Origin of the sequence: Enterobacteriaceae endosymbiont of Donacia proxima (assembly GCF_012569285.1) — a bacterium.
In the GTDB taxonomy this organism is placed as follows: domain Bacteria; phylum Pseudomonadota; class Gammaproteobacteria; order Enterobacterales; family Enterobacteriaceae.
Genome location: NZ_CP046198.1, coordinates 175,327 through 232,997, shown reverse-complemented (window position 1 = coordinate 232,997; position 57,671 = coordinate 175,327). Strand labels below are relative to the sequence as shown.

General features: G+C 20.5%; 44 protein-coding genes and 3 tRNA genes (2 of these 47 only partly in view). 25 read left to right on the top strand and 22 right to left on the bottom strand.

Translation table 11 applies throughout. From position 1 onward, the window contains the following. A protein-coding gene (tilS, locus tag GJT97_RS01075; protein WP_169767657.1) for a tRNA lysidine(34) synthetase TilS crosses the window boundary here: on the top strand, window positions 1-162 show its 3' end. Its footprint begins 1,167 nt before the window's first position; only the last 162 of its 1,329 coding nucleotides appear in the window; its start codon lies beyond the left edge, outside the window; the stop codon is at window positions 160-162. Here tilS and GJT97_RS01070 read toward each other — a convergent pair. From GJT97_RS01070 to GJT97_RS01060, 3 genes are all read right to left on the bottom strand, one after another. Continuing rightward, on the bottom strand, window positions 137-1,888 hold the full coding sequence (locus GJT97_RS01070; protein ID WP_169767656.1) for a proline--tRNA ligase: 1,752 nt from the start codon (window positions 1,886-1,888) through the stop codon (window positions 137-139). The two genes, tilS and GJT97_RS01070, sit on opposite strands and share 26 nt — an antisense overlap. A gap of 25 nt (window positions 1,889-1,913) precedes the next feature. After that, complete coding sequence (locus GJT97_RS01065; RefSeq protein ID WP_169767655.1) at window positions 1,914-2,831, bottom strand: homoserine O-succinyltransferase; 918 nt, start codon at window positions 2,829-2,831, stop codon at window positions 1,914-1,916. Window positions 2,832-2,934: 103 nt separating this feature from the next. Continuing rightward, entirely contained in the window at window positions 2,935-3,507 is a 573-nt protein-coding gene (locus GJT97_RS01060) for a NifU family protein (protein ID WP_169767654.1), read from the bottom strand. Window positions 3,508-3,689: 182 nt separating this feature from the next. Here GJT97_RS01060 and GJT97_RS01055 point away from each other — a divergent pair, with 182 nt between their 5' ends. The 6 genes from GJT97_RS01055 (at window position 3,690) to dapE (ending at window position 10,445) form a co-directional block, all read left to right on the top strand. After that, window positions 3,690-4,463: an inositol monophosphatase family protein gene (locus GJT97_RS01055; protein WP_169767653.1), complete on the top strand. Its 774-nt coding sequence runs from the start codon at window positions 3,690-3,692 to the stop codon at window positions 4,461-4,463. A 106-nt stretch (window positions 4,464-4,569) separates the two neighbouring features. Further along, a complete protein-coding gene (locus GJT97_RS01050; RefSeq protein ID WP_169767652.1) occupies window positions 4,570-4,842 on the top strand; it encodes a BolA/IbaG family iron-sulfur metabolism protein in 273 nt (90 codons plus the stop codon). 24 nt (window positions 4,843-4,866) lie between these two features. Beyond that, a complete protein-coding gene (clpP, locus tag GJT97_RS01045) occupies window positions 4,867-5,490 on the top strand; it encodes an ATP-dependent Clp endopeptidase proteolytic subunit ClpP (RefSeq protein WP_169767651.1) in 624 nt (207 codons plus the stop codon). Between the two features lie 88 nt (window positions 5,491-5,578). Beyond that, a complete protein-coding gene (gene clpX, locus GJT97_RS01040; RefSeq protein ID WP_169767650.1) occupies window positions 5,579-6,838 on the top strand; it encodes an ATP-dependent Clp protease ATP-binding subunit ClpX in 1,260 nt (419 codons plus the stop codon). Window positions 6,839-6,916: 78 nt separating this feature from the next. Next, complete coding sequence (gene lon / locus GJT97_RS01035) at window positions 6,917-9,250, top strand: endopeptidase La (RefSeq protein WP_169767649.1); 2,334 nt, start codon at window positions 6,917-6,919, stop codon at window positions 9,248-9,250. 37 nt (window positions 9,251-9,287) lie between these two features. Then, on the top strand, window positions 9,288-10,445 hold the full coding sequence (gene dapE / locus GJT97_RS01030; protein ID WP_169767648.1) for a succinyl-diaminopimelate desuccinylase: 1,158 nt from the start codon (window positions 9,288-9,290) through the stop codon (window positions 10,443-10,445). A gap of 17 nt (window positions 10,446-10,462) precedes the next feature. Here dapE and GJT97_RS01025 read toward each other — a convergent pair whose 3' ends face one another. The 14 genes from GJT97_RS01025 to rpiA all read right to left on the bottom strand — a co-directional run bounded on the left by GJT97_RS01025 (window position 10,463) and on the right by rpiA (window position 32,277). Further along, window positions 10,463-11,749, bottom strand: a complete 1,287-nt coding sequence (locus GJT97_RS01025; protein ID WP_169767647.1) for a glycoside hydrolase family 28 protein — start codon at window positions 11,747-11,749, stop codon at window positions 10,463-10,465. A 118-nt stretch (window positions 11,750-11,867) separates the two neighbouring features. Then, the gene (gene lpdA / locus GJT97_RS01020; RefSeq protein WP_169767646.1) at window positions 11,868-13,292 is read right to left on the bottom strand and encodes a dihydrolipoyl dehydrogenase; all 1,425 of its coding nucleotides are present in this window, start codon (window positions 13,290-13,292) and stop codon (window positions 11,868-11,870) included. Between the two features lie 51 nt (window positions 13,293-13,343). Further along, window positions 13,344-14,816: a 2-oxo acid dehydrogenase subunit E2 gene (locus GJT97_RS01015; RefSeq protein ID WP_169767645.1), complete on the bottom strand. Its 1,473-nt coding sequence runs from the start codon at window positions 14,814-14,816 to the stop codon at window positions 13,344-13,346. A 9-nt stretch (window positions 14,817-14,825) separates the two neighbouring features. Next, window positions 14,826-17,495, bottom strand: coding sequence for a pyruvate dehydrogenase (acetyl-transferring), homodimeric type (gene aceE, locus GJT97_RS01010; RefSeq protein ID WP_169767644.1), 2,670 nt, complete (start codon window positions 17,493-17,495; stop codon window positions 14,826-14,828). 169 nt (window positions 17,496-17,664) lie between these two features. After that, window positions 17,665-19,584 carry a DNA topoisomerase IV subunit B gene (parE, locus tag GJT97_RS01005; RefSeq protein WP_169767643.1) on the bottom strand — a complete coding sequence of 640 codons (1,920 nt, stop codon included), beginning with the start codon at window positions 19,582-19,584 and terminating at the stop codon, window positions 17,665-17,667. Window positions 19,585-19,707: 123 nt separating this feature from the next. Continuing rightward, window positions 19,708-19,797 carry a cytochrome bd oxidase small subunit, CydX/CbdX family gene (locus GJT97_RS02230; protein ID WP_169767642.1) on the bottom strand — a complete coding sequence of 30 codons (90 nt, stop codon included), beginning with the start codon at window positions 19,795-19,797 and terminating at the stop codon, window positions 19,708-19,710. A gap of 17 nt (window positions 19,798-19,814) precedes the next feature. Beyond that, window positions 19,815-20,963, bottom strand: coding sequence for a cytochrome d ubiquinol oxidase subunit II (cydB, locus tag GJT97_RS00995; RefSeq protein WP_169767641.1), 1,149 nt, complete (start codon window positions 20,961-20,963; stop codon window positions 19,815-19,817). Between the two features lie 9 nt (window positions 20,964-20,972). Continuing rightward, window positions 20,973-22,553, bottom strand: coding sequence for a cytochrome ubiquinol oxidase subunit I (locus GJT97_RS00990; RefSeq protein ID WP_169767640.1), 1,581 nt, complete (start codon window positions 22,551-22,553; stop codon window positions 20,973-20,975). Window positions 22,554-22,648: 95 nt separating this feature from the next. Next, window positions 22,649-23,830: a dihydrolipoyllysine-residue succinyltransferase gene (gene sucB, locus GJT97_RS00985; protein WP_169767639.1), complete on the bottom strand. Its 1,182-nt coding sequence runs from the start codon at window positions 23,828-23,830 to the stop codon at window positions 22,649-22,651. Window positions 23,831-23,859: 29 nt separating this feature from the next. Continuing rightward, the gene (locus GJT97_RS00980; RefSeq protein WP_169767638.1) at window positions 23,860-26,526 is read right to left on the bottom strand and encodes a 2-oxoglutarate dehydrogenase E1 component; all 2,667 of its coding nucleotides are present in this window, start codon (window positions 26,524-26,526) and stop codon (window positions 23,860-23,862) included. A gap of 921 nt (window positions 26,527-27,447) precedes the next feature. After that, window positions 27,448-28,401, bottom strand: a complete 954-nt coding sequence (corA, locus tag GJT97_RS00975) for a magnesium/cobalt transporter CorA (protein WP_169767637.1) — start codon at window positions 28,399-28,401, stop codon at window positions 27,448-27,450. 79 nt (window positions 28,402-28,480) lie between these two features. Next, window positions 28,481-30,673: a UvrD-helicase domain-containing protein gene (locus GJT97_RS00970; protein ID WP_169767636.1), complete on the bottom strand. Its 2,193-nt coding sequence runs from the start codon at window positions 30,671-30,673 to the stop codon at window positions 28,481-28,483. Between the two features lie 44 nt (window positions 30,674-30,717). Beyond that, the gene (dapF, locus tag GJT97_RS00965; RefSeq protein ID WP_211080611.1) at window positions 30,718-31,542 is read right to left on the bottom strand and encodes a diaminopimelate epimerase; all 825 of its coding nucleotides are present in this window, start codon (window positions 31,540-31,542) and stop codon (window positions 30,718-30,720) included. A gap of 60 nt (window positions 31,543-31,602) precedes the next feature. Then, window positions 31,603-32,277, bottom strand: a complete 675-nt coding sequence (gene rpiA, locus GJT97_RS00960) for a ribose-5-phosphate isomerase RpiA (RefSeq protein WP_169767634.1) — start codon at window positions 32,275-32,277, stop codon at window positions 31,603-31,605. A gap of 249 nt (window positions 32,278-32,526) precedes the next feature. Between rpiA and GJT97_RS00955 the strand changes: the two genes are divergently transcribed. The 4 genes from GJT97_RS00955 (at window position 32,527) to lysS (ending at window position 36,872) form a co-directional block, all read left to right on the top strand. Continuing rightward, on the top strand, window positions 32,527-33,975 hold the full coding sequence (locus tag GJT97_RS00955) for a Do family serine endopeptidase (protein ID WP_169767633.1): 1,449 nt from the start codon (window positions 32,527-32,529) through the stop codon (window positions 33,973-33,975). 52 nt (window positions 33,976-34,027) lie between these two features. Then, a tRNA-Ile gene (locus GJT97_RS00950) sits at window positions 34,028-34,100 on the top strand. A 136-nt stretch (window positions 34,101-34,236) separates the two neighbouring features. Further along, window positions 34,237-35,335 (top strand): peptide chain release factor 2 gene (gene prfB, locus GJT97_RS00945; protein ID WP_169767632.1). Its coding sequence is split into 2 segments (ribosomal slippage): window positions 34,237-34,311 and window positions 34,313-35,335, totalling 1,098 coding nucleotides; the frame shifts between segments, so codons are not numbered across the junction. A gap of 19 nt (window positions 35,336-35,354) precedes the next feature. Next, entirely contained in the window at window positions 35,355-36,872 is a 1,518-nt protein-coding gene (lysS, locus tag GJT97_RS00940) for a lysine--tRNA ligase (protein ID WP_169767631.1), read from the top strand. On the opposite strand, the gene tpiA is transcribed toward lysS, so the two are convergent. Continuing rightward, window positions 36,858-37,637: a triose-phosphate isomerase gene (tpiA, locus tag GJT97_RS00935; RefSeq protein ID WP_169767630.1), complete on the bottom strand. Its 780-nt coding sequence runs from the start codon at window positions 37,635-37,637 to the stop codon at window positions 36,858-36,860. The two genes, lysS and tpiA, sit on opposite strands and share 15 nt — an antisense overlap. Window positions 37,638-37,671: 34 nt before the next feature. Continuing rightward, on the bottom strand, window positions 37,672-38,424 hold the full coding sequence (locus GJT97_RS00930; protein WP_169767629.1) for an FAD-binding oxidoreductase: 753 nt from the start codon (window positions 38,422-38,424) through the stop codon (window positions 37,672-37,674). 246 nt (window positions 38,425-38,670) lie between these two features. On the opposite strand from GJT97_RS00930, the gene GJT97_RS00925 reads away from it, so the two are divergent. The 10 genes from GJT97_RS00925 (at window position 38,671) to GJT97_RS00880 (ending at window position 52,287) form a co-directional block, all read left to right on the top strand. Then, window positions 38,671-38,743: transfer RNA gene (locus GJT97_RS00925), tRNA-Trp, on the top strand. Window positions 38,744-38,990: 247 nt separating this feature from the next. Continuing rightward, window positions 38,991-40,655 carry an acetolactate synthase 2 catalytic subunit gene (gene ilvG, locus GJT97_RS00920; RefSeq protein WP_169767628.1) on the top strand — a complete coding sequence of 555 codons (1,665 nt, stop codon included), beginning with the start codon at window positions 38,991-38,993 and terminating at the stop codon, window positions 40,653-40,655. Beyond that, the gene (ilvM, locus tag GJT97_RS00915) at window positions 40,656-40,889 is read left to right on the top strand and encodes an acetolactate synthase 2 small subunit (protein ID WP_169767627.1); all 234 of its coding nucleotides are present in this window, start codon (window positions 40,656-40,658) and stop codon (window positions 40,887-40,889) included. A 42-nt stretch (window positions 40,890-40,931) separates the two neighbouring features. Beyond that, a complete protein-coding gene (locus tag GJT97_RS00910; protein ID WP_169767626.1) occupies window positions 40,932-41,861 on the top strand; it encodes a branched-chain amino acid transaminase in 930 nt (309 codons plus the stop codon). A gap of 32 nt (window positions 41,862-41,893) precedes the next feature. Next, window positions 41,894-43,753: a dihydroxy-acid dehydratase gene (gene ilvD, locus GJT97_RS00905; protein ID WP_169767625.1), complete on the top strand. Its 1,860-nt coding sequence runs from the start codon at window positions 41,894-41,896 to the stop codon at window positions 43,751-43,753. A 105-nt stretch (window positions 43,754-43,858) separates the two neighbouring features. Further along, complete coding sequence (gene ilvC / locus GJT97_RS00900; RefSeq protein WP_169767624.1) at window positions 43,859-45,343, top strand: ketol-acid reductoisomerase; 1,485 nt, start codon at window positions 43,859-43,861, stop codon at window positions 45,341-45,343. A 187-nt stretch (window positions 45,344-45,530) separates the two neighbouring features. Beyond that, on the top strand, window positions 45,531-46,688 hold the full coding sequence (gene carA, locus GJT97_RS00895) for a glutamine-hydrolyzing carbamoyl-phosphate synthase small subunit (protein WP_169767623.1): 1,158 nt from the start codon (window positions 45,531-45,533) through the stop codon (window positions 46,686-46,688). Window position 46,689: 1 nt separating this feature from the next. Further along, window positions 46,690-49,914, top strand: coding sequence for a carbamoyl-phosphate synthase large subunit (gene carB / locus GJT97_RS00890; RefSeq protein WP_169767622.1), 3,225 nt, complete (start codon window positions 46,690-46,692; stop codon window positions 49,912-49,914). A 24-nt stretch (window positions 49,915-49,938) separates the two neighbouring features. Beyond that, window positions 49,939-50,913 carry a CAF17-like 4Fe-4S cluster assembly/insertion protein YgfZ gene (gene ygfZ, locus GJT97_RS00885; protein ID WP_169767621.1) on the top strand — a complete coding sequence of 325 codons (975 nt, stop codon included), beginning with the start codon at window positions 49,939-49,941 and terminating at the stop codon, window positions 50,911-50,913. A 147-nt stretch (window positions 50,914-51,060) separates the two neighbouring features. Then, window positions 51,061-52,287, top strand: a complete 1,227-nt coding sequence (locus tag GJT97_RS00880; protein WP_169767620.1) for an outer membrane beta-barrel protein — start codon at window positions 51,061-51,063, stop codon at window positions 52,285-52,287. Between the two features lie 121 nt (window positions 52,288-52,408). Here the strand turns inward: GJT97_RS00880 and GJT97_RS00875 are convergent. Next, a tRNA-Phe gene (locus GJT97_RS00875) sits at window positions 52,409-52,481 on the bottom strand. Window positions 52,482-52,708: 227 nt separating this feature from the next. On the opposite strand from GJT97_RS00875, the gene GJT97_RS00870 reads away from it, so the two are divergent. Both GJT97_RS00870 and groL read left to right on the top strand, forming a co-directional pair. After that, a complete protein-coding gene (locus GJT97_RS00870; protein ID WP_169767619.1) occupies window positions 52,709-52,999 on the top strand; it encodes a co-chaperone GroES in 291 nt (96 codons plus the stop codon). A 72-nt stretch (window positions 53,000-53,071) separates the two neighbouring features. Beyond that, window positions 53,072-54,721, top strand: coding sequence for a chaperonin GroEL (gene groL, locus GJT97_RS00865; protein WP_169767618.1), 1,650 nt, complete (start codon window positions 53,072-53,074; stop codon window positions 54,719-54,721). A 103-nt stretch (window positions 54,722-54,824) separates the two neighbouring features. Here groL and GJT97_RS00860 read toward each other — a convergent pair whose 3' ends face one another. Beyond that, on the bottom strand, window positions 54,825-55,802 hold the full coding sequence (locus GJT97_RS00860) for a KamA family radical SAM protein (protein WP_169767617.1): 978 nt from the start codon (window positions 55,800-55,802) through the stop codon (window positions 54,825-54,827). Between the two features lie 66 nt (window positions 55,803-55,868). Between GJT97_RS00860 and efp the strand changes: the two genes are divergently transcribed. Together efp and epmA are read left to right on the top strand one after the other, a co-directional pair. Then, window positions 55,869-56,438, top strand: a complete 570-nt coding sequence (gene efp, locus GJT97_RS00855) for an elongation factor P (RefSeq protein WP_169767616.1) — start codon at window positions 55,869-55,871, stop codon at window positions 56,436-56,438. Between the two features lie 17 nt (window positions 56,439-56,455). Beyond that, complete coding sequence (gene epmA / locus GJT97_RS00850) at window positions 56,456-57,433, top strand: elongation factor P--(R)-beta-lysine ligase (RefSeq protein WP_169767615.1); 978 nt, start codon at window positions 56,456-56,458, stop codon at window positions 57,431-57,433. 20 nt (window positions 57,434-57,453) lie between these two features. Here the strand turns inward: epmA and asd are convergent, their stop codons facing one another. Next, window positions 57,454-57,671 carry the 3' portion of an archaetidylserine decarboxylase gene (asd, locus tag GJT97_RS00845; RefSeq protein ID WP_169767614.1) on the bottom strand. The gene runs 652 nt beyond the window's last position, so 218 of the gene's 870 nt are visible here — the last part of the coding sequence; its start codon lies beyond the right edge, outside the window; it ends in the stop codon at window positions 57,454-57,456.

The following is a 57,671-nucleotide window of genomic DNA, read 5'->3' as shown; positions in this document are numbered from 1 at the left end:
AAAAACTTAAATATTCCTGAGTGGGAAAAAGAACAGATTCCATTATTATTTTATAATGAAAAACTAATTGTTGATTTAGAAAATAAATTAATTACACAGTATGGACAAATTGATGTTCTAGAAAAAAATAATTTTTTTATTTATTTCCAAAAAAAACATTAAAACATTTATTTATTTTTATTTTTTTAAAAATAAAATCTATAATTAAATCAATAGATAAAATCTTTGTAAATCCTGTTTTTCTACATTTATATTCAATATTATTATTTAATATATTGAAATTATTAATTATAATAATATGAGGGATCCCGATAAGATCCATATCAGTAAACATTATTCCTGGATTTTCTTTTCTATCATCTATTATAACTTCTATACCTAATAATTTAAATTTATTATAAAGTAAAAAAGCATTTTTTTTTACTATAGTAAATTTATACATATTAATTGGTATAATAGCTACTAGAAAAGGTGCTAAAAACTCATTTGGCCAAAAAATTCCTTGAGAATCATGATGTTCTTCTATAATAGCAGCAATTAATCGTGATATACCAATACCATAACAACCCATATATATCAATTTTTTTAGTTTTTTTTTGTCATATATATAATTATTCATTAATCGAGAATATTTTGTACCAATTTGAAAAATATGTGCTATTTCTATACTACGTCTAATTTTTGTTAGATTTGTACAACTAAATATTGTATTATTATTTATATAACGAATATCTTGAATATTATTTGGTAAAGTTAAATTAATATCCCAATTTGTATTTATAGAATATTGATCTTTAATATTAGTTTTTATAACAAAATTATACATATTTATTATAGAGTGATCTCCAATAATAGGTATTTTAAGAAAAAATGGATCTATAAAATTTATATTAATTTTAAAAATTTTTTCCACTTCTTTATCAGATAAAATTTTAATAATATTAATATTTATTTTTTTGATTTTATTAATACTTATTTTATAATCTGCTCTTATTATTAAAGCAATAAAAGGATTATGTTTATCTAATATTTTAATAATAATTGTTTTAATAATATTTTTTATCAATACATTAATTTTTTTAGCTAATTTTTCATAAGTTAAACAGTTTTTTACAATTAATAATTTTCTTTTTAAAATTTTTTTTTTATTTATATTAAATTTTTTAGAAAATAAAAAATTTTCTGATTTTTTATTAATAATAAATTTTTTATCTTTAGATAAAGCGAGTAAATTTTCTCCATTTTTAGATAAAATATGAAATTCATGAGAAATATCACCTCCAATAACATTATTATCTGCTTTAACTATTACATAATTAATATTTAAAAAATCAAATATTTTTTTATAAGTTTTTAATACAACATTATATGTTTCTTTTAAAGAATCTTCATTGATATGGAATGAATAACTATCTTTCATTAAAAATTCTTTTGCACGTATAACTCCTAAACGAGATCTAATCTCATCCCTAAATTTAGTTTGAATTTGATAAAAATGAACTGGTAAAGATTTATATGAAGTAATTTCATTACTTATTAAATAAGTAATAACTTCTTCATGTGTTGGACCTAAAACAAAATTATGTTTTTTACGATTTACGATTTTTAATAGTTCTTTACCATAATCATTTATACGGCCACTTTGATCCCATAAATTAATAGGATGTAATATCGGTAATATTAATTCAATAGCGTTTATATTATTCATAAAATAACGTATAATTTTTTTTAAATTATTAATAATTCTTAATCCAGTTGGTAACCAAATATATATTCCAGAAGATAATTTTCTAATAATTCCTGATTTAATCATTAAAGTAAAACTATTTAAATTATTATTATCTATTTTATTTTTAGATGTAAAAAATACATATTTTGTTGTTAACATTACTACCTCTTTAATATTTTATATTTTAAAATTTATTTATATAAATATTTTTTTTTTGATAAAATAAATAATTTAACCAATTTAAAAATAATAAATTACCATGACTTCTCCAATTAATTTTTGGTTTTAATTTTGGATTATTTAAAGGATAATAATTATAAGGTAGATTAGTAAATCTAAGTTTATTTTTTAAATCATTTAAATATTCTTCATTAATTGTTAAAGCATCATATTCTGGATGACCAGTAATAAATATATATTTATTTTTTTGACTAGTAAAAAGATATACGCCTGCTTTTTTAGAAAAAGATATTATGTTCAAATCAGTATAATTTTCAATAAGATCTAATGAAAAATCAGAATATCTAGAATGAGGAACAAAAAAATAATCATCAAATCCTTGAATTAAATAACTATTTTTTAACAAAATTTTATGCTTAAATATGCCTAATAATTTTGATTCATTGATTTTTTTAGGAATTTTATATAATATATTTAATATTGCTTGTACAGACCAACATATAGATAAAATAGAATTTACATGTTCATGAGCCCAATGTATAATTTTTACAAATTCTTTCCAATATCTAATATCAGTAAAATTAATTAATCCTAAAGGTGCACCTGTAATAATTAACCCATCATAATATTTGTTATTAATTTGCTCTAAATGAGAATAATATTTATTAATATGATGAATAGATAAATAATTTAATGATTTATCATCACTTACTGCTAATAATGATAAATCTATAAATAATGAAGAATTAGATAATAATCTAATTATTTGATTTTCTGTATTAATTTTTTTAAACATTAAATTTAAAAAAAGAATTTTAAGTTGACTAGAATACTTTTTTTTTTCTGATTTAGTTAATAGAAATATATTTTCTTGTTTTAAAACATTAATTGCTGGTAATTTTTTATGTACTATAACTGGCATATAATTTTATTCCTTATTTAAATATAAAAGTAATTTTTTAAAAAAATAAATATACACTACTAAAAATTAGTAAAATATTTAAATAAAATAACTATATATTTAGTTAGTAGTAAGAAAATTTATTTTTTTTATGTAAAGTTACATCATGAACACCTTTTATATCAGGAAAATTATTTAATAATTCTTTTTCGATCCAATTTTTTAAAGTTTTTTTACTCATTATACATCCTTGGCAACCGCCATGAAATTCTAATAATACAATATAATTTATTGTAATATTTTTTAATGTTATTGAACCTCCATGATTTAATAATTTAGGATTAATTGTTTCTTTTAAAAAAATATTAACTTTATTTTTTAAATAATTTATATTATTAATATTTTGTGTATTTTTATTTAAAATAATAAAATTTATTTTTTTAGATAAATTATGTTTAATAATATCTATTTTAATATCTTCTAAAAACTTAAAACTATTTTTTTCTATAAATACCTTTAATTTATGAAAATTTAATTTAATATCATTTTCTTTTATTGTTTTAATATTACAAAAAGTTACTTTACCTTTAAATATATTTTTTTTAAAAAAAACTGAAATTTTGATGAATGTATTATTATTTTTTTTAGATAATAATTCTAAAAAATATTCTTGAGCTAATTTTGTAATTTGTAACATAATAAAGTTAATATTTTAAAAATATTTATTTTAAATAATAAACATTTTTTTTTAAAAAACAATATTTTTTATATAAAATATTTTTTATAAAAAAAATATTTTAAATATTAGTTTTTTATTATAAAATAAACAAAAATCTATTATTTAATTATTTAATTCATAATATATATGAGAAATAATACATGCAACCAATGCTTAATATTGCTATACGTATAATTCGTAATATTGGTAATATAATTATTAAAAATTATGAAACTCATAATATCAATATACATCATAATAATTATGATGCTAATATTTTTATAAAAAAAATTTATAAAAATTTAAATAATATGATTACTAAAATATTTTATAGTATATATACACAAAATATTATTATTATATGTAAAGAAAATTTTTTAATTTTTAATTGTAAAAAAACTGTATGGATTATAAATCCTTTAGATGGAATTATGAACTTTTTGAAAAAAATACCTCATTTTTCAATATCTATTGCTATTTGTATAAAAGATAAAACAATAATTTCTTTAATATATGATCCATTAAGAAATGATCTATTTACTGCTATAAGAGGTCGAAATGCTCAATTAAATGGATATAAATTACGTTGTAATAATTATATAAAACAAAAAAATTTATTATTTGCTTTAAATAATAGTTATTTTTTTTCTAATAAAACAAATATTAATTTAATATATTTATTTAAAAAAAATTTAATTTCATTAAGAATTAGTGGATGTATATCTTTAGATTTAGCATATTTAGCAGCAAATAGAATTGATTGTTATATAAATAATAATGTAAAAAATTTTTATTATTTACTTGCTGGAGAATTAGTAGTTAAAGAAGCGGGAGGATTAATAACTGATTTTATCAATAATTATAATTACAGAAATTCTTCTAATATATTAGTTACTAATTCTAGTATCAGAAAATTAGTGATATCTAAGTGTTAGAATCTATTTTATAAAATAGAATTAATTTTATTAAAATAAAAATATTTTATCATTAATAAAAAATATATTTTAAATTATAAAAATTATAAATTTTGGATATATGATAATGATCATAAAAAATATAAAAAATGAAATAATATTTCGATTACAACCTGTATATTTCAAAATTAATGATAATAATCAATCTAAAAAAGAAAAGATGATAAATCATTTAGAAATTATTATTGTAAGTAATAATTTTATAAAACAATCATTAATTACTCGTCATAAATTAATATATCATATTATAGGAAACAAAATAAATAATATTCATTCACTTTCATTATATACTTATACATTAAGTGAATGGGAAAAAATTAAAAAAAATAAAATTTTGTAAAATTATTTTTTATAAAGGATAATAATGTTATATAAAAAAAATAATCAAATTATTAAAAATAATTGTTTTAATACAATACCGATCGTAATTGAAAATACTTCTCAAGGAGAAAGATCATATGATATTTTTTCTAGACTTTTAAAAGAACGTATTATTTTTCTTACAGGTCCTATTGAAGATAGGATGGCTAATTTAATAGTTGCTCAAATCTTATTTTTAGATTCAGAGAATTCTAATAAAGATATTTTTATCTATATAAATAGTCCTGGAGGAATTATTACATCAGGAATGTCTATTTACGATACTATGCAATTTGTAAAATCAGATATTAGTACTTTGTGTATAGGTCAAGCATGTTCTATGGCTGCTTTTTTATTATCTTCCGGTAAAAAAAATAAAAGATTTTGTTTGCCTAATGCCAGAATGATGATACATCAACCTATGGGAAATTATCAAGGACAAGTAACAGATATTGAAATTCAAACTAAAGAAATTTTAAGAATTAAAAATTATATAAATAAACTTATGTCATTACATACAGGAAAATCTATTGAAACTATTGAAAAAGATACAAATAGAGACAAATTTTTATCAGCTCATGAAGCAATAGAATATGGTTTAGTAGATAATATTATTTGTAATAAATAATAATATTTATTTTAACTTATAAGTTATATTTAGATTTAAAATTATAAGATTTATTATTTTATTTATCATAAATAAGATGAGGTTTATAATGACAAATAATAAGGAGAACTCTAATATAATTTTACGTTGTTCCTTCTGTAAAAAATATCAAAATGAAGTTGATAAACTTATATCGGGAAATAATGCTATATTTATTTGTGATAAATGTATTATATTATGTTTTAATATTTTACAAAAAAAAAATAAATACACATTTAAAAATTTTTTTAATAATTCTAAAATAAATACATTAACACCATACAAAATTTTTAATTATTTAAATGATTATATTATTAGTCAAACTAAAGCTAAAAAAATACTTGCAGTATCAGTATATAATCATTACAAAAAATTAAATTTTTATATAAAAAATAATTCTATATTAGAAAAAAGTAATATTCTTTTATTAGGTCCTTCTGGAAGTGGTAAAACATTATTAGCTGAAACATTAGCACATTTACTTAATGTACCTTTTGTTATTACAGATGCTACTACTTTAACAGAAGCAGGTTATGTAGGTGAAGATGTCGAAAATATTATTCAAAAATTATTACAAAATGCTAATTATAATATAGAAAAAACACAACATGGAATAATATATATTGATGAAATTGATAAAATTGCACGTAAAACAGAAAATATATCTATAACTAGAGATGTTTCTGGAGAAGGTGTCCAACAAGCTTTGTTAAAATTAATTGAAGGCACAATAGCATCTATTCCCCCACAAGGAGGACGTAAACATCCTCAACAAGAGTTTATTCAAATAAATACTAAAAATATTTTATTTATTTGTGCAGGATCTTTTTATGGTTTAGAAAATATAGTTTTAAACAGACTTAATTATTCTAGTGGAATAGGATTTCATACAAAAGTAAATAATAATAAAAATAAATTTTTACATAAAAATAATATTTTAGAAAAAGTATTACCTAAAGATTTAATAAAATTTGGATTAATACCTGAATTTATAGGACGTTTACCAATTATAGCATCATTAAAAGAATTAAATAAAAAACAACTAATAAAAATTTTATTAAAACCTAAAAATTCCCTTATTAAACAATATCAAACTTTATTTAAATATGAAAATATTAAATTAGAATTTAATAAAAATGCTATAGAAGCAATAGCAAAAAAAGCAATAGCATTAAATATCGGAGCTAGAGGATTAAGATCTATTTTAGAAAAATCATTATTAAATATAATGTATAATATACCTTCAATGAAAAACATTTACAAAATAAAAATTGATAAAAAAGTTATTAATGATTTATCTGATCCTATTTTTGAATATAAAAAAAATTAATTATTATAAAATAATAATTAATTTTTTACATATAAATCATATATTTTAAATATTTTATGATATTAAAGAGAGAAATTTATGAATTCTAAGAATTCAGAACATATTATGATTTCAGTCTTGCCATTACGTGATGTAGTTGTATATCCTCATATGGTAATTCCTTTATTTATTGGAAGAGAAAAATCTATTCGTTGTTTAGAAGCTGCTATGAATAACGATAAAAAAATTATGTTAGTAGCACAAAAAGAAGCTTTTAATGATGATCCTAATATTAATGATTTATTTAATGTAGGCACAATTACATCCATTTTACAGATGTTAAAATTACCAGATGGTACTATAAAAATTTTAGTAGAAGGTTTAAATAGGGCTAAAATAATAACATTATCAGATAATGAAAATTATTTTACAGCACAAATAAAATATTTAACTTCTCCAATTATAGAAGTTAAAGAACAAAAAGTATTAGTAAAAATAGCAATTAATCAATTTGAAAATTATATTAAATTAAATAAAAAAATTCCTCCAGAAGTTTTAAATTCTTTAAATAATATAAAAGATGCTGCTAAATTAGCTGATACTATTGCGGCTCATATGCCTTTAAAATTATCTAATAAACAATTAATATTAGAAATGTCTGATGTTAATAAAAGATTAGAATATTTAATGACTATAATGGAATCTGAAATTGACTTACTACAAGTAGAAAAAAAAATTCGTGATAGAATTAAAAAACAAATGGAAAAAAGTCAAAAAGAGTATTATTTAAATGAACAAATGAAAGCTATCCAAAAAGAATTAGGAGAAATAGATGATTATCTTGATGAAAATGAAGTATTAAAAAAAAAAATAGAATTAGCAAGAATTCCAAAGGAAGTAAAAGAAAAAATATTTTCTGAATTAAAAAAATTAAAAATGATGTCTCCTATATCAGCAGAAGCAACTGTTGTAAGAGGATATATAGATTGGATCATACAAATTCCATGGAATCTAAAAAGTAGATTAAAAAAAAATTTATTTAAAGCAAAAAAAACATTAGATCAAGATCATTATGGATTAGAATCTGTTAAAGAACATATTTTAGAATATTTAGCAGTTCAAAATAGATCTAATAAAATTAGAGGTCCTATCTTATGTTTAGTTGGACCCCCAGGAGTAGGGAAAACTTCATTAGGAAAATCTATAGCTAGAGCTACAGGACGAAAATTTATTAAAATAGCATTAGGAGGGATTAGAGATGAAGGTGAAATAAGAGGGCATCGTCGAACATATATCGGTTCTATGCCAGGTAAAATTATACAAAAAATAGTTAAAACAGGTGTAAAAAATCCTTTATTATTATTAGATGAAATAGATAAAATATCATATGATATGAGAGGGGATCCAGCATCAGCCTTATTAGAAGTATTAGATCCAGAACAAAATATTGCATTTAATGATCACTATCTTGAAATAGATTATGATTTATCATCTGTTATGTTTGTAGCAACTTCAAATTCTTCTGTACATATACCTCTTCCTTTATTAGATAGGATGGAAGTTATTAAAATTTCTGGTTATACAGAAGATGAAAAATTAAATATAGCAAAAAAATATTTATTACCGAAACAAATTAATCGTAATGCTTTAAAAGAAAAAGAATTAATTATTAATGATGAAATAATTATTGACATAATTAGATATTATACTAGAGAATCAGGTGTTAGAGGTTTAGAAAGAGAATTATCTACATTATGTAGAAAAACAGTAAAAACTATTTTAATAGAAGAAAATGTTAAATTTATTAAAATAAATAATAAAAATTTAAAAAATTATTTAGGTGTCCAAAAATTTGATTATGGCAAAGCAGAAAGTGAAAATTTAATCGGGCAAGTTACTGGATTAGCATGGACAGAAGTAGGAGGAGAGTTATTAACTATCGAAACTGTATGTATACCTGGCAAAGGAAAGTTAATATATACAGGATCTTTAGGAGAAGTGATGCAAGAATCTATACAAACAGCTTTAACTGTAGTAAAAGCAAGAACAAAAAAATTAAATATTAATACTGAATTTTATAAAAATATAGATATTCATGTCCATGCATTAGAAGGTGCAACTCCAAAAGATGGACCTAGTGCAGGAATATCTATATGTACTGCTTTAGTTTCTAGTTTAACTAATAATCCTGTAAAAGCTAATGTTGCTATGACTGGAGAAATTACTTTAAGAGGACAAATATTAGCTATTGGAGGATTAAAAGAAAAATTATTAGCAGCTCATAGAGGAGGGATTAATATTGTTCTTATTCCAGAACAAAATAAAAGAAATTTAGAAGATATACCAAAAAATATTATTACAGATTTAAAAATTTTAACAGTAAAAAATATTGAAGAAGTATTATTATTAACTTTACAAAATAAACCATTTTAATAAAAAAAATTATTTTATTTAATAAAAGTATAATTTTATGTTACAAAAAATAATTAATTTGACTAAAAAACTTGTTAAATGTCCTTCTATTAGTCCTTTTGATGCTGGATGTCAAAATATTTTGATTAAAATACTTAAAAAATTACAATTTAATATTAATTTAATTAATATTAATGATACAAATAATTTTTGGGCTATCCATAATCTTAAATATAAAAGTATATATAATACTTTAGTTTTTGCAGGTCATACAGATGTTGTACCACCTGGAAATATAATAAAATGGAAATCTGATCCTTTCCAACCTATTATACATAATAATATTTTATATGGTAGAGGAGTTTGTGATATGAAAGGTGCTTTAGCTGCAATGATCTTTGCGGCTAAAAAATTTATTTTAAGTTATCCTCATTATCATGGTTGTTTAGCTTTTATTATTACTTCAGATGAAGAAAGTAATGCGAAAGATGGAACTATAAGAATTATTCAAAAATTATTAGAAAATAAAGAAAAAATAGATTTTTGTGTTATAGGTGAACCTACAAGTAATAAGATTATTGGAGATAATATTAAAAATGGAAGAAGAGGTTCTTTAAATATCCAATTAGAAATTATAGGTATACAAGGACATGTAGCATATCATAATTTAGCTAAAAATCCTATTCACATGGTAATACCATTACTGAATGAATTGATTTTAAAAAAATGGGGTAAAAATAATAGTTTTTTACCTGAAACTAACATGCAAATTACAAAAATTCATTCTAATATACAAAATCATAATATAATTCCAGGAAATATTATAATTTATATAAATTTCCGTTTTAATAATGAAATAGATCATAAAAATATATTAAAAAAATTAAATTTTATGCTTAAAAAATATATTTTAAAATTTAAAATAAAATGGGAATTATCTGGAAAACCTTTCTTAAGTAATTATAAAAATGAAAAAAAAAATTTAATAAATATAGTTAAAAAAAGTATTTATTCTATTAATAATTTTAATCCGACATTAATTAATAATGGAGGTACTTCTGATGGGCGTTTCATTATAAAAACAGGAGCACAAATTATTGAATTAGGTTTAAATAACTCAACTATTCATAAAATTAATGAACATGTACATATTAATGATTTATATATTTTATATAAAATATATTATCAAATCATAAAAAATATTTTTTTAAATTAAAAAATTATTAATTTTATTTAAGAAATAAATTTTGTATTAATAATATTAATATTATATTTATTATAAATTAATATTTTTTCTGGTTTTTTTAATCCTTTAAAAATACAATTTTTTAAAAAAATATTATCCACAATAGATTTTTTAAATGTATTAATATTAAATATTTGTAAACAATGTTCTACATTTATATCAGAAATAAAAATATTTTTTACAATAGGTATAAAATTACCTTTATCTTTTTCATCATATAAATAATTTATATTTAAAAAATAATTCTGAATAAATTTACTATTTATATTTTTAATATAGATATTGTTTATAACACCTCCTCGTTCTGCATTATTTTTAATTTTAAAAAAAGATTCAATTGTATTATTAATACTACAATTTTCTATAAAAATATTTTTTATTTTACCTGAACATTCACTGCCTAATGTAATAGCACCATGTCCATTATACATTTGGCATTTTTTTATTATAATGTTTTGAGAAGGAATATTTATTTTTCTTCCGTCATTATTTGTTCCTGATTTTATTGCTATACAATCATCTCCTGTATAAAAAATATTATTTTTAATCAAAACATTATTACAAGATTCAGGATCACATCCATCATTATTAGGTCCTAAACTATTAATTTTAATATTTTGAATAATAATATTTTGACTTAATACTGGATGTATTTCCCACATAGGAGAATTTATAATATGAATATCTGAAATAAGAATATTTTTACATAAATATAATTGAATAAAATTTGGTCTAAGAAAATGATTAATACCGAAAATCCTATTCTTAATAGGAATATTATTTTTATTCATATTTTTCAACATTTTAACATCATTGTTTTGTAAGTGATTACCGTTTACATCATTTTTCCAAGACCACCAATTATAAAAATTTGCTTGTCCATCTAATATACCATTACCTGTTATTGCAATATTTTTTTGATTATAAGCATAAATTAATGAAATATAATTAATACATTCTGTTCCTTCCCATCTAGTAAATACATTATAATATTTGTTAGGGTCAGTATAAAATTTTAATATAGTATCATTTTGTAAATGTAAATTTACATTACTTTTCAAAATTATTGGACCTGTATAAAATTCTCCATTTGGGATAATAACAATCCCTCCCCCATTACCATTACAATCATTAATAGCGTTATTTATAGCATATGAAATATCATCTTTTTTATTAAAAGATTTTATATATTCTATAACAAAATATTTTTTTTTATTAAAAAATGGAACTTTTATTTGATTTAAAATATAATTTTGTTTTTTAGAATTATACATATAATATTTATATTTAATTAATATAATTAATTATATTATAATTATAAATAAAATAATAATATTTGATATTAATCATTTTTTACTAAAAAAATTTATATTAATTTTAAATTAAATTTTTTTATTTATTAAAATTTTTTATGTTTATAACATCTGTTGCCGTTTCTGTATATACTTCTGCTGCTATACCAATAGATTCATAAAAGGTAGGATGTGCATGTATAGTTAATGAAATGTCTTCTATATCGCATCCCATTTCAATTGCTAAACTTATTTCTCCTAATAATTCTCCTGCATTATGTCCAACAATACTCCCTCCTATAATCCTATTAGAATCTTTTTCTATAATTAATTTTGTTAAACCATTTTCTGCATTAGAAGATACTGCTCTACCTAATGCTTTCCAAGAAAAAATAGAACTTTTATAATTTAAATTATTTTTTATTGCATTTTTTTCTGTTATTCCTGTCCAAGCTATTTCTGGATGAGTATAAGCAATAAATGGGATTACCTTAGGAACAAAATAATGTTTTTTCCCTGAAATTACTTCTGCAGCTAAATGTCCTTCATGTATTCCTTTATGAGCTAACATAGGATATCCAACAACATCTCCTACTGCATATATATTAGAAATATTAGTTCTCATCTGATTATCTACATTAATAAATCCAGAATCATTAATAAAAATCTTATTAAATTTTTTATTTATAAAATCAGAATTTGGTTTTCTACCAATTGAAACAAGAATTATATCATATTGTTTTGAATAAATAGATTTATGATTATCACTAGTCATTTGTACTTGTAATAAATCTTGATTAGTATCTACTGATATTATTTCAGTTCCTAATATAAAATTAAATTTATTTTTTATATCTTTTTTATAAATATCAATAATATCATTATCTAATTCTGGTAAAAAAGTATTTGAAATATCTATTATATCTATTTCAGAACCAAAAGATTGGTAAATTGTTGCCATTTCTAAACCAATAATTCCACTTCCTATAATCATCATTTTTTTAGGAATTTTTTTTAAATTTAATGCATCTGTAGAATCCCAAATTCTTTCATCCTTATAAGGAAGATGTGGTAAAACTATTGGTTGAGATCCAGTTGCTATTATTGCATTTTTAAATAAAATTTGTAAATTATTATTATTAATAACATTTAAACAATTTTCTGTTTCTAAAAAACCCATACCATTAATAATATTAATATTACGTTTTTTTGCTAAAAAATCTAATCCATTATTTAATTTATTAATTACATCTTGTTTCCAATTTATAATATTATTTAAATTTATTTTAATATTATTATTAAATATACCTTTTTGAAAAAAAAATTTATGTTCTTTTATAATTTTAGCTATGTTTAATAATGTTTTAGATGGAATACAACCTACATTTAAACAAACTCCACCTAATTGTTTATAATTTTCTACTATTATAGTTTTTAATCCTAGATCACTACAACGAAAAGCGGCAGCATATCCTGCAGGACCTCCACCAATTACAACTACTTCAGTTTTTATTTTATTATTCATATTAATCTCTATTATTAATAATTTTTATTATACATAATATTTTTTTAGAAATTACATTAATATATTTCTAATATCAGATATTAAATAACAAATATAATTTAAAAAATTAATACCTTCTACTCCATTAATTACACGATGATCATATGATAAAGATAATGGTAACATAAGTTTCGGTAAAAATTTATTTTCTTTCCATATTGGTTTTATACTAGCTTGTGAAATTCCTAAAATTGCTACTTCTGGAGAATTAATTATAGGTGTAAAAAAATTTCCTTTAGATTGGCCAAGATTAGATATTGTAAAACATCCTCCTTTCATATCATTTGGATGAAGTTGATTATTTTTTGCTTTATAAGAAAGATTAATTATTATTTGAGATAAATCGTGAATATTTTTATTTAAAACATCAAAAATTACTGGAACTAACAAACCTTGTTTTGTATTAATTGCTATGCCAATATTAAAATATTTTTTTATTATTAAAGTATCATTATTTTGTGATAAAGAAGAATTAAAATTAGGATATTTTTTTAATGCACATGCACAAATTTTAATTATAAAACTTAATAAAGTTAATTTAACATTTTTTTGTTTTTGATTAAATTCTTTATTTTTTTTGATTCTAAATTTTTCTAAATTAGTAATATCAGTTTCTATATGTTGTGTAACATGAGGAATATTTTTCCAATAATTAGATAAATTTTTACTAGAAATCTTTTGTATATTATTTAAATTAATTTTTTCACATTCACCAAATTTTTCATAAATAGAAAGAGGATTTTGAATATCATGATTTTTTATTATATTTTGATTTTTAATATATTTTAAAATATCTTCTTTAAGAATTCTATTTTTTAATCCACTTGGTTTAATTTTTTTTAAATCAATATTAAATTTTCTTATCATTTTTCTTATAATAGGAGAAGTATGTATATATGTTTGTATAATATTTTTAAAAAATTTCTTTTTAATAAATGTTTTTATTATATTTTGTTTTTCTTCTTTTAAAGAAGGATTAATATACATAAATATATCGTTTTTATATATATAGTCATTAATTTTAACATTAATTTTATTAATAACTCCTGAACATGTAGAAGCTATTTCAAACTTATTTATATCATTTTTAATGATAATTAAAGTCTGATTTTTTTTAAAAAAACTATTTTTTTTTACTAAAATAGCAAAAATTTTCATTTTTTTTGTACCAATATCAGGAATAATTAATTTTGTTAATTTTATTTTTTTTTGATCTAATATTTCTTTATTATTTTTAATAATATTAGGAATTTGATTATTTGATAATTCTAAAATAATATCTCCTTTATAAATTATATCACCTATAGAAATTAAAATTTTTTTAATTATACCTTCATAATTAGAAGGTATTTCTATAGAAGTTTTATCACTTTCTACTGTAATAATTGATTGTTCTTTTTTAATAGAATCTCCTTCTTTAACTAAAATATCAGTTACTTTCATTTTCTCAATTCCTGTATCAGGAAGTATTATTTTTGTATACATATTCACCTTTTAGGAATTTCTTGGATTATGTTTATTTATATTAATGTTATTTTTTTTAATAAAATGTAAAATTAATTTTAAACTAATAAATTTTAAATCAAATAATATATTTAATATAGCTAACACTATATATATTTCATTAATTTCAAAAAAATCACGTAAATTTTTTCTACTATCGGAACGACCAAACCCATCTGTACCTAATACTAGGTAATGATTTGTTGGTATATATTTACGAATTTGTTCCGCAAAATTTTTTATGTAATCTGTAGCAGCTACTGTAGGATAATTTTTCATTATACTTGTAATATATGGAATACGATTTTTTTCAGAAGGATGTAATAAATTCCAATGATCACAGTCTTGTCCTTCTCTCGCAACTTCAGTAAAAGAAGTAACACTAAAAATATCTGAATTAATATTATATTCTTGAAATAATATATTTGCTGCTTTAAGCATATTACGTAATATTGCTCCTGAACCTAATAATTGAACAGTAATTTTATTTTTACTACTATTTATAGTAGTAAGTTTATATATACCCTTGCAAATACCATATTCATTTAATGGATTCATAGATGGCATATCATAAGTTTCGTTCATAGTAGTAATATAATAATAAATATTTTCTTGTTGTTTTCCATACATTCTTTGTATACCATTATTAATAATAACAGCTAATTCATAAGCATATGTAGGATCATATGATATACAATTAGGAATTGTTAAAGAATAAATATGACTATGTCCGTCTTCGTGTTGCAATCCTTCACCATTTAAAGTAGTACGTCCAGAAGTTGCTCCGATTAAAAAACCTCTTGCTTGTTGATCTCCAGCTGCCCAACAAAAATCTCCAATTCTTTGAAAACCGAAAATAGAATAATAAATATAAAATGGTATCATAGGAAAATTATTAGTTGAATAAGATGTAGCAGCAGCTAACCATGATGCAAAAGCACCAGATTCATTTATCCCTTCTTGTATTATTTGTCCTTTTATATCTTCTTTATAATATGTAAATAATGATTTATCTTGTGGAGTATATTGTAATCCATTTGAATTATATATTCCTATTTGTCTAAATAATCCTTCTAGACCAAATGTACGTGCTTCATCAGCTACAATAGGAACTATTCTATTACTAATATTTTTTTTTCTTAATAAGATATTTAATATACGTAAAAATACAATTGTTGTAGATATTTTAATTTGTTCTTTTAATAAAATTTTAAAATCATTTAAATTAGGTAATATTAATTTTTCTGTAAAATTAATTCTTCTATATGGTATATATCCACCTAATTTTTTACGTTGATCATGTAAATAATTATATTCTAGTGAATTTTTACTAAAAGTAATATAAGGTAATTTATATAAATCTTTATCACTTATAGGAATATTTAAATTATCACGTATATATTTTATTTCGTTAACATTAATATTTTTGATTTGATGAGCAATATTTTTGCTTTCAGCTATTTCTCCTAAACCAAATCCTTTAATTGTATGAAATAATATAACTATTGGTTTATCATAAATAAGATATGCTTTTTTAAAAGCTGTATAGATTTTTTTTGGATCATGACCACCATATTTTAACTTTTCTATATCTTTATCAGTAAGATTTTTAACTAAATCTAATGTTTCTGGAAATTTTCCAAAAAAATTTTTTCGGATATAAGATCCATTTTTAGAATTAAAATTTTGGAAATCTCCATCTGGAGTATTATTAATTAATTCAATTAATTTACCAGTATTATCTTTAATTAATAAATTTTCCCAACTATTACCCCATATAACTTTTATAACTTTCCATCCAGCTCCTTTAAAAATATTTTCTAATTCATTAATAATTTTACCATTACCATATACAGGACCATCTAATCTTTGTAAATTACAATTTATAATAAAAATTAAATTATTTAATTTTTCTCTTGAAGCTATATTTAATACTCCTTTTGATTCTGGTTCATCCATTTCACCATCTCCTAAAAATGCAAAAATTTTTCTATTTTTAGTTTTATATAATTCTCTATTTTCTAAATATTTAAGAAATTTAGCTTGATAAATTGCAGCTATTGGTCCAAGTCCCATAGATACAGTAGGAAATTGCCAAAAATTAGGCATAAGTTTAGGATGTGGATAAGAGGACAATCCTTTACCAGATATTTCTTGACGAAAATTATCTAAATGATAAACATTTATTCTTCCTTCTAAAAAAGATCTGGCATAAATTCCTGGAGAAATATGTCCTTGAAAATAAATAATGTCTCCATGATCATTATCATTAGATGCTTTAAAAATATGATTAAAACAAACTTCATAAATATATGAAGAAGATTGATAAGATGCAATATGGCCACCTAAATCTAATTTTTTTTTAGAAGCCCGTAAAACAATCATTATTGCATTCCATCTAATAAAAGATCTAATCTTTTTTTCTAATATTAAATTTCCAGGATACATTAATTCTTCTTCTTTTGAAAAAGAATTAATATAATCTTGATTATTATTATCTAATATAATGTTCTTTTTATTAAGATGTGTTATTATTGTTTTTATTAAAAATTTAGCTCTTTCAATTCCTTCTTCTTTTATAACAGAATCTATTGATTGTATCCAATCATTTGTTTCAATTGGATCCACGTCATTATAATATAACAAGTACTTATCTGACATGGTTATTATTCCTTATTGTAAATTAAAAATTATAAAATATTATATAAATTATAATTAATAATGAATAATTATATTTATTAAAATTTAAATATATATAACTATTATTATTTTATAAATTTTTAATAATTTTTATTATGAAAATTGATAAAATAAATTTTTAAAAAAAATTTTAAAAATCTATCATTGTTGATATATCACCTTTTTTTTGTAACCATTTACGACGATCTTCTGCTCTTTTTTTAGCTAATAACATATCCATTATTGCAAATGTTTTATTAATTTCTTTTTTATCATTATTAATAACCAATTGTATTAATCTACGACTATTAGGATTAAAAGTTGTTTCTCTTAATTGGGTTGGATTCATTTCACCTAAACCTTTAAATCTTTGTATATTTATTTTTTGTTTATTATTTTTATAATTATATTGTTCTAATATTTTTTTTTTTTCATTTTCATTTAAAGCATAAAAAATTTGTTTATCTAGATCTATACGATATAAAGGAGGCATTGCTACATAAATATGTCCATTTTTTACTAACGGTAAAAAATGTTTTATAAATAAAGCACATAATAAAGTAGCGATATGTAATCCGTCTGAATCTGCATCAGATAAAATACAAATTTTATTATATCTTAATTTTTTTAAATCTTCATTATTAGGATAAATACCTATAGCTAAAGAAATATCATATATTTCTTGTGAAGATAAAATTTCTTCAGAATTTATTTCCCAAGTATTTAAAATTTTTCCTTTTAATGGCATAACAGCTTGAAAGTTTTTATTTCTTGCTTGTTTTGCTGATCCTCCAGCTGAATCTCCTTCTACTAAAAAAAGTTCAGTTTTTTTTGTATTATGAAAAATACAATCTGATAATTTACCTGGTAATATTGAATTTGTATTATAATTTTTTTTTTTAATAAATTTTTTAGACGCTCTAATACGTTTTTGTGCATTTACTATAAAAATATTAATTAAAAGAGTTCCTATTTTAAAATTTTGATTTAACCAGATAATAAAAGAATCTCTTATTATATTTGCTACAAAAACAGTACATTGTCTAGAAGCTAGACGTTCTTTTGTTTGTCCTGTAAATTGAGGATCTTGAATTTTTACAGATAAAACATATGAACATTTATCCCAAACATCTTCCCCTAATAATTTTATATTTCTAGGTAACATATTATGAAAATTACAAAAATAACGTATTGCATCTAATAAACCTAAACGTAATCCATTAACATGTGTACCACCAGAAGTAGTAGGAATTAAATTAACATAACTTTCTGTAATAAAATTATGATTATTTTCTGATATCCAAAATAATGCCCAGTTTAATTGTTTAATATCATTAACATGTGATCCTACAAAAGGAGTACTAGGAATAGTAGTAATATTTTTTACTGAACTAGTTAAATATTCTAATAAACCATTTTTATAATTCCAACAATAATTATCTTTAGTATTTTTATTTTTAAAATATACAGTTAAACCTGAACATAAAACTGCTTTAGCTTTTAATAAATTTATTAAATGAGTAACTAAAAATGTATGATGTTCAAAAAAACATTGATTCGGCCAAAACCTAATTTTTGTTCCTGTTTTTTGTTGATTTAAATTTTTATAAAATTTAAGATTTTGAATTTTATATCCATTTTCAAAAATAATTGTATAAATTTTTTTTTGTCGAAAAATATTTACTTCCATTCTTTTTGATAATGCGTTTACAACAGAAATACCAACACCATGTAAACCACCAGAAAAATTATAATTTTTATTAGAAAATTTTCCTCCGGCATGTAAACGACATAAAATAAGTTCAATAGCAGGAATACCTTCTTGAGAATGTATTTCAATAGGCATACCTCTACCGTCATCAATAACTTCTAATGATTGATCTTGGTATAAAGTTACAAAAATATTATTTGCATATCCAGCTAAGGCCTCATCTACACTATTATCTATTACTTCTTGTGCTAAATGATTAGGTCTAGTAAGATCTGTATACATACCTGGACGACGTCTTACAGGATCTAAACCTTCTAAAACTTCTATAGAATCTGCATTATATTGATTTAAATGGTTCATTTTTTATTAATTATATAATAATTTTATATTTTAAATATAAAAAAAATCCATTTTTAGTCAATTACTTTTAATAATTTTTTATTATTATCTGACATTCTTTTATTCAGAAAATCAGATAATTTTTTATATGTTTTTATTTTCTTTATTTAAAGTTATAAAAATAGTTAAAATACATGAAAATAATACTCCTATTAACCATATTAAATACCACATATTATATCCATTATTTATTAATAATAAAAATTAGATTTTTTTTTAATTTCTTTTCTATCAATTTTAAAAAACATTTTTTGATAACACCAAATAGTATACATTAAAATAATAGGCATAAATATAATAACTATATATAACATTATTGTTAATGTTAATGTACTTGACGTAGAATTCCAAATAGTTAAGCTTTGCATATATTTTATACTTGAAGGAATAATAAAAGGAAACATTATAATTCCTACAGTTATAACTGTACTAATAATATTTAGTATTGAAAAAATAAAAGTAAATATTAATTTTTTAAATATAGATGATAACATCATTAATAAAGAAAAAATTATACTTAATAAAGGTATTATATATAAGTATGTATTTTTTTTAAAATTATTAATCCATGCATACTTTTCATAAGTAATATTATTACTACTTATAAAAAATTTATTTACAATATTATTATATAATATTGAATTAATTTTATATCCTTTTGTATAAATTGTAATACTCATAAATGATAATATAAAAAAAATTATTAATAATATAGAAAATAATTTTAGAATTATATTTAATCGATAATTTATAATATCTTCTTTAATTCTTATTTGTAAAAAAGATGCAGCATGATTAATCATAATTATGATTATAGTCAAACTAATCAATATACTTGATAAATCAAATAAATTTAAAAAATTTCCTTTAGAAAAAATATGATAATATTTATCCATATAAAATGGGACACCTTTAAATATATTACCTAATGCTATACCGATAATAAAAGGAGGTATGATACTTCCTATTGATATAAATATATCACATATTTTTTGCCATATTTTATTTTTAATCTTAGAACGATATTCAAAACCTATCGGACGTAAAAATAAAGATATTAATAATAATATTATTGGAATATAAAAACAAGAAAATATAGTTGCATAAACAATAGGCCATGCTGCAAATAGAGCAGCCCCAGTTGTAATTAACCAGACTTGATTTCCATCCCAATGAGGAGCAATAGTATTTATCATAATTCTACGTTCAATATTATTTTTTCCAACAATAAATAATAATATACCTACTCCCATGTCTATTCCATTAGTAATTATAGAACCTGTCATTAATACACTAATTATTAATGACCAAATTATACACAAAATTTTATGATTTAACATTTAAATAACCTAATTTACATTTTTATGTAAAATATTTTTTTGTATTTTTTTTTCAAAAAAATAATTACCGGTACCTAAAATACTAGGTCCTATACTAGATATTCTATATATTAGAAATAATTCTATCATTAATAAAATAGTATAAAAAATAAAAATTATAATTATTGAAAATAATACTTCTATTAATTGTAGCGAAGATCCCGCCATATATGTTGGTAATATTTCTTGAATAGCCCATGGTTGCCTACCATATTCAGCAACAAACCATCCAGATTCAGATGCAATCCATGGTAATGGAATTGAATATAAACATATTTTTAATAAATATTTTTTTTTTTCAATATTATTTTTTATAATACTAAATATAAAAACTAGTGTTAATATACTAAATAATAATACACTAGATAATACCATAATCCTAAAAGAAAAAAATAAAGGACTTACTAATGGTATAGATTTTTTAGCTACTTTTTTAATTTGGATATAATTTACATTATTAATATTTTTATAATATTGTTTAATTAAAAATCCATATCCTAAAAATTTTTTATTTTTATTAAAAATTTTTATATTATCTGATTGTAAATTTCCATTTTTAATTTTTTCAAGAGCAATTAAAGCTTTTAAACCATTTTTAATTTTTAATTCATTTTCTTTAATTAAGTCTTTTATACCTAAAACAGGTAAATAAGAAGATCTTGTAGCTATTATACCTAATAAATAAGGAATTTTTATAGAATATTTGTTTAATTGTTTTTTTTGGCTAGGAAAACCTATTAAATTAAACGATGCTGGAGGTTTATGTGTATCCCATTCAGCTTCAATAGCCGCTAATTTAATTTTTTGGTTATTACCCAATTGATATCCTGATTCATCTCCTAAAATTATTACGGATAAAATAGAAATTAGACCGAAACAAGAAGCGATAATAATAGATTTTTTTGCAAATTTAATATCTCTTTTTTTTAAAAGATAATAAGAACTAATTCCAATAATAAACATGGATCCTGTTGTATATCCCGCTGTTATAGTATGTACAAATTTAACTTGTGATATAGGATTAAGAATTAATCTCCAAAAATCATTCATTTCCATACGCATATTATGATAATTAAAAAAAGATGCAATTGGATTTTGCATCCATCCGTTAGCGATTAAAATCCAAAGAGCAGAAAGATTAGAACCTATTGCAACACACCATGTTACAAATAAATGCTGTAGTTTATTTAAACGATCCCATCCTAAAAAAAATAAACCAACAAATGTAGATTCTAAAAAAAATGCTACTAAACCTTCAATAGCTAATGGTGCACCAAAAACATCACCTACATAATGTGAATAATATGCCCAATTTGTTCCAAACTGAAATTCCATTGTTAAACCTGTTACTATTCCTAATGCAAAATTAATACCAAATAATTTACCCCAAAATTTAGTCATATCTCTATATATTTTTTTTTTAGATAAAATATATATTGTTTCCATAATAGCTATTAAAAAAGATAATCCTAATGTTAAGGGTACAAATAAAAAATGATACATTGCTGTTAATGCAAATTGTAATCTTGATAAGTCAATAATATTTAACATTATTAATCCTTATTTAATTTTAATATTATTAGTTATTGATTTTTATTATTTTATTTAAAAATTTATTTACATAAATTTTTTTAAAAAAAACAAATTTATAAAAATAAACACATAGGATTCTCTAAAAATGTTTTTACTAACATTAAAAAACCTATAGCATCCTTACCATCTATTAAACAATGATCATATGATAATGCTAAATACATCATAGGCATAATACATATTTTATGATTTATAACGACAGGTCTTTCTTTAATAGAATGCATTCCTAAAATAGCACTTTGTGGTGGATTTATAATCGGAGTTGACATTAAAGATCCAAATATACCTCCATTTGTAATGGTAAAAGTTCCATTTTTTAAATCTTCTATGGATAATTGATTATGATCAATTTTTTTAACTAATTCTTTTATTTTTTTTTCAATATTTAATAATGATAATTGATCAGTATCATATATAATAGGAGTTACTAAGCCTCTTTTTGTTGCAATTGCAATATTAATATTATATTTATTATTATAAATAATATCTTCTCCTTTAATAAAAGCATTTATTATTTTAAATGATTTTAATGCTTTAGTAACAGCTTTAATATGAAAAGAAGTAAATCCTAATTTTAAATTATAATTCTTTAATATAAAATTTTTATAATTATTTTTTATATCAATAATTTTTTTCATATTAACTTCATTAAAAGTTGTTAATATAACAGTATTTTTTTTAGAGTTCATTAATTTATCAGAAATATATTTTCTAATTGGACTCATTTTTTTTATTTTAAAATTATTTTTTTCATAAATTTTTTCTTTATTTTTTTTAATTTTATTAAAATTTTTTAAATTTACATTTTTTAATTCTTTATTTAAAAAATCAAAATTTTTTATTTTAAAATTATTTTTTTTTATTTTTCTTCTTATAGACGGACTATAACTATGTAATTTATTAAAAGAAATTGTTTCATTATTTTCAATATCATTAAAATTATTTTTATTTTTAATAATATCTTTATTATTTTCTGTTTTTTTTTTAAAATTTTTATTTATTTTTAATATACCAATAACTTGCCGTGATTGTACTTTTTCTCCTTTTTTAACTAAAATTTTTTCTAAAATACCATTGGTTGTTGATGGTATTTCTAATACGATTTTATCTGTTTCTAATTCTAGAATAATATCATCAACATTTACTATTTCACCTTGTTTTTTATACCATTGAATAATAATTGCATTATTTATTGATTCAGGTAAATCAGGAACAATAATATTAATTTTATCCATTTTTTATCCTTATAAATTTATTTTCTATGTTAAATGTTAAAAACAGAAAAGATTATTTTTTGTTGTTGTTTTTTATGAATATTAAAATTACCTGTAGAAGGACATGAAGAGGATTTTCTACCTATATAATTAATATTTAAATATAATTTATTTTTAAAATAATTTTGGATATACATCCATGCTCCTTGATTTTTTGGTTCTTCCTGACACCAAAAAAAATTATTTATTTTTAAATATTTTTTAATTACTTTTTTAATATTATAGAATGGAAATGGATATAGTTGTTCTATTCTAATGAAAATTATGTTTTTTTCTTTTATAGAATTTCTATATTCTAATAAATCATAATATATTTTTCCAGAACAAAAAATAACACGTTTGATATTTTCTATATCAATTTTATTATCTAATTCATCTATAATTAATTTGAAATCATTTTCAAAATATTTTAATGATGAACACGCTGAAGTATGTCTTAAAAGAGATTTAGGCATAAATATAATAAGTGGTTTTTTTATATAATTAAATGCTTGTTCACATAATAAATGATATATTTGAGATGCATTAGAAGGTATACAAATTTTCATATTATTTTCAGAGCTTAATTGTAAAAATCTTTCTATTCGTGCTGAAGAATGTTCTGGTCCTTGTCCTTCATAACCATGTGGAAGCATAATTATCAATTTACTTTGATATTGCCATTTTTTTTCACCAGAACTAATAAATTGATCTATAATAATTTGAGCTCCATTAACAAAATCTCCAAATTGTGCTTCCCATATTGTTAATATATTTTGATTATTTAAAGAATATCCATATTCAAATCCTAAAACTGCTTCTTCAGAAAGTATAGAATTATAAATATGAAATTTTCCTTGTTTTAAACTAAGATTTTTTAAAGGTATATATGAAATTTCATTATTTTGATCATAAATAACAGCATGTCTATGAGAAAAAGTACCTCTTTTAATATCTTCTCCAGATAAACGACATGATATTCCTTGAGTTAAAATATTTGCATATGCTAAATTTTCAGCAGTCCCCCAATCTATTTTTTTTTCCCCCTTACTCATACTTAATCTATCTAAATAAATTTTTTTAACTCTAGAATGAATGTTGAAATTTTTAGGAAAATCACTAATTTTAAAAATTAATTTTTTTAATTCATTTATTGTTAATTTTTTAAATATTATTTTTGAAATATTTTCTTTAGAAGGAATATATGTTTTAATAAAACAATCATCTTTATCAAATAAAGTTTGATATTTTTGATATATATTTTTTTTTTCTTGGATATTTAAAATATTTTGAGTAAATAATGTTTTAAAATATAAATTTTGTACTGTTTCATGATTCTTAATATAATGATACATTAATGGTTGAGTTATATATGGATCATCTATTTCATTATGGCCATGTCTTCTATATGAAACTAAATCTATAAAAACATCTTTTTTAAATAAATTTCTGTATTTAATTGCTAATCTTATAATTAAGATAGCATTTTCTATATTATCTGCATTTATATGAAAAATAGGACATTGAATCATTTTAGCTATATCAGTACAATAATAACTTGATCTCATATCAGAAATTTTAGAAGTAGTAAATCCAATTTGATTATTAACTACTATATGTATAGTTCCATTAATTCCATAACCTCTTGTTTGAGATAAATTTAAAGTTTCTTGTACTATTCCCTGTCCACTAAAAGATGCATCTCCATGTATATTAATAGGAAGTATATTATTATTTTTAGATGAATCAATATAAGATTTTATTATCCCCATAGAAATACAATTAATAATTTCTAAATGAGAAGGATTAAATGTTAATTGTAATTTTATTTTTTTATTATTATATCTAATTATAGAAGAATAACCTAAATGATATTTAACATCATCTATATTATTTTTTTTTAGAAAAATATTTTTAAATTCATTTTTTATTTCTTTAATATTTTTACCCATTACATTAGTTAAAACATTTAATCTACCTCTATGAGCCATACTTAAAATTATTTTTGTAATTTTATTTTTTGATTTACTTGAATAACGTATAATTTCTTTAATTATGGGAATTAGTATATCACAACCTTCCAAAGAAAATCTTTTAATACCTGGAAAATTTTTTGCTATATTAGTTTCAAAAATTTCTGCTGCGATTAATTCTTCAAAAAAAATTTTTTTTTCTTTATTTTGTAAAGTATTCTCCATTGATTCTATATTTGTTTGTATCCAATATTTTTCAGTATTTAATAAATGAAAATATTCTATACCTGTATAATTACAATATTTTTTTTTAAAAAAATTATATATATTAATTATTTTTTTATTTTTAAATAAAGAATTTAATGTGATTTTTTTTTGTAAATTTTTTATATTAATATTATAATTTTTTAGTTGTAAAATATTACTCAATTGTTTTTTTTTAGAAATTAAAGGATTTATATTCGCATCATAATGTCCGAATATTCTAAAATTATTTATTAATTGATTTATTTTTTCTATTAATAATTTTTTTTTATAAAAATTATTATTTTTTAATTGGTTATTTTGAAACGAAATATAATTTTTTTTTTCAAAATTTATAAAAAAATATTTCCAAGTTTTTTCTATAGAATTAGGATCAACTAAAAATCTTTGATATAATTTTTCAATATAATAAAAATTTTCATTAAAGTTATAATTATTCATTATTATCTCTTATTTTAAGATAAATAATATTAATTTTATTTTAGAAAAATAAAATTAATGTATATAATTTATAATTATATTTTTAAATTAAATAATTTTCTATTAATTTTAATATTTTAATATAAATAAAACTTAAATTATATTAATATATTTTTAGTTAGAATATAAATAAATTTATTTAAATTAAAATAACAATAAATAAAAATAATTATTTAAGAAATAATAATAAATATTAAATTTTTTTTACTATCTAATAATAAATTACAAATTATTTTTTATCATATTAATTAAAATTTGTTTATTATATAAATTTTTTTATTTTTTATAAAAAAATATTAGGTGAACTCATTTTATATAAATATTTTTAATAAAATTATTATTTTATATTTTAAATAATTTTAAAAAATTAAAAATAAAATATTTTTTAGTTAGATATATTATAATTAATTATATTAATAATTATTTTATTTATTATAAAATATATATAAAAATATCAAAATTTTTTATCTTTAAATATTTTTTTGAAATTTATTTTAATTTATTAAATTAAGTTATAAAATATAATAAATAAAAACTTAATGTCTTATTATAAAATTTTAATACATTATTTACATTATAGTTAATTTTAATATTTCGTTTATTATATAAATATTTATATTTAGTTATTTAAATTAAGTAGAAGATAACTAATAATTTATTATAATAAATATTAATTTTTATTTAAAATAATTAAAAAAAGTTAAAAATAAAAAAAATATATAGGTAAATTATTATTATTTACCTATATTAAACATAATTAAATTAATAATAAAACACTTCTTTATTTAAATAAATAATATAATATTTATATATTAACTATGTGTAAAATATACATATTTCATAAAATTTTTTAAAAAAAATATATATTAATAATTTTATATTTTATAACCATTTTTTTCTTTTAAAATAAAAATATGGTGCTAAACCAGAAACTATCATTATGATGATAGCATAAACATAACCATATTTCCATTTTAATTCTGGTAAAAAAGTAAAATTCATACCATAATTAGATGCAACTAATGTTGGTGGTAAAAAAATTACAGATACTAATGAAAATATTTTAATAATTCTATTTTGTTCTATATTAATAAATCCCATTGCAGCTTGTACTAAAAAATTAACTTTTTGAAATAATGATTCATTGTGTGGTAATAATGATTTAATATCTCTTGAAATTTCTTTTGCTTGTTCAATTTGATTATTAGGTAACCTAGCTTTTCTCATTAAAAAATTTACTGCTCTTTGTGTATCCATTAAACATAATCTTACTTTCCATCCAACATCTTCTAATTCAGCTAAAGTAGAGAGTGCATTATCAAATTCTTTATTTTGATGACCTTTCATAATAATACAACTTAAAAATTCTAAATCACTATATATATTTTCAATTTTATTTGCTAATTGTTCAATCTTAGTATCAAATATATCTAATAATAGTTCATAAGGATTTCCATAAGACATACAATGATTATGCATACGCATTCTATATAAACGAAATACAGATAATTCTTTTTCTCTTAAAGTATATAATCTATTATTTTTTATGGTAAACGCTACAGTAGTAGTACCTGCACGTTCATTTTTTTTTTTATAAAAGAAAAATGAATGAATATGTAATCCATCTTTATTTTCAAAAAATCTTGCTGATGCTTCTATATCTTCTAATTCTGGTCTAGTAGCTAAATTTTGTTTAAGTAAATGATATATTTTTTGTCTTTCATTATTTTCTGGTTGAATTAAATCAATCCATATTGCATCCAAAAGATTTTTAAAATTATTATCTGGTTTAAGATGAATTAAATATTTATTATATATTTTATACGCATCTAACATAATAACTCCTAATTAGGATAATATTATCTATAATATATAAAAATTTATATATTTTGTTAAAAAAATTAATTTTAAATTCTTAAAAAGAAGATTTTATATAATTAGACATTATCCATTTTATTATTGTATTATCAAATTTAATTTGTAATTTTTCATTCTTTTTAAGAATTTCTATTTTTAAAATAATTCCTTGACCGAAAATTTTATGATGGACTATTTGTCCTATAAAATATTTTTTTTTTATAAAAAAATGATCTTGTTCTGGTAAAAAATTAATATTTTGAATATAATTAATATTTTCTATACAATTTTGTGGTAATTCTTCAATAAATCTTGATTTTATTGATTTAATTTCTTTACCATAAAGAAAACGTTTTTTTGTATAAGTTAAAGTTAATTTTTTTTTTGCTCTAGTAATACCTACATATGCTAAACGTCTTTCTTCATTTATAGATTTTTCATCGAAGGAAATTTTATTAGGGAAAATACCTTCTTCCATACCAATAATAAAAACTTCAGAGAATTCTAATCCCTTTGATGCATGAATAGTCATTAATTGTATATAATTATTTTTTTTTTCATTATTTTTATTTATATTTTCATTTAATAAAAGTGTTTGAGAAAGAAAATCTGTTAATAAATTATTATCTTTTATATTTAAAATATTTGATTTTATTTCAAATTGTAATTTTTTTTCTGTAAAATATTTTGCAGCATTAATAAATTCTTTTAAATTATTTATTTTAGTATTATCTTTTTCAAATAAATAATTTTTGTTATACATATCCCATAATCCAGAATTTTTTATCGTTTGTTCAATAATTTTAAATAATGGTTGTTTTTTTATATTATTTTTTAATAATATAATTAGTGTAATAAATTTTTCTAATGAATTAAATGATTTTTTATTCAAAAAATTTTTATTTTTTAATAAAAATAAACTAGAATTCCATAATGTCAAAGAATTCTTATTAGCAATATATTTTATAATATTTAATGTAGTATTACCAATACCTCTTTTAGGAATATTTATTATTCGTTCAAACGAACTATCATCATTTTGATTAGACATTAATCTTAAATAAGATAAAATATTTTTTATTTCTTGACGGTCAAAAAATTGTGTTCCTCCATATATTTTATATGGAATAGAAAATTTTAACATTACTTCTTCTAAAACACGTGATTGTGAATTATTTCTATACAAAATTGCATAATTATTTAATTCAATTTTTTTTTTAAGTGTTTTTTTTTTTATACATTGAGCAATATATTCAGCTTCATCAAATTCATTTAATGCGTAATATATCGTAATAAGATCTCCATTATCTGCATTAGTCCATAATTTTTTTTTTAATCTACTATTATTATAAGAAATTAATTTATTTGCAGCATTTAAAATATTAGAAGTAGAACGATAATTTTGTTCTAATAATATTGTCTTTACTCCATCAAATTCTTGTAAAAAACGACTCATATTATTAATTTCAGCTCCTCTCCATCCATAAATAGATTGATCATCATCACCTACAAGAATAATTTTTGTATTATAATTTTTATTATATAATAAAGAAATAAACTTATATTGTATATCATTAGTATCTTGAAACTCATCTATTAAAATATTTTGAAATCTTTTTTGATATATTTTTAATATTTTAGGATTATCTAAAAATAATTTATATAAATAAAATATTAATTCATTAAAATCAATTACTTCTGTTATTTTACAAAAATTTTGATATTCATCATAGATTTTAGATAAATTAATATTATATAAATTATTTTCATAATAATGATTATTTAATAAATTATTTTTTATATTATTTATATATTTTAAGATTTTTTCTATAGAAAAAATCTTATCTTTTAAAGATAACTTTTTTAAGATTCGTTTAATTATTATTTTTTGATCATAGGAGTCTATAATTTGAAAATTTTTTGTTAATCCTACATTTAGGTAATGTATTCTTAATAAGTAATAAGCAAAACTATGAAAAGTACCTACCCAGATATTATCTTTCTGAAAATCGTTTATTAATAATGATTTAATTCTAGTTTTTAATTCTATTGCTGCTTTATTCGTAAAAGTTACTGCTAAAATAGATTTAGGAGAACAATTCTCTTTATAAATTAACCAAGCTATTCTACGAATTAATACTAATGTTTTACCACTACCAGCTCCTGCTAATATTAATAAATTTTTTCTATTTTCAGATACTATTTCTTTTTGTTTATTATTTAAATTTTTTAATAAATTTACATTTTTCATTTATTTAATGCCGCAATTAAAATAATGTTTTTATAAAAAATTTATTATAATATAATTTTACCATCATAAATATAATTAGCTTCTCCTATCATAAATAAATTATTTTTATTTCCTTTCCAAGTAATAGTTATAATTCCTCCACGAAGATTAACATATACTTTTTCTGATAAAATATTTTTTTTTATTCCCACAGCTACAGCTGCACAAGCCCCTGAACCACAAGCATTAGTTTCACCTACTCCTCTTTCAAAAACTCTTAATTTAATATTATTTATATCTATATATTCCACGAAACCAACATTAACTTTTTGTGGAAATAAATTATGATTTTCTAAAAAAGATCCGATTAATGATACAGGAGTTTTTAAAATATCATTTACTTGTATTATACAATGAGGATTTCCTAATGAAACAATATTAAAATAAATATATTTATTTTGAAAATAAATTTTATAAGTATCTTTAATATGATTAGTTATAAAAGGTATATTTACAGGATTAAATAGAGGAATACCCATATTTACAGAAATTATTTTATCATCTATAATTTGCAAATATATCACACGATTTTTTGTACTTACACATATTTTTTTTTTATAAATTAATTTTTTTATTTTTAAATATAATGCCAGACAACGTGCTCCATTACCACATTGTTCTACTTCACTACCATTAGAATTAAAAATTCTATAATTAAAATCGATTTTTTTATTAACTGATGATTCAACTAATAATAATTGATCAAAACCTATACCTAAATATCTATTAGATAATTTTTGTATAATATCTTTTGTAAAAAAGACAGTATTTTTTATATTATTTATAATAATAAAATCATTACCCAATGCATGCATTTTTGTAAATTTTATTCGCATATATTTATATATATTATAATGTTAAAATTAAAAAAAAAATTAAAACTAATAATATTATTTTAAATTCTTTTTATTTATTATTGATACTGTAGAATTATATTTTCCTATAATAACTATATCAGCACATCTTTGAGTAAATAATCCAACAGTTACAACTCCAGGAATAGTATTTATATATTTTTCTATTTTAATAGGATTATGTAAATTTAATTTATATACATCTAATATTAAATTACCATGTTCTGTAATTGTTTTTTCTCTTAATTTTGCTATAGCTCCGATATATGATAATTTTCTAGTAATTAAAGTTTCTGCAGAAGGTATAATTTCTATAGGAACTGGGTGTAATTTACCTAAATTTTTTACATATTTAGATTGATCAATAATACAAATAAATATATCTGAACAATTAGATATAATTTTTTCATTAGTTAATGCGGCTCCTCCTCCTTTTATCATTTGCATTTTATCATTAACTTCATCAGCACTATCAAAATATATTCCAATTTTATTTATTTTATTTATTTCATAAACATTAAAATTATATTTTTTTAATTTTTTAGTCGAATATTTAGAAGCAGATACAACACCTTTTATATTTTTTTTTTCATTATATAAAATTTTAATAAATTGAGATATTGTAGTACCTGAACCGATACCTATAATATTATTATTTTTAATATATTTTATTGCTACTTTAGATGCAATATTTTTTAATCTATTTATCATATATATTTATGCTTTATATAAAATAAAATTTATATTATATTAAGTATAATAATTTGTAAAAAAATTTATATTTGGATAATTCAATTTTTTTAAAATTAAAATTAATAATAATTATATACATAATTATATGAATAAATTAATTAATAATATATGAAATTAAAATATAAATTTTTTATTTTTATATTAAAAATACAAATTAAAAAGTTTTTATATAATTAAATTTAAAAAATTTTATTATGAGATTTTTTTATGAAGAAATTTAAAATAATTTTTTATATATTTTTTTTTATAAGTAATGTAATATTTACATTACGTAATGTACATGCAAAATTATTACCATTTAATTCAATAACAAAATGGGATAATCATCAATTACCAAGTTTATCTATTATATTATCAAAAGTTACTCCCTCTGTTGTTAACATTAATGTACAAGGTAGTATTTTCGTATCACAATTCAAATTACCTCAAAAAGTACAAGAATATTTAAATGAAAAATTTTTACTTTGTAAAGAGGGATCACCGTATGAAAATACTCCTATTTGTGGAAATAGTGATAATATTCTTCAACAAAAATTTCATTCTATTGGATCTGGAGTAATAATAGATTCTAAAAAAGGTTTAATTATTACTAATAATCATGTTATAGATCATGCAGATTATATTTCAGTAGAATTAAATAATGGAAAAATTTATGAAGCTAAAATTTTAGGACAAGATCCAAAGACAGATTTAGCTTTAATACAAATAAAAGATAAAACTGGAAATTTAAAAAGTGTAAAAATAGCTAATTCTGATACTTTAAAAGTAGGAGATTATACTATAGCAATAGGTAATCCATATGGATTAGGAGAAAGTGTTACATCAGGAATTATATCAGGATTAGGACGTAGTGGACTTAATATTGAAAATTTTGAAAATTTTATTCAAACAGATGCAGCGATTAATAAAGGTAGTTCTGGAGGAGCGTTAGTTAATTTAAATGGAGATTTAATCGGGATAAATACTGCTATTTTAGCTCCTCATGAAGGAAATATAGGTATTGGATTCGCTATACCAAGTAATACTGTTATGAATTTAGTTAATCAATTTATTAAATTTGGAAAAATAGAAAGAGGTTTTTTAGGTATTTATGGTGTTGAACTTGACCCACAAATAGCAAAAGTTATGAAAGTACCTAATATATTTAAGGGAACTTTTGTACGTGAAGTAATATCATCTAATGATATATTAAAACCTGGTGACATTATAATCACATTAAATAATAAAAGAATTAATAGTTATGCTTTATTAAAAGCAAAAATTAGTATATTAATGCGAGGAACTATTATTAAATTAGGAATAATAAGAAATGGAATTTTTAAAATAATAGAAATAAAATTAGATGATTTTTGTGATAATAAATTTTCTAATGAAAATACTATATATGGTATTGAAGGTGCATATTTAGAAAATATGTCTTTAGAAAAAAAATATCTTATTTTCAAAAAAATAAAAAAAATTGGAGTAAAAGTTATTCAAATAATACCTAATTCACCAGCTGCGATAATAGGATTAAAAAAAGGTGATATAATAATAGGAATTAATCAAAATAATATAAAAAATATAAAAGATCTTAAAAAAATTTTAGATAAACAACCATCTTTAATATTATTAAAGATAATAAGAGGAAATAAAGAATTATATTTATTAAATTAAAAAATAACAAATTTAATTGAAATATATATTAAAATATACCATAATATGGTATGGCCCTTTAGCTCAGTGGTTAGAGCAAACGACTCATAATCGTTAGGTCGTTGGTTCAAATCCAACAAGGGCCAAAATTTTAATTTATTATTCATGTCTAGTATCTACATTAATTATTAATAATTATCTATATAAAATATATATTAATTAAAATTAATACTTAAATTAGTTTACATTTCATATTTTTTTATTAAAAATTAGGAATTAAATATGTCAGAAAATATTTTGATACAAAATAAATTAAAAGAAATAAAAAAAAAAAATAATTTTATTAGGGGGTTCCTTTAATTATTCAAAATATCAAAAAAAATTATTAGTAATAAAAGAAAAATTACAAAATCCAAATATTTGGAAAAATATAAATAATTTACTTTCTTTAAATAAAAAAAAATCTAATATAGAAAATATTTTATTACCTTTAGATGATATTAATCAAGAAATTATTGATATTAATGAATTAACTAATTTAGCAATTCATTATAATGATAAAAAAATGTTAAAAGAATCTATAAAAATTTTATTTCAAATACAAAAAAAAATAAATAATTTAGAATTAAAAAATTTTTTTGTTAAAAAAAATGATAAAAAAAATTGTTTTATAGATATCCAATCTGGATCTGGAGGTACAGAATCTCAAGATTGGGCTAAAATAATAATGAGAATGTATTTAAAATGGGCAGAAAAAAAAAAATATCAAGTAACTATAATAAATGAATCTCCAGGAGAAGTTATTGGGATTAAATCATCTACAATTCATATTATTGGTGAATATGCTTTCGGATGGCTTCGTACAGAAAGTGGGATTCATCGTTTAGTCAGAAAAAATCCTTTTAATTCTTCAGGTAGAAGACATACATCTTTTGCTTCAACTTTTATATATCCTGAAGTTAAGGATAATGTAGATATATCCATTAATATGGAAGATTTACGTATCGATGTATATAAAGCATCTGGGTCAGGAGGACAACATGTAAACCGTACAGAATCTGCTGTGCGTATTACACATATTCCTACCGGAATAGTTACACAATGCCAAAATAATAGATCGCAACATAAAAATAGAATTCAAGCTATAAAACAAATAAAATATAAAATATATGAGTTACAAAATAAAATAAAAAAAAAAACAAAAAAAGAAATAGAAAAAAATAAATTTAATATTAGTTGGGGATATCAAATACGTTCTTATATATTAGATGATTCAAGAATAAAAGATATAAGAACTGGTATTGAAAGTAATAACATACAATCCGTATTAAACGGTAATTTAGATCAATTTATTCAAGCAAGTTTAAAATTAGGTATATAAATATATAAGGTTTAATATTATGTCTGGAGCTAAAAATCAATTAAATAATATTAAAAATATTCGTAATAATGAAATAACATTTCGATATAAAAAACTAGAAATATTAAAAAAAACTAATAATATAGTTTTCCCTAATAATTTTAAAGTTAATATTACGTGTAATTATTTAAATCAAATTTTAGATAAAAAAAAGAATTTTTTAAATAAAAAAATATTACATATTGCAGGAAGGATAGTAAATATACGTATTATGGGTAAAGCTTCTTTTATTAATATTCAAGATTATACAGGTAAAATACAAATTTATATATCTCAAAATGAAATTTCTTATCAAGAATATAAAAAATTTTTAGAAGAATATGATCTTGGAGATATTATAGGTATAATTGGTTATATTTTTGAAACTAAAACTAAAGTTTTATCAATTTTTTGTCAAAAAATTTATTTATTAACAAAAGCAATAAAACCATTACCTGATAAATATCATGGATTACAAAATAAAGAAATAAAATATAGAAAAAGATATTTAGATCTTATTGTTAATAAAAAAACACGTTATGTTTTTAATAAAAGACATCAAATTATATTAAATATTCGAAATTTTATGAACAAAAATAATTTTATTGAAGTAGAAACTCCAATGATGCATAGTATTCCAGGAGGAGCGTTAGCTAAACCTTTTATAACTTATCATAATAAATATAATATGAATATATATTTACGTATTGCTCCTGAATTATATTTAAAACGTTTAATTATTGGTGGATTTAATAAAATATTTGAAATTAATAGAAATTTCCGTAATGAAGGAATATCAACTCAACATAATCCTGAGTTTACTATGATGGAATTATATATTGCATACTCAGATTATAAAGATTTAATGTTTTTTTTTGAAAAATTATTTAAAAAAATATATAAAAAAATATTTAAAAATAACATATTAAAATATGATAATCACGTATTTGATTTAAATAATCAATTTAATAAATTAACTATGAAAGAAGCTATTATTAAATTTTATCCTGATTTTTCTTTAGAACATTTAGAAAATCTTAATAAATTAATAAAAATTACTAATTTAATAAATGTTAATATTAATTTAAATTGGAGTAAAGGTAAGATTATTTCTAAAATTTTTGAAGAAAAAATTATTCATAAAATTATAGAACCAACATTTATTACAGAATATCCTATTGAAGTTTCCCCTCTTTCAAGAAGTAATGATTTAAATTCTTCATTTACTGATAGATTTGAATTTTTCATTTGTGGAATGGAAATAGCAAATGGTTTTTCTGAACTTAATGATTCTGAAGAACAAAAAAAAAGATTTCAAAACCAAGAAAGTCATAAAAATATCAGTATTGATAAAAATATTAATAATCAATTTTATGATAAAGATTATATTGAAGCGTTAGAATATGGATTACCTCCTACAGCTGGATTAGGTGTAGGAATAGATAGACTAGTTATGTTATTTACAAATACTAAATCAATAAGAGATGTTATTTTATTTCCGATGTTAAGACCTATTTAATAGGTCTAAATTTTTTTCTATTTTTTCAATTAAAAGTATGAAGTTTTTTATTGTTAAAGAAACTTTGCCTATTAAAAACCCATTTATATATTTTTTTTTAAAAAAATGATCTATATTATGATAATTAACTGATCCACCATATTGAAAATATATATTTTCTACTATTTTCATATTTATAGATGATATATATTTTCTAATAAATAAAATAACTTTTTTTACTTCATTTAAATCTGCTATTTTACCAGATCCAATAGCCCAGAGTGGTTCATAAGCTATAATAGTATTATTAAATATATTAACATCACTAATTTTAAGTATACTATTAATTTGATTAATACAAATTTTTTCTATTAATTTATGTTTTTTTTGTTGTTCAGTTTCTCCTATACATAAAATTGGAATCAAATTATATTTTTTAATTAATATAAATTTTTTTGATATAAGATTAATATCTTCATTATGATATATTCTTCTTTCTGAATGACCAATTATAACATATTTTACACCTATATCTTTTAACATATTTACTGATATTTCTCCTGTAAAAGATCCTTTTAAATTAACATCTACATTCTGTGCTGTTAAAAATATAGAGGTATTTTTTATTAAATTATTAATATAGTTTAAATATACATAAGGAGGTGCAATAGATAATCGACAATAATTTAAAGAATTATTTATTTTTTTAATTATATTTATATTTTTATCTATAAAATTATAACTACCATTTAACTTCCAATTAGCAATAATCAAAAATTTTTTCATATAATTTCCTTCTAAAATTTAGAAATATGGTAATTTACCAATATTGTTCATATGTAATATTACCTTTTTTATTTATTAAATTTTTAGAAAAATTTCTATATTGTTCTAAAAATTTTTGAGTTTGTTTAATCATATTTGGATTACCACAAAGCATTACATGACTATTATTAGTATGTATTTTAATACCAATATCTTTTTCTAAAGTACCATTTTTAATTAAATTAGGAATATAACCATATAAAATAGAATTATTAATATTAATTTTTTTAGTTAAAATAATTTTAATAATTAATTGATTATAATATTTTTGTTTTATTTTTTTAACTAAATTTAAATAATTAAAATCTTCTATGTATCTAATAGAATGTACTAAAATTATTTGTTTAAATTTTCTAAAACATATATTATCTTGTAATATTGAAAGATAAGGACCAATACCTGTTCCTGTAGATAACATCCATAAATTTTTACAAGATTTAACATTATTTATTGTAAAATTTCCTAATGCATTTTTAGCAATCATAATTTTATCATTAATTTTTAATTTATATAAATATGGAGTTAAATTACCTTTATTTATATTAGAAATATAAAATTCATAATTTTTATTTTCTGGTGAATTAATATATGAATATGCTCTTTGTATTTTTTTATTATTAATTTTTAATGCTAATTTAGTAAATTGTCCAGCAAAAAAATTATTAACTTTTGCTTTTAAAATAATACTAAATAAATTATTTGTCCAATACTTAATTTCTTTTATTTTCCCGATACTCCATTTTGTCATTTTTTAATCCTTTTAAAATTATAAAATAATACATTAATTTTATTAATATTTTTATAAATAATAGTAATTATCACTATATAAAAAATAATTTTTATTAAAATTTTAAAATATAAAAATATCTATTTAATAGTAACAAAATATTTTATATTTTTATATTTAAAATAAATATATTTTATTGTAAATAAATTTTACTAATAAAATTATATAATATAATATATTATATATATTTTTTATATACAAATACTAAGGGGTGTAGTTTAATTGGTAGAATGTTGGTCTCCAAAACCAATGGTTGGGGGTTCAAATCCCTCCACCCCTGAAAATATTTTTTTATAAAAAATATTATTTAATTTTTAAAAAATATTTTAAATAAATAGTAAAATATTTTATATAAATATATATTCATATATATGAATATTTAATTTAAAAATTAATATGATTTTTGTAAAAATTTTAATAACATATCAAATATAAAACCATATCATTTTATCTTAAAATATACATAAATTAAAATCATAATTAAATTGAATTATGCAGATCATTTTACTAAAAAAAGAGGTATAAATATGAACGGAGCACAATGTATAATTCAAATATTAAAAAAACAAAATATTAAAACAGTATTCGGATATCCAGGTGGGGCAATAATGCCTCTTTATGATGCATTATATGATGAAGAAAATATAGAACACATATTATGTAGACATGAACAAGGAGCTGCTATTGCTGCTATCGGATATGCAAGAGCTACTGGTAAAATAGGAGTATGTATTGCTACATCTGGTCCAGGAGCTACTAATTTAATAACTGGTCTCGCAGATGCGATGGTAGATTCTATACCTATTATTGCAATTACAGGACAAGTATCACTTCCATTAATTGGTACGGATGCTTTTCAAGAAATAGACATTATAGGTATGTCATTATCATGTACTAAACATAGTTTTTTAGTAACTTCATCATTAGAATTATCTAATATCATAGATGAAGCTTTTTATATAGCTTTATCTAAAAGGCCAGGACCTGTATTAATAGATATACCTAAAGATATACAATTATCTAATATAGATAAAAAAAATATCTTTAAAAGAAAGAAAAATTTTGTTATTTCAAATAAAAAACCTTCAATTGAAAAAATTAAAGAAGCAAATTTTTTATTAAAAAACTCTATAATGCCTATATTATATATAGGAGGAGGAGTTAATATAGGTAATGCAGTTAAAGTATTAAGAAAATTTATAAAAAAATCTCAAATACCTACAGTAGTTACTTTAAAAGGAATTGGTACTATAAATAATAAAAATCCATATTATTTGGGAATGATTGGAATGCATGGAAATAAAGCAGCAAATTATACTGTACAAAAATGTGATTTATTAATAGCTATTGGGACTAGATTTGATGATAGAGTTACAGGTAATATAAAAAAATTTGCTCCATATGCAAATATTATTCATCTAGATATAGATCCGTCTGAAATTAATAAAATTTGTAAAGTAAATGTAGCATTACTAGGAAATTTAAATTATTTAATTCCATTATTAGAAAAACCTAAAAATATTTTGAAATGGCAAATATATATAAAAAAAATTAAAAAAAAATATTCTTATATATATAATTGTTATAAAAATAAAAATAGAATATTTGCTCCTATTCTATTTAAAAAATTATCAGATATTAAAAATAAAAATACTATTATTACTACTGATGTAGGACAACATCAAATGTGGGCAGCGCAACATATAAATTTTTCTAATCCTAAAAACTTTATTACTTCTAGCGGATTAGGAACAATGGGTTTTGGATTACCTGCTGCAATTGGAGCTCAAGTAGCTAAACCTAATAATGATGTTATATGTATTTCTGGAGATGGATCGTTTATGATGAATATTCAGGAATTGAGTACAATTAAAAGAAAAAATTTACCTATTAAAATTATATTATTAGATAATAAAAGATTAGGAATGGTAAGACAATGGCAGCAAATTTTTTTTAAAAAAAGATACAGTGAAACATATTTATATGATAATCCAAATTTTATTCAATTAGCAAAATCTTTTGGAATATCTGGCCATAGTATAAATAATAATAATGAAATTAATAAAAGTTTACAAAAAATTTTTTCTATTAATCAACCTTATATATTACATGTTTCTATTGATGAAAATGATAATGTTTGGCCGTTAGTACCACCTGGATGTAGTAATAATTATATGATAGAGAAAAGTTAAATGCATAAGTATCGATTACATATTAAAACAAATATTAGTCCAGAAATAAGTGAAAGAATAATGAGAATTGTTCGCCATAGAGGTTTTTTACTTAAAACAATGGATATTAATGTAATAAATAAATTGAAAAATATTAATTTTAAATTAACAGTAAAAGGTTCTAAACCTATAGATTTTTTAGTAAACCAAATTACAAAACTTATAGATGTATTAGATATAGTTATCATATCATAAGATATTATAATAACATTATTACATAAGATAGGAATTATAATAATGTCTACAAAAAAAGCAGATTTTATTTGGTTAAATGGCAATATTATAAAATGGGAAAACGCTAAAATTAGCGTTATGAGTCATGCATTACATTATGGTACATCTGTTTTTGAAGGTATTAGATGTTATAAATCATGTAAAGGTTCTATTATTTTCCGTCATAAAGATCATATAAATCGTTTATATAATTCTGCTAAAATATATCGTTTCCCAATAAAATTTTCTATGAAAGAAATAATGAATGCTGTTTATCTTACAATTAATGTTAACAAACTTCAAGAAGCTTATATTAGAATTTTAGTATTTATAGGAGATGTTGGTTTAGGAATTAATCCTCCTCATAATTATTATACAGATATAATGATTAGTGCTTTTCCATGGGAAAATTATCTTGGTAATAATGCAAAAATTAATGGTATTAATACAATGATATCTTCTTGGAATAAATATAAACCTAATACTATACCTAGTTTATCTAAAGCAGGAGGTAATTATTTATCTTCTTTATTAATTGGTAATGAAGCACGTAGAAATGGATATGATGAAGGAATCTCATTAGATAGTTTAGGATTTGTTTCTGAAGGTTCTGGAGAAAATATTTTTAAAATAAAAGATAATATTTTATTTACTCCTCCACTTACTTCATCTATTCTTCCTGGGATTACTAGAGATTCTGTTATGAAAATAGCTCAAAATTTAAATATTATAATTAAAGAATCTTTTATATTAAGAGAATCTTTATATTTAGCTGATGAAATCTTTTTAACGGGAACAGCAGCAGAAATTACACCTGTTTGTAGTGTAGATAACATATTAATTAATAATGGTAAAAGAGGAAAAATTACAAGAAATATACAAAAAGAATTTATTTCTCTATTAAAAGGAGAAAAAAAAGATAAATGGAATTGGTTAGATTATATTCATATTTAATAAATTTTTAATTTTAATAAAAGAAAATAAATATGCCTAATTATCGTTCATTTACTACGACTAAAGGTCGTAATATGGCTGGAGCTAGATCTCTTTGGCGCGCAACTGGAATGAGTGACAAAGATTTTAATAAACCTATTATTGCAATAGTAAATTCTTTTTCAGAATTTGTTCCAGGACATATACATCTACAAAATGTAGGTAAAATAATTTCTAATGAAATAAAAAAATATGGAGGAGTACCTAAAGAATTTAATACAATAGCTATTGATGATGGTATAGCAATGGGACATGATGGAATGTTATATTCATTACCTTCAAGAGAACTTATTGCAGATTCTATTGAATATGTTATAAATGCACATTGTGTTGATTCAATGATATGTATATCTAATTGCGATAAAATTACTCCTGGAATGTTAATGGCTAGTTTACGTTTAAATATACCTACTGTTTTTGTATCTGGTGGGCCGATGGAAACTGGTAAAATCAATACGAAGAAAAATAAAAAAATTACAAAAATCAACTTAGTTGATGCTATGATCCAATCAGCTAATCCAAAAAGATCTGATAATTACGTAAAAAAAATTGAGCTTAATTCATGTCCAACATGTGGATCTTGTTCTGGAATGTTTACTGCTAATTCTATGAATTGTATTACAGAAGTTTTAGGTTTATCATTACCAGGTAATGGATCATTATTATCTACACATGTTAATCGAAAACAATTATATATAGATTCTGCTCAAAAAATAGTAGAAATTACTAAACAATATTACGACAATAATAATATTAATTTTTTACCTAGAAATATTGCTAGTCAAAAATCATTTGAAAATGCGATGATGTTAGATATTGCTATGGGTGGATCTACAAATACAATCTTACATATGTTAGCATTATCACAAGAAACTAATATAGTATTTAATTTAAATACAATTAATTATTTATCTAAAAAAACTCCGTGGTTGTGTATGATATCTCCTAGTACTAATAAATTTTATATGGAAGATTTTCATAGAGCAGGAGGAGTAATAGGAATTTTAAATGAATTAAATAAAATAAATTTAATACATAAAAATACTATAAATATTTTAGGATATACAATAGAAGAAACTATATATAAATATAATATTTTAAATAAAAAAAATGTAAGTATAAAAAAATTTTATCAATCAGCTCCTGGAAACATAAAAACAATACATCCTTTTTCACAAAAAAATATTTATTCTACTTTAGATAAAGATAGAAAAAAAGGTTGCATTCGTTCATATCAATTTGCTTTTAGCAAAGATGGCGGTTTAGCTATTTTATATGGTAATCTTGCTAAAAATGGATGTGTTGTTAAAACAGCTAGTGTAGACAAAAAATTAATGGTTTTTAAAGGAAAAGCACGAGTATTTGATAGTCAAGAAGCAGCAGTATATGCCATTTTAAATAAACAAATTTTTCCTGGTAATATTATAGTAATAAGATATGAGGGACCTAAGGGAGGCCCAGGTATGCAAGAAATGTTATATCCTACATCATATTTAAAATCTATGAATTTAGATAAAAAATGTGCTTTAATTACAGATGGAAGATTTTCGGGAGGTACTTCTGGATTATCTATAGGACATATTTCTCCTGAAGCAGCTGATAAAGGATTAATAGCTTTAGTACATAATGATGACATTATTCAAATTAATATACCTAAAAGATCTATTAATTTAGATATTTCTGATTCTATTTTAAATAGAAGAATTCAACAAGAAGAAAAAAAAGGTTTATTATCATATAAACCTCTACATAAAAGATCTAGAAAAATTTCTTTTGCACTTAAAGTTTATGCTAGTTTTGTAACTAGTGCAGATAAAGGAGCAGTAAGAGATAAAAATAAATTAATAATATAAAATAAATATTTTAAAATAAAAAATATTAGATTTAATATAAATTATTATTTAAATCAAGAGTATTTATTAAATATCAATTATTTACATAAAATAAGGGTCATTAAAATGAAAAATTATTTCAATAATTTAAATTTTCGTAAAAAATTAAAAAATTTACAAAAATGTAGGTTAATGCAATTTAAAGAATTTAATAATAGTATTAATTTTTTAAAAAATAAAAATATTGTTATTATAGGTTGTGGATCTCAAGGTTTAAACCAAGGATTAAATATGAGAGATTCAGGATTAAATATTTCATATACTTTAAAAGAAAAATCTATAAAAAAAAAAAATCTATCTTGGCAAAGAGCATATAAAAATAACTTTACTGTTGGATCTTATGAAGAATTAATACCTAATGCTGATTTAATTATTAATTTAACTCCTGATAATAATCATCATAATGTTTTAAAAAATATAAAATCATTAATAAAAAAAGGAGCAACATTAGGTTATTCACATGGTTTTAATATTATAGAAGAAGGAGAAAATATATCTAAAGATATTACAGTTATTATGGTAGCTCCTAAATGTCCGGGAACAGAAGTAAGAGAAGAATTTAAAAGAGGTTTTGGAGTTCCATCTTTAATCGCTGTTCATCAAGAAGCTAATGATAACAATTATGGTTTTCAATTAGCTAAAGCTTGGGCTGCTGCAATTGGTAGCCATAAAGCTGGTGTATTAGAATCATCTTTTATTGCTGAAGTTAAATCAGATTTAATGGGTGAACAAACTGTATTATGCGGAATGTTACAAACAATATCAATTTTATTATTTGATAAATTATTAGAATTAAAACAAAATCCATTATACGCTGCACAATTAATACAATTCGGATGGGAATATATTACGGAGTCCTTAAAGCAAGGAGGTATTAGTTTAATGATGGATAGATTAAATAATTCTAGTAAAATACATGTTTATAAATTATCATCAATTTTAAAAAAAAAATTAAAACCTCTATTTCAATTACATATTGATAATATACTTTCAGGTAAATTTTCTCAAAATCTTATTCAAGATTGGAAAAATAATAATAATGACTTGATAAAATGGAGAAAAATATATAAAAATAATAAATTTGAAAAAATAAATAATTTACAAAATTTTAATATAAAAGAACAAGATTATTTTGATCAAGGAATTTTAATGATTGCTGCTATTAAAAGTAGTGTTGAATTATCATTCGAATTAATGACAGAATCTGGTATATCACCCGCTTCAGCATATTATGAATCATTACATGAATTACCTTTAATTGCGAATACTATTGCTAGAAAAAAATTATATGAAATGAATAAAGTTATATCAAATACGGCTGAATATGGTAATTATTTATTTACAAATAATGCTATTCCTTTATTAAAAGGATTTGTAAATAATCTTACAATAAAAGATTTAGGAATTTTTAAAATAAAAAATACATCGATAAAAAATAGTTATTTATATAAAATAAATTATGAAATCAGAAATCATCCTATTGAAAAAATAGGATATAATTTAAGAAATTATATGATTAATATGAAATCTTTAACTAAAATTAATAAATAAAAATAAATTGCTCTCTTTATAAGAGGAGAGTGATTAAAATTTAATAAAATATGAATTAAATTATTTTTTTAAATACACATCTTATATATTTTTTATTTTTAAATTTTATAGGGATATTTTATAAAATTTTTATAAATAAATAATTTTGATGTTTAACAATATATTTTTATATAAAAAATTATAAGTTATGGAGAATAATTTGAATAATAAAGCAATATTATTAATGGAAGATGGAACACAAATTTTTGGCAATTCTATAGGAGTAGATGGAATAGTTATAGGAGAAATAATATTTAATACTGCTATTACTGGTTATCAAGAAATAATTACTGATCCTTCTTATTATAAACAAATTATAATTTTGACATATCCACATATTGGTAATGTTGGGACCAATATAGATGATAATGAATCATCAAAAATTTATGCAAAAGGACTTATTATTAATAATTTATCTAAAATATCAAGTAATTATCGTAGTACAGAGAGATTAGATATTTTTCTTAAAAGAAAAAATATTGTTGCTATTGAAGGAATAGATACAAGATATTTAACAAGATTAATATGTAATAAAAAAATTAATAAAATTGCTTTAATTTCTACTAAAAAATATTTTAATTATGAAAATATTTTACAAAAAATATGTCGATTTAAAGGTTTACAAGGTTTAAATTTAATAAAAGATATTACTACAAAAGTAAATTATTCTTGGATATTAAGTAATAAAAATACAAAAAAAAATAAAAATTATATGTTTTCTAAACATGTAATAGTATTAGATTTTGGTGTAAAAAATAGTATTTTAAAAATGTTAGTTGATAGACAATGTAAAGTTACTGTTGTTTCAGCTTTTATAAGTTATAAAAATTTAATGGCATTAAATCCTGATGGTATTTTTTTATCTAATGGTCCAGGAGATCCTAATCCATGTAATTATATAATCAATATTGTAAAAAAAATATTAAAGATAAATATTCCTATTTTTGGAATTTGTTTTGGCCATCAAATTTTAGCTATTGCTAATGGAGCAAAAATAATTAAAATGGATGTCGGTCATCATGGAAGTAATCATCCTGTAAAAGATTTAGAAAATAATAAAGTATTAATTACTACTCAAAATCATAATTTTACCATTGATAAAAATAATTTTCCAAAAAAATTAAAAATTACACATAAATCTTTATTTGATAATTCTATAGAAGGAATTCATTGTATTGATAAACCTGCTTTTGGTTTTCAAGGACATCCCGAAGCTAGTCCAGGACCACATGATACATCTAAATTATTTGATTATTTTATAAAATTAATTCATATCTATTGTAGAAAAAAATATAAGAGATTTTAAAATGCCAAAACGTACTGATATAAAAAATATTATGCTTTTAGGAGCTGGACCTATTATTATTGGTCAGGCTTGTGAATTTGATTATTCTGGCACACAAGCATGTAAAGCTTTAAAAGAAGAAGGATATAATTTAATTCTAGTTAATTCTAATCCTGCTACTATAATGACAGATCCAAATATTGCTAATGTAACATATATCGAACCTATTAATTGGCATGTTATCACTAAAATTATAAAAAAAGAAAAACCTGATGCTATTTTAGCTACTATGGGAGGACAAACTGCTTTAAATTGTATTTTAGATTTACATAAAAATAATATATTAAAAAAATTTAATATAGAAGTTTTAGGAACATCTATAAATACTATTTATAACGCAGAAAATCGTTCTTACTTTGCAAAAATTATAAAAAAATTAGGATTTAATACTCCATATTCTTTTTCTATTCGTAATATGGATGAAGCAATAGATTGTATACAAAAAATTAAATTTCCATGTATTATTAGACCTTCATTTACTATGGGAGGTAGTGGAGGGGGAATAGCATATAATATTATGGAATTTAAAAAAATTTGTAATAATGGTTTAAGTTTATCATTTAATAATGAATTAATTATAGATGAATCTTTAATCGGATGGAAAGAATATGAAATGGAAGTTATAAAAGATAAAAACAATAATTCAATTATTATATGTTCTATCGAAAATATAGACCCAATGGGTATACATACAGGAGATTCAATTACAGTTGCTCCAGCACAAACTTTGTCTGATAAAGAATATCAAATAATGAGAAATGCTTCTATATCTATTATTAGAGCTGTTGGTCTTGAATCTGGAGGAGCAAATGTACAATTTGCAATTAATCCTAAAACTGGGGAATTAATAGTAATAGAAATGAATCCTCGTGTTTCACGTTCTTCTGCTTTAGCATCAAAAGCAACTGGTTTCCCAATAGCTAAAATATCAGCAAAACTTTCTATTGGTTATACATTAGATGAATTAACAAATGATATAACTAATAATTGTACTTCAGCTGCATTTGAACCATCTATTGATTATATAGTAACAAAAATACCTAAATTTAATTTTGAAAAATTTTATAATGTTAATGATAGATTAACAACAGAGATGAAATCAGTAGGTGAAGTTATGTCTATAGGTAGATCTTTCCAAGAATCTATTCATAAAGCATTATGTAGTTTGGAAAATGGTATTTATGGATTTGAACCAATTAAAATTGATAAAATCAATAGTAAAGATTATTATAATGTAATTATAAAAGAATTAAAAAAACCAGGGCCAGATAGAATTAGATTTATTGCAGATGCTATGAGAATAAATATGTCTATTGAAGAAATACATAATTATTCTAAAATAGATATGTGGTTTTTATCACAAATAGAAGATATAATCTTAACTGAACAAAAAATTAAAATGTTAGGTATTAAATATTTAAAAAATATAAAATATTTTTTTAAATTAAAAAAAAAAGGATTTTCTGATGTTAGATTAGCTAATATTTTAAATGTATCTGAAAAAAAAATAAGAAAATTAAGATATAAATATAATATACATCCAGTATATAAAAAAGTAGATACATGTTCTGCAGAGTTTAAAACTAATACTACTTATATGTATTCAACATATGGAACAGAATGCGAAGCTAATCCTAATAATAATAAAAAAAAAATTATTATTTTAGGTAGTGGTCCTAATAGGATAGGACAAGGAATAGAATTTGATTATTGTTGTGTACATGCATCTATGATTTTACGTAAAAATAATTTTGAAACAATAATGATTAATTGTAATCCAGAAACTGTTTCAACAGATTATGATATTTCAGATCGTTTATATTTTGAACCTATAACTTTAGAAAATATATTAGAAATTGTTCGAATAGAAAAACCATTAGGTGTTATTATCCAATATGGAGGACAAAATCCATTAAACTTAGCTAAAAAATTAGAACAAGAAAATGTAAATATTATAGGGACAAGTTCATCTGCAATAGATTTAGCTGAAGATAGAAAAAAATTTCAAAATATTGTTAATTGTTTAAAATTAAAACAATCACCTAGTTATATAGTAAAAGATTTAAATGAAGCTTTTAAAAAAGCTAATATTTTAGGTTATCCTTTAATAGTAAGACCTTCTTATGTTTTAGGAGGTAGATGTATGGAAATAGTATATAATGAAGATGATTTACAAAATTATTTTTTATTAAATATAAAATATAATATTTTTGTTTTATTAGAAAAATTTTTAGATAATGCAATAGAAGTAGATGTAGATGCAATTTGTGATGGAAAAGATGTTTTTATAGGTGGTATTATGGAACATATTGAACAAGTAGGAATTCATTCTGGTGATTCTGCTTGTTCTTTACCCACACGTAATTTAAAACCAGAGATTTTAAATGAAATTAAATTACAAACTAAAAAATTAGCAATTAAAATTAATATATGTGGACTTATAAATATACAATTTGCCATTAAAAATAATATAATTTATGTTATAGAAGTTAATCCTAGAGCATCTAGAACAATTCCATTTGTTTCAAAAGCAATTAATATACCTTTAGCAAAAATGGGTACATTAGTTATGATAGGTAAATCTTTATCAAGTTTAAATCTTAAAAAGGAAATTTATCCTTCATTTTTTTCTGTTAAAGAAGTAATTTTACCTTTTAATAGATTCGATAATATAGATCCTATTTTAGGCCCTGAAATGAGATCTACTGGAGAAGTTATGGGTATAGGTTATACTTTCGCAGAAGCATTTTATAAAGTAATATTAAGTACTACATTTTATATAAAACAAAAAGGAATTGTTTTAATATCAGTTAATGATAAAGACAAAAAATTAATTGTTGAATTAGTTAAAAAATTGATTTCTTATGGATTTATAATTGAAGCTACAGCTGGAACAGCTAAATTTTTAAAAAAATTTAAATTAATAGCTACAATAGTTCGTAAAACTACAGAAAAACAACCAAATGTACTTAATTTTATTAAAAATAAAAGATATACTTATATTATTAATACAGTAAAAAGAAAAAAATCGATTGATAATTCTAAATTAATTAGAATCTTAGCTTTACAAAATAATATTTATTATAATACAACTATTAATGGAGCTATAGCTACAATAATTTCAATGAAAAATGATTTCCAAATAAAAGTATCTTCTTTACAAGAATTATATAATTTAAAAATATAAATTTATATTAAAGTTTTTTATAAAATGAATCTTAAAGAAAATAATAATTTATTAAATTATGTTAATTTAAATAATTTACAAATTTTAACAGTAAAAGGTCCTGATAGTAAAATTTTTTTACAAAATCAATTAACAATTGATATAAATAAGTTAGATAATAAAATAAATTTTTTTAATACTTTTCATTGTAATTCGAAAGGTAAAATTTTAACGAATATGCATATATTTAAAATATGTGATGATGTTTATCAATATATAATTAGAAAAAATATATTAAAAGAATACTTAAAAAATATTAAAAAATATACTTTATTATATAATATAACAATTTTTTTAGATAAAAAAAAGAAAATTTTTGGAATTTTAAATGTTAAAACAAAACAAATTTTATTTAAAAATTTTAAAAAAAAAAGTTTCTTCTTTAAGAAAAGAACACTTTATTTTTTTAATGAAGATATTGTATTAAAGTTTAAATATTCTAAGAATTATTATTTTTTGATTTTATCTCAAAAAAATATTAATTTTATCATAAAAAAATTTTTTTTATCTAAAATTACTTTTTTACAAAATAATAGTTCTTGGGATAAATTTTATATGAAAATAGGTTATTATATTATTGATATGAATCGTCATTGTAATTTATTTTTACCACAACAATTTATTATTAACCAAATAAACACTATTGATTTTGATAAAGGATGTTATTTAGGGCAAGAAATTATTAGTAGTTTAAAATTTAAAAATAAAATAAATCAAACATTAATTTTATTAAAAGGTCAAACAAAAATAATACCATCATATGATGATTTATTAGAATTTAAAACTAATAAAAATGGAGAATGGAGGATTATAAGAAGTAGAATTATTTTAAAAATATTAGAAACTACATCAAATATATTTTGGATACAGGTTATATTAAAAAATAATTTTACCAAAGAATCTTTAATTAGATTTAAAAAAGATAAAAATAGTATTTTTTTAATTATTAAATTATTTTAAAAAATATTTTAGTAAATACTAACTTTGGTTATATATATGAATGAGGTTATATCATTTTAAATAAATAAAAAATATTTAAAAAGGTTATCAATAAAGTAAAAAATATAAATTTAAATTTTATTTCATAAAGAAAGGTTTATATAAAAAATGAAAAAAATAATTATTATTTTTACAATAATTATGATAAGTATTCATAATATTGCTAATGCTAAATCTAATTTTAAAGATTATTGGTATTTTGGTTCTACATTTGGATTATCACAATATAATAATATTAAATTGTTAGGGAAAGACATTGATGATAAAGAATATACTTTTTTTAATAAACTAGGAAATGGACTTTTTTTAGGATATCAAACAAATAATTTTCTGGGTTTAGAATTAGGATTAGAGTGGTTAGGAATTATTAAAAAAAATATTAATGATAATATTAAAAATTTTTTTGAAGTTAAAGGGATACAATTAACGACTAATATTAGATATCCTATATTTAAAAATTTATATTTATATACCCGTTTAGGGGGGTTTTTTGCTAAATCTTATTATAATCGATTTAGTAATAATTATAAATATTATAATTTAGATAATTTATATTATAATGTCTCTCCATTATTTTCTTTTGGAGGGGAATATCAAATTAAAGATAATTTATCATCTAGAATCGAATATCGAGTTATAAAAAATATTGGGAGTAAAAATGATGATAATTTAGGCCAAAAAACAAATAATTTTATGTTTAGTATTAGTATAATATATAAATTTTTTGATAAACATCATTTACCTACAATAAAAAATTTAATTAATAAATCAAAAAATTATTATAGTAACTATAGTCATAATAATTTTATGTCTAAAAAAAAGTTTTTTTTAAAATTTAGAAGTATTTTCTTAAATAAAAAAGATAAAAGTATTTTAAATAAGTTATTTAAACTAAAATTGAAAAATTTATTAAGTAATTTTAGTAATAAAATACTAATTTTACGTTATGTAGATTATTACGAAAAAAATATTAAAAATAATTTTTTAGTTCAAAAAGAAGCAAAATTAGTTGTTAAATATTTACTATTTATAAATAATTATTTAACGAAAAAAAATATTTTTGTTAAAAGATTAGAAAAAAAATTATTTTTTAACAAAAAGTATAGAAAAATTAATAATTACAAAATTCTTAAAAAATATTTAATAAAAAATCGTTATGTTAAAATTAAAATTTTAAGATTTATTAAATCTATTAAAAAATATTTTTTTACAAAAAAAAATTTAGTAAATTATAAAAATAATTATAATAGTTATGATTATTTTAATAAATTATATATTTATCAAAGTATTCTTTTTATGTATAAAAATTTTATTATTAAAAATAATTATTCTTAATGTTTTATTAAGATAATAATTATATTATTTATTGATAAACTGAAAAAAAATGCAGAAAGAAAATTCTTTCTGCATTTTTTTTCAGTTTATCAATTTTTTATTTTATAAATATAATAATATTTGCCCGAAGGCGGAATTGAACCACCGACACGGGGATTTTCAGTCCACTGCTCTACCGACTGAGCTATTCGGGCAAAATAATAGTTATATTATGACAATAATAATAATTAAACGTCAATGTTTTTATTATAATTTTATTATATTTTTATTTTTAAAAATGTATCAGAACATAAATAAAATAAAAATTTTTAAAATAATACTTGAAACATAGATTATATGTCCTTATCTTTTAGTGCACATTCTTTAAATATATTAGAATATTAATTATATACAATTAAACTTCTTGAAGGAGATACATTAAATGAACATTCGTCCGTTACATGATCGAGTTATTGTAAAAAGAAAAGAAGTTGAATGTAAATCTACAGGTGGAATTGTGTTAACTGGTTCTGCTGCAGGTAAATCTACTCGTGGAGAAGTATTAGCTGTAGGTAAAGGACGTATATTAGATAATGGTGTAGTTAAACCATTAGATGTTAAAAAAGGTGATATAATCATATTTAATGATAGTTATGGTGTTAAAACAGAAAAAATTGATGATGAAGAAATTCTTATAATGTCTGAAAGTGATATTTTAGCTATTGTTAAATAGAATTATATTTAGAAGTAAAAAAATTTTTTAAGAACATGATTTTAATATAAATTAATTTAAGGAATATTTAAAATGGCAGCGAAAGATGTAAAATTTGGTAATGACGCACGTGTAAAAATGTTACGAGGTGTAAATGTACTTGCAGATGCGGTAAAAATTACTCTTGGACCAAAAGGTAGAAATGTTGTTTTAGATAAATCATTTGGAGCACCTGCAATAACTAAAGATGGAGTAACAGTAGCTAGAGAAATAGAATTAGAAGATAAGTTTGAAAATATGGGAGCACAAATGGTAAAAGAAGTTGCTTCTAAAGCTAATGATGTAGCAGGTGATGGTACAACAACAGCTAGTGTTTTAGCACAATCAATAGTAAGTGAGGGTTTAAAGGCTGTTGCTGCTGGTATGAATCCAATGGATTTAAAAAGAGGTATAGATAAAGCAGTTATAGCGGCTGTAGAAGAGTTAAAAACTATTTCTGTACCATGTTCTGATTCAAAATCTATAGCTCAAGTAGGTACTATTTCTGCTAATGCAGATGAAACTGTTGGTAATTTAATTGCTCAAGCAATGGAACGAGTAGGTAAAGAAGGTGTTATTACTGTTGAAGAAGGAACAGGTTTACAAGATGAATTAGATGTTGTCGAAGGTATGCAATTTGACAGAGGTTATTTATCTCCTTATTTTATTAATAAGTCAGAATCTGGGACTGTAGAACTTGATAATCCTTATATACTTTTAGTAGATAAAAAACTTTCGAATATTCGAGAAATATTACCTATTCTTGAAATGGTTGCAAAAGCAAGTAAGTCATTATTAATTATAGCAGAAGATGTAGATGGCGAAGCATTAGCAACATTAGTTGTTAATACTATGCGTGGTGTTGTAAAAGTTGCAGCAGTTAAAGCACCAGGTTTTGGTGATCGTCGTAAAGCTATGTTGCAAGATATTGCAGTTCTTACTGGTGGTAATGTTATTTCAGAAGAAATTGGTTTAGAATTAGAAAAAACAACATTAGAAGATTTAGGACAAGCAAAACGTATTGTTATAAATAAAGATACAACAACCATCATAGATGGTCTTGGCAAAGAAAATGATATTTCAGGTCGTGTGCATCAAATTAGACAACAAATAGATGAAGCATCTTCTGATTATGATCGTGAAAAACTTCAAGAAAGAGTAGCTAAATTAGCAGGAGGTGTAGCTGTACTAAAAGTAGGTGCTGCTACTGAAGTAGAAATGAAAGAAAAAAAAGCTCGAGTAGAAGATGCTTTACATGCTACTAGAGCAGCTGTAGAAGAAGGTGTTGTAGCTGGAGGAGGAGTAGCATTAGTACGTGTAGCAGCTAAATTAATGAATTTAACAGGACAAAATGAAGATCAAAATATGGGTATAAAAGTAGCTTTAAGAGCTATGGAAGCTCCTTTACGTCAAATAGTTTTTAATTCAGGAGAAGAACCTTCTGTAGTAGCAAATAATGTTAAGGATGGGCATGGTAATTATGGATATAATGCGGCTAATGAAGAATATGGAGATATGATTAAATTTGGTATTTTAGACCCTACTAAAGTTACACGTTCAGCTTTACAATATTCTGCATCTGTTGCAGGACTTATGATTACTACAGAATGTATGGTAACAGATTTACCAAAAGATGATAAATCAGATATATCTAGTACACCGCCAGGTAGTGGTATGGGTGGTGGAATGGGTGGTATGATGTAAGTTTTATAATAAAGATTTTTATTTATTTAAATAAAATATTTTTTAATTTAAATTATTTATTAAGCTGTGCATTAATAGGCACAGCTTTTTTTATAAAAATTTATTATATAATAAATTTTTTATATTTTTTCCCATAAATTTCTTTAGTTAATTTAGGAATTAAAAATCCTGATAAAGATAATGATATTTTTTGTATAATTTTTTTAGCTTTTTTTTCAGAAACATTAAAATGTTTGCTGCCTTCTACTTTATCTAATAAATGAATATAGTATGGTAATATTCCAATATTAAATAAACTATTACTTAATTTAATTAAAATATTATCATTATTATTAATATTTTTTAATAAAACACTTTGATTTAACATAGTAATCCCTACTTTTTTTAAAAGTAAAATTTTATTAAATAATTCTTCACTAATTTCATTAGGATGATTAATATGAGTAACTATTACAATATTAAATTTACATTTATTAAAAATTTTTATTAAATTTGATGTAATTCTTTCAGGAATAATACATATTATTCTTGTATGTATTCTTAATACTTTAATATGGGAAATGTTTTTTATATCATTAATAAAAAAATTCAATCTATAATCATTTAATATTAAAGGGTCTCCTCCGGAAAAAATAATTTCATTAATTTGTTTATTTTTTTGTATATAATTTATTATTTGAAACCAATCACATAATTTAATGGAATTTATTTGTTTAGTGTTTTTACGGAAACAATATCTACAATGTACTGCACACATTCCTGTAATTAAAATTAATATTCTATTTTTATATTTATGTATTATTCCAGGTTTAATAAATTGTTCATTTAATGGATTATTATTATATTTTTTATTTGTAATTAATTCTTTTTTATGTAAAATAAACTGTAATAATATTGGATCTCGATGATTATTCTTTTCTATTTTTTTTATAAAAATAACAGGTATTTTAACATTAAATTTTATATTTTTATTTTTATATAAAAATTGATAACTATTTTGTTTTTTTATATTTGTAATTTTGATTAAATCAGTATTATTATTAATACTATTTGATAATTGTTGTAACCATAATTCTTTCATAAAAATATTTTATTTAAATAAATATATTATATTATAAATTAATAATTTTTTAAAAAAAGAAAAAAAATGATTAATTATTCTAGTAATAATTTTAAAATTGGAATGAAATTTATATTTTTAAATCAACCTTATATTATAGAAAATAGTGAATTTGTAAAACCAGGCAAAGGACAAGCTTTTGTTAGAATAAAAATGCGTAATTTAATTACAGAAAAATTAATTGATAAAACTTTTAAATCAACTTATAATTTAAATACCGCTGATATTTTAGAAAAAAAATTAAAATATTTATACAATGAAAAAAATGATTTTTATTATTTTATGTATGAAAATAATTTTGAACAGATTATGATTAATAATCAAGTTATTAAAGATAAAAAAAAATGGTTAATTCCTGAATATAATTACATAATAACTTTTTGGAATCAATTACCTATATTTTTAACATTACCTAATTTTATTAAATTAAAAGTAACTAATACAGATTTTGTATTAAAAAGTAGTACAATAAATAATAATAAACAAGCAATTATGAGTAATGGAGAATTGATTAGAGTACCATCTTTTATTAAGATTGGTGATTTAATTAAAATTGATATAAGAAAAAAAAAATATATTTCTCGTTATAAATTATAAATTATAAATATAAAAAAATGAAAAATTTTAATTGGCTAACTAGTATTAAGATACATAATCTAATTAAACGTTCTTTTATAATAAAAAAAATAAGAAATTTTTTTGATAAAAAAAAATTTCTTGAAGTAGACACACCAATATTAACACAATTTGAAAATACTAGTCCTTATTTGAAACAATTTAATACAAATTTTTTCAATTATAAAAAAAAAAAAAAATTATTTTTAATTACTAGTCCTGAATATCATATGAAAAGAATTCTTGCATCGAAGATAAATAGATCTATTTATCAAATATGTCATAGTTTCCGTAATGAAGAACTAGGAAAATATCATAGTCCAGAATTTACTATGTTAGAATGGTATCATATCAATTATGATTTAACTCAATTAATGTTAGAAGTAAATAAGTTTTTTATAGAATTTGGATTTAATGCACTTGAAAAATATTCATATAAAAAAATTTTTTTAAAATATTTGGATATAAATCCATTTAAAGTTAAACAAAAAAAATTATTATCTTTAATAAAAGATATTGGTTTAGTAAAAAATAATAATGAAAAATTTACTCAAAATATAGTTAATAACTATGTACAAATATTATTTGATTTGTATATTGTTCCTAAATTAGGTTATAAAAATCCTATTATAATATATCACTTTCCAGCATCACAAAAAACTACAGAAACTATAAATAAAAAAAAATATTTGGCAAATAGATTTGAAGTTTTTTTTAAAGGAGTAGAATTAGGAAATGGTTTCCATGAATTAAATAATGCTTTAGAACAAAAGAAAAGATTTGTTAAAGATAATAATAAAAGAAAATTAATGGGTTTATCTTCTAAAAAAATAGATTTTCTTTTTTTAAAAGCGATAAAACATGGGAATATACCTAATTGTTCAGGTATGGCTCTAGGTTTAGATAGATTTATTATGTTTTTATTAAAACAAAAAACTATTCATAAATCTGTAAGTTTTTCAATCATGAAATCTTAATTAAAAAAATTATTTATTATTTAAAATGATGCTAATAATTCTCCAATTTTTATTTTTAATCCTTTTTTTAGAATAGGATTAAATTTAATTGTTTTAGGTGGGAATAATGTAATAACAGTTGATCCTATATTAAAATAACCTATTTCTTCACCTTTTTTTAGAAAAATAAAATCTTTTTTATTAAAATTATTAATATATGGCCAGTTCCAAGTCAAAATTTTATTTGCTCTAGGAGGTA

What these genes read in the sequence shown, in the direction of transcription:
- GJT97_RS01070 (WP_169767656.1), bottom strand. Translation starts at nt 1,888, where the DNA reads ATGTTAACAACAAAATATGTATTTTTTACATCTAAAAATAAAATAGAT.
- GJT97_RS01065 (WP_169767655.1), bottom strand. Translation starts at nt 2,831, where the DNA reads ATGCCAGTTATAGTACATAAAAAATTACCAGCAATTAATGTTTTAAAA.
- GJT97_RS01060 (WP_169767654.1), bottom strand. Translation starts at nt 3,507, where the DNA reads ATGTTACAAATTACAAAATTAGCTCAAGAATATTTTTTAGAATTATTA.
- GJT97_RS01055 (WP_169767653.1), top strand. Translation starts at nt 3,690, where the DNA reads ATGCAACCAATGCTTAATATTGCTATACGTATAATTCGTAATATTGGT.
- GJT97_RS01050 (WP_169767652.1), top strand. Translation starts at nt 4,570, where the DNA reads ATGATCATAAAAAATATAAAAAATGAAATAATATTTCGATTACAACCT.
- clpP (WP_169767651.1), top strand. Translation starts at nt 4,867, where the DNA reads ATGTTATATAAAAAAAATAATCAAATTATTAAAAATAATTGTTTTAAT.
- clpX (WP_169767650.1), top strand. Translation starts at nt 5,579, where the DNA reads ATGACAAATAATAAGGAGAACTCTAATATAATTTTACGTTGTTCCTTC.
- lon (WP_169767649.1), top strand. Translation starts at nt 6,917, where the DNA reads ATGAATTCTAAGAATTCAGAACATATTATGATTTCAGTCTTGCCATTA.
- dapE (WP_169767648.1), top strand. Translation starts at nt 9,288, where the DNA reads ATGTTACAAAAAATAATTAATTTGACTAAAAAACTTGTTAAATGTCCT.
- GJT97_RS01025 (WP_169767647.1), bottom strand. Translation starts at nt 11,749, where the DNA reads ATGTATAATTCTAAAAAACAAAATTATATTTTAAATCAAATAAAAGTT.
- lpdA (WP_169767646.1), bottom strand. Translation starts at nt 13,292, where the DNA reads ATGAATAATAAAATAAAAACTGAAGTAGTTGTAATTGGTGGAGGTCCT.
- GJT97_RS01015 (WP_169767645.1), bottom strand. Translation starts at nt 14,816, where the DNA reads ATGTATACAAAAATAATACTTCCTGATACAGGAATTGAGAAAATGAAA.
- aceE (WP_169767644.1), bottom strand. Translation starts at nt 17,495, where the DNA reads ATGTCAGATAAGTACTTGTTATATTATAATGACGTGGATCCAATTGAA.
- parE (WP_169767643.1), bottom strand. Translation starts at nt 19,584, where the DNA reads ATGAACCATTTAAATCAATATAATGCAGATTCTATAGAAGTTTTAGAA.
- GJT97_RS02230 (WP_169767642.1), bottom strand. Translation starts at nt 19,797, where the DNA reads ATGTGGTATTTAATATGGTTAATAGGAGTATTATTTTCATGTATTTTA.
- cydB (WP_169767641.1), bottom strand. Translation starts at nt 20,963, where the DNA reads ATGTTAAATCATAAAATTTTGTGTATAATTTGGTCATTAATAATTAGT.
- GJT97_RS00990 (WP_169767640.1), bottom strand. Translation starts at nt 22,553, where the DNA reads ATGTTAAATATTATTGACTTATCAAGATTACAATTTGCATTAACAGCA.
- sucB (WP_169767639.1), bottom strand. Translation starts at nt 23,830, where the DNA reads ATGGATAAAATTAATATTATTGTTCCTGATTTACCTGAATCAATAAAT.
- GJT97_RS00980 (WP_169767638.1), bottom strand. Translation starts at nt 26,526, where the DNA reads ATGAATAATTATAACTTTAATGAAAATTTTTATTATATTGAAAAATTA.
- corA (WP_169767637.1), bottom strand. Translation starts at nt 28,401, where the DNA reads ATGTTAGATGCGTATAAAATATATAATAAATATTTAATTCATCTTAAA.
- GJT97_RS00970 (WP_169767636.1), bottom strand. Translation starts at nt 30,673, where the DNA reads ATGAAAAATGTAAATTTATTAAAAAATTTAAATAATAAACAAAAAGAA.
- rpiA (WP_169767634.1), bottom strand. Translation starts at nt 32,277, where the DNA reads ATGATAAATAGATTAAAAAATATTGCATCTAAAGTAGCAATAAAATAT.
- GJT97_RS00955 (WP_169767633.1), top strand. Translation starts at nt 32,527, where the DNA reads ATGAAGAAATTTAAAATAATTTTTTATATATTTTTTTTTATAAGTAAT.
- lysS (WP_169767631.1), top strand. Translation starts at nt 35,355, where the DNA reads ATGTCTGGAGCTAAAAATCAATTAAATAATATTAAAAATATTCGTAAT.
- tpiA (WP_169767630.1), bottom strand. Translation starts at nt 37,637, where the DNA reads ATGAAAAAATTTTTGATTATTGCTAATTGGAAGTTAAATGGTAGTTAT.
- GJT97_RS00930 (WP_169767629.1), bottom strand. Translation starts at nt 38,424, where the DNA reads ATGACAAAATGGAGTATCGGGAAAATAAAAGAAATTAAGTATTGGACA.
- ilvG (WP_169767628.1), top strand. Translation starts at nt 38,991, where the DNA reads ATGAACGGAGCACAATGTATAATTCAAATATTAAAAAAACAAAATATT.
- ilvM (WP_169767627.1), top strand. Translation starts at nt 40,656, where the DNA reads ATGCATAAGTATCGATTACATATTAAAACAAATATTAGTCCAGAAATA.
- GJT97_RS00910 (WP_169767626.1), top strand. Translation starts at nt 40,932, where the DNA reads ATGTCTACAAAAAAAGCAGATTTTATTTGGTTAAATGGCAATATTATA.
- ilvD (WP_169767625.1), top strand. Translation starts at nt 41,894, where the DNA reads ATGCCTAATTATCGTTCATTTACTACGACTAAAGGTCGTAATATGGCT.
- ilvC (WP_169767624.1), top strand. Translation starts at nt 43,859, where the DNA reads ATGAAAAATTATTTCAATAATTTAAATTTTCGTAAAAAATTAAAAAAT.
- carA (WP_169767623.1), top strand. Translation starts at nt 45,531, where the DNA reads ATGGAGAATAATTTGAATAATAAAGCAATATTATTAATGGAAGATGGA.
- carB (WP_169767622.1), top strand. Translation starts at nt 46,690, where the DNA reads ATGCCAAAACGTACTGATATAAAAAATATTATGCTTTTAGGAGCTGGA.
- ygfZ (WP_169767621.1), top strand. Translation starts at nt 49,939, where the DNA reads ATGAATCTTAAAGAAAATAATAATTTATTAAATTATGTTAATTTAAAT.
- GJT97_RS00880 (WP_169767620.1), top strand. Translation starts at nt 51,061, where the DNA reads ATGAAAAAAATAATTATTATTTTTACAATAATTATGATAAGTATTCAT.
- GJT97_RS00870 (WP_169767619.1), top strand. Translation starts at nt 52,709, where the DNA reads ATGAACATTCGTCCGTTACATGATCGAGTTATTGTAAAAAGAAAAGAA.
- groL (WP_169767618.1), top strand. Translation starts at nt 53,072, where the DNA reads ATGGCAGCGAAAGATGTAAAATTTGGTAATGACGCACGTGTAAAAATG.
- GJT97_RS00860 (WP_169767617.1), bottom strand. Translation starts at nt 55,802, where the DNA reads ATGAAAGAATTATGGTTACAACAATTATCAAATAGTATTAATAATAAT.
- efp (WP_169767616.1), top strand. Translation starts at nt 55,869, where the DNA reads ATGATTAATTATTCTAGTAATAATTTTAAAATTGGAATGAAATTTATA.
- epmA (WP_169767615.1), top strand. Translation starts at nt 56,456, where the DNA reads ATGAAAAATTTTAATTGGCTAACTAGTATTAAGATACATAATCTAATT.